Annotated in this window: 51 protein-coding genes (1 of these 51 running past the window's edge); 25 read left to right on the forward strand and 26 right to left on the reverse strand. The window is 65.8% G+C overall.

Going from position 1 to position 57,671, the window contains the following annotated elements; genetic code table 11:
• Positions 1-45 precede the first annotated feature (45 nt).
• From zwf to R3F42_09770, 3 genes are all read left to right on the forward strand, one after another.
• The gene (gene zwf / locus R3F42_09760; protein MEZ5542318.1) at positions 46-1,545 is read left to right on the forward strand and encodes a glucose-6-phosphate dehydrogenase; all 1,500 of its coding nucleotides are present in this window, start codon (positions 46-48) and stop codon (positions 1,543-1,545) included.
• A 112-nt stretch (positions 1,546-1,657) separates the two neighbouring features.
• The gene (locus tag R3F42_09765; GenBank protein ID MEZ5542319.1) at positions 1,658-2,536 is read left to right on the forward strand and encodes a cation diffusion facilitator family transporter; all 879 of its coding nucleotides are present in this window, start codon (positions 1,658-1,660) and stop codon (positions 2,534-2,536) included.
• Entirely contained in the window at positions 2,536-3,762 is a 1,227-nt protein-coding gene (locus R3F42_09770; GenBank protein MEZ5542320.1) for a hypothetical protein, read from the forward strand. The genes R3F42_09765 and R3F42_09770 overlap by 1 nt, the downstream gene beginning before the upstream one ends.
• 2 nt (positions 3,763-3,764) lie before the next feature.
• Here R3F42_09770 and R3F42_09775 read toward each other — a convergent pair whose 3' ends face one another.
• Positions 3,765-4,184: a hypothetical protein gene (locus R3F42_09775; protein MEZ5542321.1), complete on the reverse strand. Its 420-nt coding sequence runs from the start codon at positions 4,182-4,184 to the stop codon at positions 3,765-3,767.
• Positions 4,185-4,681: 497 nt separating this feature from the next.
• Between R3F42_09775 and R3F42_09780 the strand changes: the two genes are divergently transcribed.
• Both R3F42_09780 and R3F42_09785 read left to right on the forward strand, forming a co-directional pair.
• Positions 4,682-6,316, forward strand: a complete 1,635-nt coding sequence (locus tag R3F42_09780) for an alpha-D-glucose phosphate-specific phosphoglucomutase (GenBank protein MEZ5542322.1) — start codon at positions 4,682-4,684, stop codon at positions 6,314-6,316.
• A 159-nt stretch (positions 6,317-6,475) separates the two neighbouring features.
• The gene (locus R3F42_09785) at positions 6,476-7,627 is read left to right on the forward strand and encodes an SGNH/GDSL hydrolase family protein (GenBank protein ID MEZ5542323.1); all 1,152 of its coding nucleotides are present in this window, start codon (positions 6,476-6,478) and stop codon (positions 7,625-7,627) included.
• A 45-nt stretch (positions 7,628-7,672) separates the two neighbouring features.
• Here the strand turns inward: R3F42_09785 and R3F42_09790 are convergent, their stop codons facing one another.
• The 5 genes from R3F42_09790 to R3F42_09810 all read right to left on the reverse strand — a co-directional run bounded on the left by R3F42_09790 (position 7,673) and on the right by R3F42_09810 (position 13,038).
• Positions 7,673-8,854, reverse strand: coding sequence for an ABC transporter permease (locus R3F42_09790; protein ID MEZ5542324.1), 1,182 nt, complete (start codon positions 8,852-8,854; stop codon positions 7,673-7,675).
• A 14-nt stretch (positions 8,855-8,868) separates the two neighbouring features.
• Positions 8,869-10,023, reverse strand: coding sequence for an FtsX-like permease family protein (locus R3F42_09795; protein ID MEZ5542325.1), 1,155 nt, complete (start codon positions 10,021-10,023; stop codon positions 8,869-8,871).
• Positions 10,024-10,036: 13 nt separating this feature from the next.
• Entirely contained in the window at positions 10,037-10,720 is a 684-nt protein-coding gene (locus tag R3F42_09800) for an ABC transporter ATP-binding protein (protein ID MEZ5542326.1), read from the reverse strand.
• A gap of 22 nt (positions 10,721-10,742) precedes the next feature.
• Positions 10,743-11,972: an efflux RND transporter periplasmic adaptor subunit gene (locus R3F42_09805; protein MEZ5542327.1), complete on the reverse strand. Its 1,230-nt coding sequence runs from the start codon at positions 11,970-11,972 to the stop codon at positions 10,743-10,745.
• A 262-nt stretch (positions 11,973-12,234) separates the two neighbouring features.
• Positions 12,235-13,038 carry an ion channel gene (locus tag R3F42_09810; GenBank protein MEZ5542328.1) on the reverse strand — a complete coding sequence of 268 codons (804 nt, stop codon included), beginning with the start codon at positions 13,036-13,038 and terminating at the stop codon, positions 12,235-12,237.
• Between the two features lie 269 nt (positions 13,039-13,307).
• On the opposite strand from R3F42_09810, the gene R3F42_09815 reads away from it, so the two are divergent.
• The gene (locus R3F42_09815; GenBank protein ID MEZ5542329.1) at positions 13,308-13,778 is read left to right on the forward strand and encodes a hypothetical protein; all 471 of its coding nucleotides are present in this window, start codon (positions 13,308-13,310) and stop codon (positions 13,776-13,778) included.
• A gap of 75 nt (positions 13,779-13,853) precedes the next feature.
• On the opposite strand, the gene R3F42_09820 is transcribed toward R3F42_09815, so the two are convergent.
• Entirely contained in the window at positions 13,854-15,212 is a 1,359-nt protein-coding gene (locus tag R3F42_09820; GenBank protein MEZ5542330.1) for a TrpB-like pyridoxal phosphate-dependent enzyme, read from the reverse strand.
• A 303-nt stretch (positions 15,213-15,515) separates the two neighbouring features.
• Between R3F42_09820 and R3F42_09825 the strand changes: the two genes are divergently transcribed.
• Positions 15,516-16,613: an NnrS family protein gene (locus R3F42_09825; protein ID MEZ5542331.1), complete on the forward strand. Its 1,098-nt coding sequence runs from the start codon at positions 15,516-15,518 to the stop codon at positions 16,611-16,613.
• A 51-nt stretch (positions 16,614-16,664) separates the two neighbouring features.
• On the opposite strand, the gene R3F42_09830 is transcribed toward R3F42_09825, so the two are convergent.
• The 6 genes from R3F42_09830 to R3F42_09855 all read right to left on the reverse strand — a co-directional run bounded on the left by R3F42_09830 (position 16,665) and on the right by R3F42_09855 (position 20,344).
• Entirely contained in the window at positions 16,665-17,009 is a 345-nt protein-coding gene (locus R3F42_09830; GenBank protein ID MEZ5542332.1) for a DUF503 domain-containing protein, read from the reverse strand.
• Between the two features lie 36 nt (positions 17,010-17,045).
• A complete protein-coding gene (locus tag R3F42_09835; GenBank protein ID MEZ5542333.1) occupies positions 17,046-18,056 on the reverse strand; it encodes an SEL1-like repeat protein in 1,011 nt (336 codons plus the stop codon).
• Positions 18,057-18,116: 60 nt separating this feature from the next.
• Positions 18,117-18,497 carry an HIT family protein gene (locus tag R3F42_09840; protein MEZ5542334.1) on the reverse strand — a complete coding sequence of 127 codons (381 nt, stop codon included), beginning with the start codon at positions 18,495-18,497 and terminating at the stop codon, positions 18,117-18,119.
• Between the two features lie 91 nt (positions 18,498-18,588).
• Positions 18,589-19,383, reverse strand: a complete 795-nt coding sequence (locus R3F42_09845) for a hypothetical protein (protein MEZ5542335.1) — start codon at positions 19,381-19,383, stop codon at positions 18,589-18,591.
• Between the two features lie 61 nt (positions 19,384-19,444).
• Positions 19,445-19,972, reverse strand: a complete 528-nt coding sequence (locus tag R3F42_09850; GenBank protein MEZ5542336.1) for a GNAT family protein — start codon at positions 19,970-19,972, stop codon at positions 19,445-19,447.
• A gap of 180 nt (positions 19,973-20,152) precedes the next feature.
• Complete coding sequence (locus R3F42_09855; protein MEZ5542337.1) at positions 20,153-20,344, reverse strand: hypothetical protein; 192 nt, start codon at positions 20,342-20,344, stop codon at positions 20,153-20,155.
• 599 nt (positions 20,345-20,943) lie between these two features.
• On the opposite strand from R3F42_09855, the gene R3F42_09860 reads away from it, so the two are divergent.
• Entirely contained in the window at positions 20,944-21,144 is a 201-nt protein-coding gene (locus R3F42_09860; GenBank protein ID MEZ5542338.1) for a hypothetical protein, read from the forward strand.
• 244 nt (positions 21,145-21,388) lie between these two features.
• A complete protein-coding gene (locus R3F42_09865; protein MEZ5542339.1) occupies positions 21,389-22,132 on the forward strand; it encodes a hypothetical protein in 744 nt (247 codons plus the stop codon).
• A 378-nt stretch (positions 22,133-22,510) separates the two neighbouring features.
• Here the strand turns inward: R3F42_09865 and R3F42_09870 are convergent, their stop codons facing one another.
• Positions 22,511-23,821 carry a hypothetical protein gene (locus R3F42_09870; protein ID MEZ5542340.1) on the reverse strand — a complete coding sequence of 437 codons (1,311 nt, stop codon included), beginning with the start codon at positions 23,819-23,821 and terminating at the stop codon, positions 22,511-22,513.
• A 720-nt stretch (positions 23,822-24,541) separates the two neighbouring features.
• Between R3F42_09870 and R3F42_09875 the strand changes: the two genes are divergently transcribed.
• Together R3F42_09875 and R3F42_09880 are read left to right on the forward strand one after the other, a co-directional pair.
• Entirely contained in the window at positions 24,542-25,822 is a 1,281-nt protein-coding gene (locus tag R3F42_09875; GenBank protein ID MEZ5542341.1) for an aryl-sulfate sulfotransferase, read from the forward strand.
• A 796-nt stretch (positions 25,823-26,618) separates the two neighbouring features.
• Positions 26,619-26,972, forward strand: a complete 354-nt coding sequence (locus R3F42_09880; GenBank protein ID MEZ5542342.1) for a transposase — start codon at positions 26,619-26,621, stop codon at positions 26,970-26,972.
• A gap of 743 nt (positions 26,973-27,715) precedes the next feature.
• Here R3F42_09880 and R3F42_09885 read toward each other — a convergent pair.
• Entirely contained in the window at positions 27,716-28,225 is a 510-nt protein-coding gene (locus R3F42_09885) for a hypothetical protein (GenBank protein MEZ5542343.1), read from the reverse strand.
• Between the two features lie 879 nt (positions 28,226-29,104).
• Between R3F42_09885 and R3F42_09890 the strand changes: the two genes are divergently transcribed.
• Positions 29,105-30,142 carry a DUF4115 domain-containing protein gene (locus R3F42_09890; protein MEZ5542344.1) on the forward strand — a complete coding sequence of 346 codons (1,038 nt, stop codon included), beginning with the start codon at positions 29,105-29,107 and terminating at the stop codon, positions 30,140-30,142.
• Between the two features lie 215 nt (positions 30,143-30,357).
• Here the strand turns inward: R3F42_09890 and R3F42_09895 are convergent, their stop codons facing one another.
• The 3 genes from R3F42_09895 to R3F42_09905 all read right to left on the reverse strand — a co-directional run bounded on the left by R3F42_09895 (position 30,358) and on the right by R3F42_09905 (position 32,651).
• Complete coding sequence (locus R3F42_09895; GenBank protein ID MEZ5542345.1) at positions 30,358-30,573, reverse strand: hypothetical protein; 216 nt, start codon at positions 30,571-30,573, stop codon at positions 30,358-30,360.
• Between the two features lie 150 nt (positions 30,574-30,723).
• Positions 30,724-31,206: a hypothetical protein gene (locus R3F42_09900; protein ID MEZ5542346.1), complete on the reverse strand. Its 483-nt coding sequence runs from the start codon at positions 31,204-31,206 to the stop codon at positions 30,724-30,726.
• Positions 31,207-31,541: 335 nt separating this feature from the next.
• Entirely contained in the window at positions 31,542-32,651 is a 1,110-nt protein-coding gene (locus R3F42_09905; protein ID MEZ5542347.1) for a beta-propeller fold lactonase family protein, read from the reverse strand.
• 238 nt (positions 32,652-32,889) lie between these two features.
• Here R3F42_09905 and R3F42_09910 point away from each other — a divergent pair, with 238 nt between their 5' ends.
• Together R3F42_09910 and R3F42_09915 are read left to right on the forward strand one after the other, a co-directional pair.
• Positions 32,890-33,597 (forward strand): response regulator transcription factor, encoded by a 708-nt coding sequence (locus tag R3F42_09910; protein MEZ5542348.1) that lies wholly within the window; start codon positions 32,890-32,892, stop codon positions 33,595-33,597.
• The gene (locus tag R3F42_09915; protein ID MEZ5542349.1) at positions 33,590-35,095 is read left to right on the forward strand and encodes an ATP-binding protein; all 1,506 of its coding nucleotides are present in this window, start codon (positions 33,590-33,592) and stop codon (positions 35,093-35,095) included. The genes R3F42_09910 and R3F42_09915 overlap by 8 nt, the downstream gene beginning before the upstream one ends.
• 141 nt (positions 35,096-35,236) lie before the next feature.
• Here R3F42_09915 and R3F42_09920 read toward each other — a convergent pair whose 3' ends face one another.
• The 6 genes from R3F42_09920 to R3F42_09945 all read right to left on the reverse strand — a co-directional run bounded on the left by R3F42_09920 (position 35,237) and on the right by R3F42_09945 (position 41,573).
• Positions 35,237-35,611 carry a hypothetical protein gene (locus R3F42_09920; GenBank protein MEZ5542350.1) on the reverse strand — a complete coding sequence of 125 codons (375 nt, stop codon included), beginning with the start codon at positions 35,609-35,611 and terminating at the stop codon, positions 35,237-35,239.
• Between the two features lie 26 nt (positions 35,612-35,637).
• Complete coding sequence (locus R3F42_09925; GenBank protein ID MEZ5542351.1) at positions 35,638-36,351, reverse strand: class I SAM-dependent methyltransferase; 714 nt, start codon at positions 36,349-36,351, stop codon at positions 35,638-35,640.
• Positions 36,352-36,466: 115 nt separating this feature from the next.
• Positions 36,467-37,825 carry a patatin-like phospholipase family protein gene (locus R3F42_09930; GenBank protein MEZ5542352.1) on the reverse strand — a complete coding sequence of 453 codons (1,359 nt, stop codon included), beginning with the start codon at positions 37,823-37,825 and terminating at the stop codon, positions 36,467-36,469.
• 248 nt (positions 37,826-38,073) lie between these two features.
• On the reverse strand, positions 38,074-38,583 hold the full coding sequence (locus R3F42_09935) for a disulfide bond formation protein B (protein ID MEZ5542353.1): 510 nt from the start codon (positions 38,581-38,583) through the stop codon (positions 38,074-38,076).
• Between the two features lie 183 nt (positions 38,584-38,766).
• A complete protein-coding gene (locus R3F42_09940) occupies positions 38,767-39,918 on the reverse strand; it encodes a DNA topoisomerase IV subunit A (GenBank protein MEZ5542354.1) in 1,152 nt (383 codons plus the stop codon).
• Positions 39,915-41,573 carry a DNA topoisomerase VI subunit B gene (locus R3F42_09945; protein ID MEZ5542355.1) on the reverse strand — a complete coding sequence of 553 codons (1,659 nt, stop codon included), beginning with the start codon at positions 41,571-41,573 and terminating at the stop codon, positions 39,915-39,917. Before R3F42_09945 ends, R3F42_09940 begins: the two co-directional genes overlap by 4 nt.
• Positions 41,574-41,843: 270 nt before the next feature.
• Between R3F42_09945 and nth the strand changes: the two genes are divergently transcribed.
• The 5 genes from nth to R3F42_09970 all read left to right on the forward strand — a co-directional run bounded on the left by nth (position 41,844) and on the right by R3F42_09970 (position 46,936).
• Entirely contained in the window at positions 41,844-42,473 is a 630-nt protein-coding gene (nth, locus tag R3F42_09950) for an endonuclease III (protein ID MEZ5542356.1), read from the forward strand.
• 393 nt (positions 42,474-42,866) lie between these two features.
• Positions 42,867-43,595 (forward strand): glycosyltransferase family 2 protein, encoded by a 729-nt coding sequence (locus tag R3F42_09955; GenBank protein MEZ5542357.1) that lies wholly within the window; start codon positions 42,867-42,869, stop codon positions 43,593-43,595.
• Positions 43,582-44,307: a VTT domain-containing protein gene (locus R3F42_09960; GenBank protein MEZ5542358.1), complete on the forward strand. Its 726-nt coding sequence runs from the start codon at positions 43,582-43,584 to the stop codon at positions 44,305-44,307. The genes R3F42_09955 and R3F42_09960 overlap by 14 nt, the downstream gene beginning before the upstream one ends.
• A gap of 90 nt (positions 44,308-44,397) precedes the next feature.
• Complete coding sequence (locus R3F42_09965) at positions 44,398-45,900, forward strand: glycosyltransferase family 39 protein (GenBank protein ID MEZ5542359.1); 1,503 nt, start codon at positions 44,398-44,400, stop codon at positions 45,898-45,900.
• Positions 45,881-46,936: an acyltransferase gene (locus tag R3F42_09970; protein ID MEZ5542360.1), complete on the forward strand. Its 1,056-nt coding sequence runs from the start codon at positions 45,881-45,883 to the stop codon at positions 46,934-46,936. Before R3F42_09965 ends, R3F42_09970 begins: the two co-directional genes overlap by 20 nt.
• A 27-nt stretch (positions 46,937-46,963) precedes the next feature.
• Here R3F42_09970 and R3F42_09975 read toward each other — a convergent pair whose 3' ends face one another.
• Complete coding sequence (locus R3F42_09975; GenBank protein MEZ5542361.1) at positions 46,964-47,827, reverse strand: sterol desaturase family protein; 864 nt, start codon at positions 47,825-47,827, stop codon at positions 46,964-46,966.
• Positions 47,828-48,046: 219 nt separating this feature from the next.
• Here R3F42_09975 and R3F42_09980 point away from each other — a divergent pair, with 219 nt between their 5' ends.
• From R3F42_09980 to R3F42_09995, 4 genes are all read left to right on the forward strand, one after another.
• Positions 48,047-48,448, forward strand: a complete 402-nt coding sequence (locus tag R3F42_09980) for a hypothetical protein (protein ID MEZ5542362.1) — start codon at positions 48,047-48,049, stop codon at positions 48,446-48,448.
• A 113-nt stretch (positions 48,449-48,561) separates the two neighbouring features.
• The gene (locus R3F42_09985; protein MEZ5542363.1) at positions 48,562-49,827 is read left to right on the forward strand and encodes a TolC family protein; all 1,266 of its coding nucleotides are present in this window, start codon (positions 48,562-48,564) and stop codon (positions 49,825-49,827) included.
• Positions 49,824-51,149 (forward strand): efflux RND transporter periplasmic adaptor subunit, encoded by a 1,326-nt coding sequence (locus R3F42_09990; protein MEZ5542364.1) that lies wholly within the window; start codon positions 49,824-49,826, stop codon positions 51,147-51,149. Before R3F42_09985 ends, R3F42_09990 begins: the two co-directional genes overlap by 4 nt.
• A gap of 10 nt (positions 51,150-51,159) precedes the next feature.
• Positions 51,160-54,339: a CusA/CzcA family heavy metal efflux RND transporter gene (locus tag R3F42_09995; GenBank protein ID MEZ5542365.1), complete on the forward strand. Its 3,180-nt coding sequence runs from the start codon at positions 51,160-51,162 to the stop codon at positions 54,337-54,339.
• Between the two features lie 23 nt (positions 54,340-54,362).
• Here R3F42_09995 and R3F42_10000 read toward each other — a convergent pair whose 3' ends face one another.
• A complete protein-coding gene (locus R3F42_10000) occupies positions 54,363-54,974 on the reverse strand; it encodes an HAD family phosphatase (GenBank protein ID MEZ5542366.1) in 612 nt (203 codons plus the stop codon).
• 137 nt (positions 54,975-55,111) lie between these two features.
• Between R3F42_10000 and R3F42_10005 the strand changes: the two genes are divergently transcribed.
• Complete coding sequence (locus R3F42_10005) at positions 55,112-56,782, forward strand: thiamine pyrophosphate-binding protein (GenBank protein ID MEZ5542367.1); 1,671 nt, start codon at positions 55,112-55,114, stop codon at positions 56,780-56,782.
• A gap of 6 nt (positions 56,783-56,788) precedes the next feature.
• Positions 56,789-57,671 carry the beginning of a hypothetical protein gene (locus R3F42_10010; GenBank protein MEZ5542368.1) on the forward strand. The gene runs 977 nt beyond the window's last position, so only the first 883 of its 1,860 coding nucleotides appear in the window; it begins with the start codon at positions 56,789-56,791; the stop codon falls past the right edge of the window.

A 57,671-nucleotide genomic window follows, 5' to 3' on the forward strand; every position in this document is an offset into this window, starting at 1 on the left:
GCGGCGCTGCAGCCCGCGCCCACCACCGTCACGGGATGAAACGACATGTCAAACGCGTCTACGCTCGCAGGTGTCAAGGATAGTCAGCCGCTGCCCGCCAATATCGTCATCTTCGGCGCCAGCGGCGACCTGACCAAGCGCAAGCTGATACCGGCGCTGGCACGCATGTACCGTACCGGGCTGGTGCACCCGGCAAGCCGCATCATCGGCGTGGCGCGCGAGATCGGCGCAGCCGATTGGATCGACATGATGCAGGCGGCGCTGGATGAGTACGCCGCACACCTGCAGTACAGCGCCGACGAATGGCGCACATTTTCCGAGCGCCTGCGTTTCGTCAGCGGCGACCTCAACGACGCGGACACCTACACCCGGCTCGCCGAGGTACTCGAAACGAACGCGGGCGTGTGCAATGCCCTGTTCTATCTCGCCATACCGCCCGAGTGGTACGTGCGGACCGCCGAGGGCCTGGCACAGGCGCAGCTCAATCGCGAGGACTGCGGCTATCGGCGCATCGTGATCGAGAAGCCGTTCGGGCTCGACCATGCGACGTCCATCGCGCTCAACCGGGCGCTGCAGGCAGTGTTCGCCGAGGCGCAGATCTACCGCATCGACCACTACCTGGGCAAGGAAAGCGTGCAGAACCTGTTCGTGTTCCGCTTCGGCAACAGCATCCTGGAGCCGCTGTGGAACCGCAACTACATCGACCACGTGCAGATCTCGGTGACGGAGACGCTGGGCGTGGAATACCGCGCGCCCTACTACGAGAAGGCCGGCGCGCTGCGCGACATGATCCAGAGTCACATGATGCAGGTGCTGACGCTGGTGGCGATGGAGCCGCCGTGCGAATACACCGCCAACGCCGTGCGCGACGAGAAGGTCAAGGTGCTGCGCTCGCTGCGCGTCACCGCGCCGGACGAGGTGGACCGGCTGACCGTCGCCGCGCAATACGGCGCCGGCGAGATCGCCGGGGAGAAGGTCCCGGCCTATTGTCGCGAACCCGGGGTGGCCGCGGATTCGATCACGGAGACCTTCGCAGCCGCGCGCCTGTACATCGACAACTGGCGCTGGCAGGGCGTGCCGTTCGTCCTCTGGTACGGCAAGCGCCTGAAGAAGCGCGCCTCGGAGATCGTCATCCGTTTCCGCCAGCCGCCGCACAACCTGTTCGACCCGAGCGGTGCACCGCCGGTGGCCGACGCGCTGGTGTTCCGCCTGCAGCCCGACGAGGGCATGTTCCTGCGTCTGAACGCCAAGCAGCCGGGCCTGACCACGAACATGCGGCGCCTGGTCATGCGCGGCCCGTACGCCTCGGCGACCGACCAGGTCTTCGAGGCCTACGAGATCCTGCTCAACGACGTGCTGCTCGGCGACGCGACGCTGTTCTCCCGCGCCGACGAGATCGAGGAGTCCTGGCTGAAGCTCGCGCCGATCCTCGAGGCCTGGAGCCAGCGCATCTCCATCGACCGCTACCGCGCGGGGACCTGGGACGTCCCCGGCGTGGAGGCGCTGTTCGAAGGCTGCGTGGGCGGCTGGCACAAGCCGACCTGAAGCGACGCGGCCGCGATCGCTGTATGATTGCCCGCGGACCTTGCGGGACAGGGCGGACAGGCCGGCCCGCCGCGGGCGCTTCCAGGCAACGCCGGCACGGCAGACCCCCACCATGAACGTACAGATATCCCCCACCGAGAACGCGCGGCTGCTGCGGCTCGCCACCACGGCATCGGTGCTCACCGCGACGCTGCTGATTTTCGGCAAGACCGCGGCCTGGCTGCTGACCGGCTCGATCAGCGTCCTGGCCTCGCTGGTGGATTCGCTGATGGATGCGGCGGCATCGCTCATCAACCTGGTGGCGGTACGCGTCTCGCTCGCACCGCCGGACGCGGAGCACCGCTTCGGTCACGGCAAGGTGGAGCCGCTGGCCGCCTTGGCGCAGGCGGCCTTCATCGCCGGCTCCGCGGCATTCCTGGTGCTGCACGCCATCGACCGTCTGCTGCATCCGCGGCCGCTCGAGGACGTGAGCGTCGGTCTCGCGGTGATGGGGTTCGCCGTTGCGGCCACCGCGGTGCTGCTGCTCATCCAGCGGCACGTGATCCGCCGTACCCGCTCGACCATCGTGCGTGCCGATTCGCTGCATTACACCACCGACCTGCTCACCAACCTGGGCACCATGGTCGCACTGGCACTGACCCGATTTGACTTGCCGCTGCTCGACCCGCTGTTCGGCATCGGTGTCGCGATCTACATCTGCTACGGTGCCTGGCACATCGGGCACGACGCGTTTCAGCACCTGATCGACCGCGAGCTGCCCGATGCGGTGCGCACACAGGTGAAGCAGCTCGCCCTGGCCGAACCAGAGGTGCGCGGACTGCACGACCTGCGCACCCGCCAGTCGGGCGCGATGGAGATCATCCAGCTGCACCTCGAGCTCGATGCCGGCCTGACGCTGGGCACGGCGCATGCCGCGACCGAGCGTGTCGAGCAGGCCATCCGCGAGGCATATCCCATGGCGGACGTGATCATTCACCAGGACCCGGTCTGATGCCGCGGCCGCCCCGCTCCGCGGCCCGCGCAGGCGCGCGGCGTGTACCCGGGCGGGAGACGGGCAGGACGCGCCGGCACATCCTGCCTGCGCTGGCCCTGGTCATCGCGGCGGCCAGCGCGGTCGGCGCGGACACGCCCTACCGGCTGCGCCACACCGGCGACATCCCGTCCGGCTGCAACGAGCTGACCATGACCATGCGGGAAGACACGGGTGGCCGGGATGTCCTCTATGTCGCCGCCAAGGAAGGCGGGCTGCGGATCTACGACATCGCCGCCGCACCCCGGCTGCTCCGCCAGATCCCGACCGCGGACCTGCAGGCACTGGACGTGATGAGCCTGAGCCAGGCAGGCGCGCGGCTGTATCTCGCCCTGGGCAACCATTTCTCCGACCGGCAGGCGGCCGGGGTCGCGGTCGTCGACATCACCGAGCCCGCAGCCGCCAGGGTCGTGGACGTCTGGACGGATGCGCACCTGCGCGGCGGCGCCGGCGCCGTTGCCGCGGCCGACGGCCGGGTGTACCTGGGCGCCATGCGCCACGGCCTGGTCATCCTCGACAGTTTCGGCGACGGCAGGCTGCGCGAGCGCGCGCGGCTGCTGCCCGTGCTGGACTATCCGGACGCGCGGCCGGACCCTAGGAAATACAATGCCCGCGGCCTGGTTGTGCGGGACGGCACGGTCTATCTCGCCTTCGATGCGGGCGGGCTGCGCATCATCGATGTCACGGACCCAGACCGGCCGCGCGAGACCGGCCGCTATGCCAACCCTGCCCTGCTGGGCAAACCGCGGGCCTACAACAACCTCGTGCTGGACGGCGACCTCGCCTATGTGGCGGTGGACTACTGTGGCCTGGAGATCCTGAACATCGCCGACCCGGGCGCCATCCGGCTGGTCGGCTGGTGGAACCCGGTACAGTGCGAGCGTAGCGCCTGGAAGTGGTTCACCAGCCCGGTGCACGCCAACGAGATCGCGCTCGATCGCGCCTGCGACCAGGTGTTCCTGTCCGCGGGCAGGAGCGACCTGCAGGTGGTCAGCGTGGCCGACCCCGCCAGACCGGCACTGCGCCTGGCGTACGGCGGGGTGGACAACGGCATCGGTACCTGGGGCGTGAGCAAGCAGGGACAGCGGGTCTATCTGTCCTACATCTGCACCCTCGGCATCCCGTTCCGCTCACGCTGGTCGGGCGTCAGCCTGCTGGAAACCGAGGGCGACTGCGCCGCGCCCTGACCTCAGCCCAGGCTGACGCGCGTAACGGCGGCGGGTATCGCGCGCAGGTTGCGCGAGACCGGGCATTGCCGCATGCGTTCGACGAGTGCATCGATGATTTGCTGGCTGGCCTGACCGCAGCCCAGGCGGCCGTCGAACTCGATGCGCAGGCTTTCGATGTTCCAGTCCGCATCGGCCCCCACCTCGATACTCCCCGTGGCGCTGTCTAGCATCAGCCCGCGCTCGGCGCAGTTGACGCGGAAGTACAGGTGCTGGCAGGTCAGCACCGAATACACGAAAATGTCGAACCCGGGTGTCGCGGTGTCCAGTGCCAGCGACTGCCAGCGCCCCTGCGTATGGTGTTCCACGACCAGTTCATCGACAGCGTTGTTGTTGCCCTGGTAGGCGCAGTGCATGCGCATCCGGAATGTCCGTTCACTCACAGTCCAGTCTCCCTCTCCCCGGCAGGCCGCAATCAGCGACCACCCTGCCCGCCGTCACGCGCCACCGGCACCCGCCAGCTGCGCGATGTTTCGGACATCCTGCCATCCGGATATGATACGCGCATCGGGTCGCACGCAGGATGCCGGAACCTGACCCAGGCTTCCCCGCGGCCGTGGCGGCTGCGGTTCCTGGCATGACGATGCGCGCGTGCGCAACCGTCGCCACATACGCGCGCCGCAACACGGCCGGTGACCAGAATCGCCCGCTCCCATGAGTTGCGCACGGCAGCCGTGCCTGCTGTGTTACACTGCAGGCCCGTACATCAGGCGTTGTGCTGCGCGGTGCGCCGCGACACCCGGACGCCCTGTCCAGCGCCGCGGATGACAGGCGCAGACTGGACCGCGCAGCGGTCTGGTGACTGGCCCGGGCCAAGCCGGGCACGCATTTCAGGCCGCAACCCGGTTCGCGCGGGATTACAGGAAAGGTTCTAAACACCGTGGATATCACCACCGTCACCAGCCAGCCCTTCACCGACCAGCGCCCCGGCACCTCCGGCCTGCGCAAGAAGGTGCGGGTGTTCCAGACACCGCATTACCTCGAGAATTTCGTCCAGTCCATCTTCGATACCCAGGCGGCGCTCGCGGGCGGCACCCTGGTGCTCGGCGGCGATGGCCGTTACTACAACCGGCAGGCGATCCAGCTCATCCTGCGCATGGCGGCGGCCAACGGCGTGGCGACCGTACTGGTGGGCCAGGGCGGCCTGCTGTCCACACCGGCCGCTTCCTGTGTGATCCGGGCGCACGGGGCCAGCGGCGGCATCATCCTTTCGGCCAGCCACAATCCGGGCGGACCGAACGAGGATTTCGGTATCAAGTTCAACACCGCCAACGGCGGCCCGGCGCCGGAAGGCGTCACCGAGGCCATCTATGCGCGCACCCGCGAGATCACGGCCTACCGCACGCTGGCAACGCCGGACATCGACCTCGACGCGACCGGCAGCGTGACCCTGGGCAATACCCGCATCGAGGTCATCGACCCGGTGGCGGACTACGCCGCACTGATGCAGTCTCTGTTCGACTTCGAGCTGATCCGCGCGCTGTTCGCCGCGGGCAGCTTCCGCATGTGTTTCGATGCCATGCACGCGGTCACCGGCCCCTACGCACGACGCATCCTGGAAGACATGCTGGGGGCGCCGCCCGGCACCGTCATCAACGGCGAACCGCTGGAGGATTTCGGCGGCGGGCATCCGGACCCCAACCTGGTGCACGCCCACGCCGTGGTGGCGCTGACCCGGGGGGCCGCTGGCGTCGATTTCGCCGCCGCCTCCGACGGCGACGGTGACCGCAACATGATCCTCGGCCGCGACTGCTTCGTCACCCCCAGCGACAGCCTGGCGGTGCTGGCCGCCAATGCCCATCTCGTCAAGGGCTACAGCGGCGGCATCCGCGGCGTGGCCCGCTCCATGCCGACCTCCCAGGCGGTGGACCGCGTCGCGCAACAGCGCGGCGTGGACTGCTACGAAACACCCACCGGCTGGAAGTTCTTCGGCAATCTGCTGGATGCCGGACGCATCACGCTGTGCGGCGAGGAGAGCTTCGGCACCGGCTCCGACCACATCCGCGAAAAGGACGGGCTGTGGGCAGTGCTGTTCTGGCTCAACCTGCTCGCGGTGCGCCGGGAACCGGTAGCGGATATCGTGCGTGCGCACTGGCGCGAGTTCGGGCGCAACTACTACACACGCCATGACTACGAGGGCATCGAGACCGCGGCCGCAAACGACCTGATGTCGCAGTTGCAGTCACGGCTGGCCGGCCTGCCCGGCGCAACGCTGGACGGCTACACGGTGGAATACGCCGACAACTTCGCCTACACCGACCCGGTGGACGGCAGTGTCTCGAGCAACCAGGGTATCCGCATCGGTTTCACCGACGGCGCCCGCATCGTCTACCGCCTCTCCGGCACCGGTACGGCCGGCGCGACCCTGCGCGTCTACCTGGAAGCCTACGAGCCCGATCCGCAACGGCAGGCACGTGCCACTGCCGAGGTCATGCAGAAGCTGGTCGCGATCGCGGCCCGGCTGGCCGAGATCGAGGCGCGCACGGGGCGCGCGGAACCGACTGTAATCACCTGAGTCGGTTGCGCCCGCCCGACCGGACCTCAAGCTGGCGCTGTCAGCGTCACGCCGGCGGGCCGCGCCCTTTCGCTGGACCGGGTACCGCCGCCGGCCACCGGTGCGCTAGACTTCAGGCACTCACTCCACATCATAATTCAACGATCCGGAGCGCCACCCATGAAACCGAGCCTCGTTCTGCGCCTGTTCATTCTGCTGCTGATCATTACCCTGCTGTCGCCGGCAACCCGGGCGGGCGGGGGACACGACGGCAGGGACCCGCATTCGCACCAGGACGCCGCGGCACCCGCCGGCCTGGTCATCTTCGGTGACAGCCTGTCGGACACCGGCAACGCGTTCTTCGCCACCGGCATCCTCAACCGCCCGCCCTATGACCAGCTGGATGCATTCCTGATTCCCAACGGACCGTATGCACGCGGCGGCGCGACCTTCAGCAACGGCGCCGTGTGGATCCAGCAGCTGGCGCGCCCGCTCGGCCTCGCCGGCGATGCCGAGGCCGTGCTCGCCCCCCGCCACCCGGGCGACAACTACGCGTTCGGCGGCGCGCGGGCACGGGCCGCGGCGACCATTCCCGGCCGGCATCTCCCCGACCAGGTCAGCGAGTTCCTGGCCGCAGTCAATTACGGCCCGTCCGCCGACCCGCTGTACGTGCTGTTCATCGGCGGCAACGACGTCGCCGATGCCGTGCGCGCACTGACGCAGGATCCGAGCGGCGCCGCCAGTATGGGCATCATTGTCGCGGCTCTGACCGCGATCGGCGATGCCATCCAGGCGCTGTACAATTCCGGCGCCGGCGCCCGCGAGTTCCTGGTGATCAATGCGCCGGATCTCGGACTGACTCCGGCCTTCACGCCGCCGCTCAACCTGCCGCAGGCCGCCGTGTTCGGCACCTGCTTCTCCCTGCTCTTCAACCTGGGTGGCGACGCAAGCGGCTATCCCGCACCCTACGACTCGGTTTGTGCCGCATTCGGTTTCCCGAAATCGATCCCCGGTCTCGACACCATCGTCGGCGCGTTGGAAGCGAACCTGCCCGGCACCACGTTCACCCGCTTCGATCTCTTCGCGCTGATGCATGCGATCGTGGCCGACCCTGCCGGCTACCGGCTCAGCAACGTGACCGGCGCCTGCATCATGCCGAACGTGCCGCCGTACGCCTGCCGCAATCCCGACAGCTACCTGTTCTGGGACGGCATCCATCCTACCCGCAAGGCCCACGAGATCGTCGCCGCGGCCGTGCAGGATGCCATCGCGCCGCGCGATCACGGCGACGAGCGCCAGCGTCATCACGCCCGGATGGCGCACGCGCGCTGAACGCCCGGCAAGGCGTGGACCGTCGGAGCGGGCACACGCCCGCCGCTACAACGCCCGCAGCGCGCTGGTCACGGGCTGGCGTGCGGCGTGCACGGCCGGGAACAGGCCGCCGATCAGGCCGATACCGAGCGCCCACAACAGGCCCTGCAGGATCAGCTGCGGCGACACGCGGAAGGCGAACACCACCTGGCTGAAGTTGGCGCCCAGGGTGGATGCCGTGTAGTTGTCGAACGCCGCCCAGGCGACGGCGGCACCGATCAGGCCGCCGAGCAGGGCGAGCAGCGCCGCCTCCAGCATCACCGACAGCACCACCGGGACCGCGGAAAAGCCGAGCGCACGCAGGGTGGCGATCTCGCGCGCACGCGCGGCAACCGCGGCGTACATGGTATTGAGCGCGCCGAACACCGCGCCCACGCCCATGATGGCCGCGATGGCCACGCCCAGGATGCGGATCAGCCGGGTGAGGTCCTCCGACTGCGTCGCGTAGTAGTCGCGGGTACGCTGCACATCCACCGTCAGGCGCGGGTCGCTGACCAGCGCGGCGCGAAAGGCATCGAAGGCGGCGGTACCGGTCAACCGGACGGTGACCGACTGGAAGGCGTTGCGGTTGTAGGCGCCCTGCAGCACCTCGGGATCGCACCACAGCTCCGATTCGTGCGCATCGCCCGAGGCGAACACGCCCACCACCTGCCAGTCCTGCAGTCCGAGCCGCACCGGGCGGCCGACCTCGAGATCGCCGAATTCGGCCTGCGCGCCCCTGCCGATCACCAGCTCGCGCTTGCCGGACTCGAAGCGGCGGCCCGCGACGATGCGCACGTTGTCGCGCAGTTCCCAGACCCGCGGCCCGACGCCGCGGATCTCGACATTGGCATCGCTGCCGGTGCTGCGCTTGGGCAGGTTGGCGACCACCACGACCTCGGCCGAGGCGATCGGTATGCCGGCGCTGTTCTGCAGGATGCCGGGGGCCTGCGCGATCAGCACGGTATCCTCGCGCGCCAGGCCGCTGTTGAGTTCGGCGCTGGCACCCTTGCGCAGCACGATCGCCGTATCCAGCCGCCCGGCCTCGGCGAGCACCGCCTGGAAACCCTCGCCGATCGCCAGCAGCGCGACCAGCACCCCGACCACGCCGGCGATGCCGCCCACGATCACCAGCGCGGAACCGAGACGCTGCGGGATGGTCGCCAGGCTCATCCAGGTGATTTCCAGTATCTGTTCCAGCCAGCGCACGTCCGGTCACTCCCTCAGCGTTCGTTCAGCGCATCGACGATGCGCAGGCGCATGGCACGCCAGGCCGGCGGCAGCCCCACGGCCGTACCGAGTACCAGCATGATCGCAACACCGGTCAGCCAGGACTGCGCCCCGACACTGAAGGCGCCGCCGCGGAAGGCGGCACTCAGCGCGCCCGCCCCGGCCACGGCCAGCAGCAGGCCGATACTGCCGCCGATGATGGCCAGCAGCAGCGACTCGCCCAGCACCAGCCACAGCACGCTGCGGTTGGAGAAACCGAGGGTCTTGAGCACCGCCAGCTCCGGAATGCGCTCGCGCACCGCCTGCGACATGGTGTTCCCGGTGAGCAGCAGGATGGTGAAGAACACGGCGCCCATGATCGAGCTGACGATCAGGCCGATGTCGCCGACCTGGCGGACGAAGTCCAGGGTGAACTGCTTTTCGGTCTGCGTCTTGGTCTCGTCGGCCGAATTCGCGAACAGGCGGTCGATCGTCTGTGCCACCTGCTCGGCCTGGTCGGGGTCGCCGACCTTGACCATGTACCAGCCGACCGTGCCGTGGCCGAAGGTGCGACCCTCGTCGAAATAGTCGTAACGGAACAGCAGCTGGTCTTCCTGGTTGCGGTCGCGCGCCTCGCGCATGCGGTAGATGCCGACCAGGTCGAAGGTCCAGGTCAGATCGCCGTCCCGGTGCGGAAAGATGGTCGCCTGCAGCGGGACGCGGTCGCCGATCTTGAAGTTGTAGCGCCGCGCCAGGTTTTCACCGACGATGGCGCCGGTGCGGGTATTCAGGAAAGCCTGCTTCTGGTCCTCCGGCAACAGCATCTCCGGATACAGCTCCAGGTAGTTCGGGCTCACCGCAAAATTGGCGAAGAAGTTCTTGCGGTCCTGGTAGATGCCGCCGAACCAGTTGGCGTAGGCCACGTCCTCCACCCCGGGCACGCGCCGGATCTGCGCCAGGTCGGCGTACGGCAGCGGCTGGATGATGGAAAGCTTGGAACTGGTAATCAGCCGGCCCGCGCCCTCCAGGCTGTCACGCACCGTGAAGGCGACCCGCACCGCATCGAGCATGCCGAACAGCAGGAACGCGACCACGATCGACAGCAGGGTCAGGATGGTGCGCGCCTTGCGGCGCAGCAGCGCGGCCCACACCAGCGGCAGGTATTTCATGCGCGCGTCCGGGTCACGCCCCGTTCCCCGTAAGCGTGCCCTTGTCGAGGTGCAGCTGGCGATGCGCGAACTCGGCCGCCTTGGGGTCATGCGTCACCATCACGATGGTCTTGCCGTGCTCGCGGTTGAGCTGCTGCAGCAGACCCATGATCTCGTCGGCCGTATGCCGGTCGAGGTCACCAGTCGGCTCGTCGCACACCAGTATCTTCGGGTCGGAAACGATGGCACGCGCGATGGCGACGCGCTGCTCCTGGCCGCCGGAGAGTTCGCCCGGACGGTGCTGCGCACGCTCCTCCAGCCCCACCAGCGCCAGCGCGATGCGTGCATTGCGCCGCCGCGCGCGCGCGGACAGCCGCGTGAGCAGCAGCGGCAATTCGACGTTCTTCTGCGCGCTCAGCATGGGCAACAGATTGTAGAACTGGAACACGAAACCGATGTTGGCGGCGCGCCAGCGCGCCAGCTCGCCGCTGTTCATGCGTTCGAGGTGCGTGCCGGCGATCTCGATGGTGCCCGCAGTCACGCTGTCGAGGCCGCCGATGAGATTGAGCAGCGTCGTCTTGCCCGAGCCGGACGGACCCATCAGCGCGACGAAGTCGCCGGCCGCGATGTCCATGTCGATCGCGTGCAGCACCTCGATGCTCTGCCTGCCGCGCCGGTAGTGCTTGGTGACACCGCGCAGTGTGACCAGCTTGTCCATGCCTCCCCCTCTGCGTGCCGCGCTAGCCCGGCTGTTCCGTAAGTACCCGGTCGCCGTCCTGCAGCGCGGCGGGCGGATCGAGGATCACCCGCTCGCCGTCGCTGACGCCATCGAGCACCTGGCGCAGGTCGGCGTAGGTCTGCCCCGTCCGCACCGTGCGCAGCCGGGCATGATCGTCGATCACCACGAACACGCGCGTGGCATCGCCCTGCATCTGGATGGCGCTGGCCGGGATGAGCACCCCGGCCGGGGGCGCGGCGGCGGTGCCGGCGCTGTCGGGCTCGAGGAACGCCACGCGCGCGCCCATGTCGGGCACGATGCGCGGATCCTGCACATCGATGCCGATGCGCACCTTCACCGTCGCCTTGCTGCGGTCGGCGGCCGGAATGATCGCGATGACCTGGCCGGATATGCGCCAGTCCGGATACGCATTGAGCGTGGTCTCGACCGGCTGGCCGGCCTGCACGCGCCCGATGTAGGCCTCGTTCACCTCCACCTCGATCTCCAGCGAATCCATGTCGACGATGGTGCCGATGCCGGTGCGGGTATAGCCGCCGCCGGCGGAAAACGGCGAGACGATCTCGCCCGGCTGCGCCGCCTTGACCGTGATCACGCCGGCGAACGGCGCGCGCACGACGGTGTTGTCCAGCGCGACCTGCGCGACCTCGACCCCGCGCGCGGCCACGTCCACCTCGCGCTGCTGGGTGACGATGGCGGCGCTGCGGGTCTTGACCAGCGTGGCCGCGTCGTCGGCCGCCTGCTGGCTGGTGAGCTTGCGCGCCAGCAGGTCCTGCTGGCGCGCATCGTCGCGCCGCGCCTGGGCGAGCAGCTGGCGCAGCCCTTCGAGCTGCGCGCGCGCCGCGGCGAGCTGCGCCTGTGCCAGGTCGAGCTGGGCGCGCGCATCGGTGTCATCCAGCCGCGCCAGCACCGCACCGGCCTGCACCCGCTGGCCTTCCTCGATCAGCACCTCGGTGACCTGACCGGTCACCTTGGCCGACACGGTGGCCTGCCGGCGTGCGGTCACGTAGCCGGTCGCATCGAGCACCGACATGCTGCCCTGCACCCCGCCCGGCACCTGCGCCGTCGCGGTCGCGACCGTATAGACACGGCCGCCGGCGAGCCAGTACCAGGCGCCCAGCGCGAGCAGCGCGACCAGCACCAGGACAAACACCCAGACCGGCCCGGGGCGCCTGTCCGTGCCACGCGCCGCCTCGTCGAGCCGCAACTGTTTCAGGAGTTCCGAGTTTTCCATGCACCCATCCGCTACCAACCCGCCTGCGCGGGACGACCTACTTTACCACTCCTGCCGGGCACTGTCGGGTGCGGCACCGGGCGCAGCGGCAATCGCCGCGCCGGCTGTTCGACAGGCAGGGGCACGTGGAGTTGCAACGGCACGGAGCATGGACATGACGGCGGACTGCCGGGATGGACCGGAAATGTCCGCCGCGCGGTATCGGCTCACAGCCATCATGCCGTGGCCACGGCCACGATAGCGGGGGATGATGAGACAGGTTCTAGTCCGAACCCTCGGTCGTGATGTGCAGCACGGCGCCGCAATGCTTGCAGTGCACGGCGTCGGCATCGTGGCGGATGAGTCCGCAGGTCGGGCATTCGTAGCGCACCTTGCCCGGCCGGAAGATGGTCTGGATCAGGCGCAGGAACAGGGAGATGCCGAAGATCATGATCAGCACCGCCAGGATGTGGCCGCCGGTTCCGACCAGGGTGATGTCGCCGAACCCCGTGGTCGTCAGGGTCGCGACCGTGAAATAGAGCGCGTCGAAATAATCGCCGATCTGCGGGTTGCTGCCCACCTGGGTCACGTACACCACGGCCGTGATGATGAAGATGAAGACCAGCAGGTTGACCACGCTGAAGATGACGTCTTCGTGCATGCGCACGAAACGCGACTGCTGGCGCAGGTTGCTGACCATGTGATAGGAACGCAGCAGCCGCAGCGCGCGGATCACGCGCAGGAAGGCGTAGTTCTCGGCCAACGAGGGCGCAAGCAGCGAGGCGATGACGATCAGGTCCGCCAGGCCGACGGGATTGAAGACGTGGTGCAGGCGCCGCTCGCTGATGTACAGCCGCGCCGCGAACTCCAGCAGGTACACGATACCGATCGCCTCCTCCACCACGTGCAGGTCGTCTACATGATGGAAGAAGGAGGCCAGCACGAAGTACAGGATCGTGACGCTGTCGAATGCCAGCAGCGCCCAGCGGAACAGGCGCGAACGCCGGCTCACGCCGTTGTAGAGCTCGTTGATCTCGGCGTGGAGCAGCCGCCGGAAACCGGGGTTCGAAGACTGCGTCTCTTCCATGCTGCCGACTACCTCTGTCCGTGGGTGATGACGCCGCGGATTGTCGCCCGAAACCCTCCGCCTGGACAGTCTTATCGGCGGCCGCCCCCGCGGGTGTAGACGCGGCACCGGCGCCTGCCCGGAGCGGGCCTGGGCAATGCCATGAATCTGAATGCATATGGCGGGCACCAGGGCATCCGGAGCAGTGCGGGCAGGTGTGTGCCTAGACTGGTGGCAATGGCACGCGCCGTCTAGACTCAGCTCAAGCCGCTGCATCGAGGAAACAGTATATGCGCCGACCCCTGCATCCCCTCTGGCAGTGCATCACCCTGGCAGGCTGCCTGGCCGCGGCAGCGCCCGCCGGCGCCGGCATCGACCCCGGCCCGCAGGACCTGGCCGCCGCCTTCGCCGCGGCGGGATTCGAACAGGCGGCGGACGGTCGCTATGTCCGCTGCCGGGAAGACCCGCCCACCCTGTCCTATACACCGGGCCAGGCGGAGGTCGTCGACCTGAACGGCGACGGACGGCCCGAGGTCTGGATCACCGAAGGGAGCGTCTTCTGCTATGGCAACACCGGCAACGCCTTCGTGCTGCTGACACGCGAAGGTGGTGGCTGGCGCAAGCTGCTCGACGAGGTCGGTACGCCGCTGCAGCTGGATAGCGCAAAGGACGGCTGGCCGGACATCGAGGTGGGTGGACCGGGTTTCGAGCCCTTTCCGGTGTATCGCTGGGACGGCCACGGTTACGCACCGCGGCGCTGAGGGACGGCGACGTGCCGCGCGGCTGCCGACCCGATGCGCGGACGGCAGCGGCGGCAGCGCAGGCGGTGTCATGCGCTACTTCCCGCGCAGCGCAGCGGGCAGGTGCGCGAGCGATTCCGCAATCGCCTCCGCGGGGAAGTCGTAGTCCTCCAGCTCGTTGTTCAGGTAGCGGTCGTAGGCGGACATGTCGAAATGGCCGTGGCCGGATAGGTTGAACAGGATCGTCCTCGGCGCGCCGCTGCGCGCGCATTCGCGGGCCGAGCGGATGGCGGCGGCGACGGCGTGGTTGGATTCCGGTGCCGGCACGATACCCTCCGTGCGCGCGAACAGCACGCCGGCCTCGAACGTCTCCAGCTGCGGGATGGCGACCGCGTCCACCAGCCCCTCGGCATGCAACTGGCTGATGAGCGGCGAGTCGCCGTGATAGCGCAGGCCGCCGGCATGGATACCCGGCGGCACGAAGTCATGGCCGAGGGTGTACATCTTGAGCAGCGGGGTGAGCCCGATGGCGTCGCCGTAGTCGTAGGCATACTGTCCCTTGGTCAACGTCGGGCACGAGGTCGGTTCCACCGCGATCAGGCGCACTGCCTTGCCGGCCGCCTTGTCGGCGAAGAACGGCAATGCGATGCCGCCGAAGTTGGAACCGCCGCCGCAGGGCGCATAGATCTCGTCCGGATAATCACCTACCAGCGCCAGCTGCTTTTTCGCCTCCTGGCCGATGACGGTCTGGTGCAGCAGCACGTGATTGAGCACCGAACCCAGCGCGTAGTTGGTATCCGCCCGTCCGGCCGCCTCCTCGGCCGCCTCGGAGATGGCGATACCGAGCGAGCCGGGCGAATCCGGATGTTGCGCCAGGATCTTGCGCCCGGACGCGGTCATGTCGGTGGGGCTCGCGAACACCTCGGCGCCCCAGGTCTGCATCATCGAGCGCCGGTACGGCTTCTGCTCGTAACTGATCTTCACCATGTACACGCGCACCGCGAGCCCGAACAGCTGCCCGGCCAGCGCCAGCGAGCAGCCCCACTGCCCCGCCCCTGTCTCGGTGGTCAGGCGCCGGATACCGGCGACCTTGTTGTAATACGCCTGCGCGACGGCGGTGTTAGGCTTGTGCGATCCGGCGGGGCTGACCGCCTCGTTCTTGTAGTAGAGTTTCGCCGGCGTGCCGAGCGCCTGCTCCAGGCGGCGGGCACGGTACAGCGGCGAAGGCCGCCACAGCTGCAACGCCTCGCGCACGGGCTCCGGTATCGGGATCCAGCGTTCGGCGCTGACCTCCTGCGCGATGATGTTGTCGGGAAAGATCGCCTGCAACGCTTCCGGTCCGACCGGGTTGCCATCCGGTCCCAGCGGGGGCGACGGTGGATTCGGCATGTCGGCGACGACGTTGTACCAGTGGGTGGGGATCTCGGTTTCCGGTAACAGGATCTTGGTGTGCATGTTGGTCTCCTGCAGGTCCCGGTGTCGACGCGGGCCGGACCTGCCGGTGGTCACGATCGGAACAACGGCGATGGTCACTGCACTATATGGGAAACGCGTGTCACGGGCCACCTGGACTGCTTCCGGTCCCGGAGCATCCACGGGCGGCGGTGCGACTGCGGCACACGGGATCGCGGCATGCCTGCCGCCATGCAGCGTCACAGTAACAGCGGACCTGTCCCCGCCGTTCCTGCTACCATCCCAGGCGGCGGGCACAGTAACGCGCAACAGGCGCGAGCGCGCCCCGCCCCGGAATCCGCCCGTGTGAAAACCAGCCACAAAACCACCATGGCACACCGCCTGCTGTTCCCGCTGGCAACGCTGTATGCGCTGTGCGTCGTGCCCTTCTGGCTGCTGGTACACGACAGGTTGCCGCCGCTGTTCGATGCCGCCTGGCACGGTCACGAGATGCTGTTCGGCTTCGCGCTCGCCGTCATCGCCGGATTCCTCGGTACGCACACCACGCGCGCGTTGACCGCCACCCTGGTCTCGACCTGGATCATCGCCCGCGTCGCCGCCGCACTCGGCAGCGGCGTACCCGCCTTCCTCGCCGGCCTGGCGTTCCCGGTGACTGTATTCATCGCGACCGTGCCGGCGCTGCTCGCCGGGAGCAAGCGGCCCGAGAACCGTATCCTGCCGCTGCTGCTGACCCTGCTGGTCGCCGCGGATGCGGCATGGTGGACAGGACGCACCTGGTTCGGCGACCAGGCCCACTCCAGCGCCCTGCTCGGCGCCATCGATCTGATCGCCCTGTTGTTGCTGATGATGGGCGGGCGCACCCTGCGCGCCGCGCTCGGCAACCATCTCGAGCAGCAGGGCATCGCGCGCCGCGACCACTGCGCGCGCAACCTGGAGCTGCCGCTGGCGCTGCTCGCCACCGCCGCGGCGCTGACCGACGCCCTCGCCTTGTCCGCGACGGCCGGGCTCTGCTGCCTCGGGGCCGCGCTGCTCGCACTGCTGCGGGTGCTGCCCTGGCAGCTGCGCCACGCACTGGCACGGCCGCACCTGTGGACGCTGGCGCTCGGTTACCTCTGGCTGGTGCCCGGCCTGGCACTCAAGGGTATCGCCCAGCTGGGTGGCGGCCCGGCAGTCACCGATCTGCTGCACGGCATCGGCATCGGTGCGCTCGGTACCCTTACCCTGGTGATGATGGCGCGCACCACGGCCGTACGCGCGCGCCGGCCGGTCACGGCCTTTGCCGATATCGGGGTTGCGGCCGTGCTGGTCAGTACGGCCGCCTGCTGCCGCCTGCTCGCAGCGTACTGGCCACAGACTGGTGACATGCTGCTGTGGCTCGCCGCCGGCACCTGGAGTGGTGCATTCCTGATCCTGTTCATCCGCCTGTGGCGGATGGCCGTCTAGCGCCCAGGTACCGACGCCGCTCGGGATCGGAACGGACGGGACTACCGGCGCTTACAGCCATTCCTGCCGCATGGCGGCGATCTGAATATCGCGCGCCTCGGCGCAGAGCTGCCGTACCCGGCCGATCTCCGCGTCCAGCCGGTGGCGGTCACCGCCCAGCATGCAGATGGCGATCACCGCCCGCTGCCACTTGTCCTGGTGCCCGACCTCGGCGACCGAGGCATTGAAGCGGACGCGCAGGCGTTCCTTCAGGCCATGGACGGCACTGCGCTTGTCCTTCAGCGACTGCGCCCAGGGAATGACGAGCTCGACGGTGAGCAGACAGATGAAAAGGTCGGGAGCGGACATGGCGGCGGGTGGCGGTGACAGGGACATCCCGGCCCGAGTATACCCCATGCGACGCGCTCCGCCGGCCACTCGCGCCCACGGCGCCTACATCGCATCGAGTGCCTTGCGCGCTCCCTTGTGGCCCTTGCCCGCCGCCTGCGTCAGCCACTTCTTCGCCTCCGCACGGTCGGCTTTCACGCCCTGTCCCTGCAGATACATGTCGCCGAGATTGTACTGGGCGTTGACGTGACCGTGCTCCGCGGCCTTGCGGAACCACTTCAGCGCCGCGCCGTAATCCTGCTTGACCCCCCGGCCGCGGCGGTACAGGACGCCGAGATTGTTCTGCGCATCCGGGTGCCCCAGCACGGCGGCCTTGCCGTACCATTGCGCCGCCTCGGCATAATCCTGGCCGACGCCGTCGCCCGCGGCATAGCGCAAACCCAGGCTGTATTCCGCCGGCGGATAGTCGTTCAGCGCGGCCTTGCGATGCCAGCGCACCGATTCGGCCAGGTCCTTGCGCACGCCGGTGCCAAAGAAGTAGCAGAGCCCCAGGTTGTGCTGGGCGACGACATCCCCTTTCGCCGCGGCGAGCTGATACCACTGGGTCGAGAGTGTTTCGTTCTTCGCCACACCCTTGCCGGCCTGGTACAGCATGGCGAGCTGCACCATCGCCTGGGTGTCGCCCGCATCCGCCGCCTCCTGCAGCCATTTCAGACCCGCCGCCTCGTCCTTGTCCACACCCTGGCCGGCGGCATAGAGCATCGCGATGTTGATCTTCGCCTTGGTATCGCCCTGTGCCGCGGCCTTGCGGTACCAGCGCATGGCCTCGCGGTAGTCCCGCTCCACGCCCTTGCCGGCGCGATAGAGATTGCCGAGGTTGGTCTGCGCCTTGACATGTCTCTGCTGCGCCGCCTTGCGGTACCACTCGACGGCCTGTCCGAGATCCTGTTGCACGCCGCCCCGGCCCGCCTCGTAGCGCTGGCCGAGGCCGAACTGGCTGTCCGCGTCGCCGTGCGCGGCGGCCTGCTGCACTTCCGCGAGTGTCTCGGCCGCCGACAACGGCAGGGTGCTGGCACCCAGGAGCAGGAACAGCAGGATGGCGCGGTATCGTTGCATGACGGCATTCCTCAGGGCGCGGCTGGCATGGACGCAGTATAGCGCGCCCGGCGCCGGGGCTCAGTCCGTCCAGTACTTCGCCTTCGTCGGCAGGATCCAGCGGATCCCGCCCCGGGGATCCGCACAATCGCCCGGATAGCGCGGGATCAGATGCATGTGCACATGCGGAATGCTCTGGCCTGCCGCGGGACCGTCGTTCAGGCCGATGTTGTACGCCGCCGGCCGGAACTCGGCGTCCACGCCCGCCTTCGCCTCCGCCAGCAGGGCCAGCAGGGCCTGCTGTTCCGCCGCGGTGAGTTCGAACAGCGAACCGACATGGCGCTTCGGCATGACCAGCGAGTGGCCGGGCGCGAGCGGGAAGTCATCGCGGATCATGAAACAGTGGGCGTTGCTGCCCAAAATGCGGGCCGGGTCGATAGTGCAGAAAAAACAGGCTTTCATGGCTCAAGGCTCTATAAGTTCGGGAACGATGCGGTCGCGATCGGTGCCGCGCCATGGTACTGCAAATCCTGCCGCGACCCCATCCGCGCACCTAGCCCACGCCCGCCTGCGCCAGCAGCACGTCGATCAGGCGCTCCAGTTCGCGCGTTGTCAGCTCCTGCCTGTCGCAGCTGGAGCTGCAGAGATTCACCGCCGCAACGGGCTGTGGCGAGTGGGCGCGGAACAGCTCCAGCGCCGCGCCGCCGCCAGCGAGGATATCCCGGCACACCGCCGGGCTCAGCATCCCGGCGCACTCGAGCACCGGCAGCTGCGCGATGTTGTGCAACGCGGTCAGCAGTTTCGGCCCGATATATTGCGGCGGCATCGATCCCCGGTTCCGCTCCAGCAGGCGCTCTGCGGTAGCGGCATAGAAATCCAGGAACGGATTGCCGCGGCGAAACAGCAGGAAGGCGTTGTGCACCTTGCTGTAGACCCGCAGCCGGCCTTGCCGGTCCGGCTGCACCCAGACCTCGCGGCCGACTGCGAGCGACTCCGCCGGCATGATGAACGCCGCGGGCGCGGTGACCAGGATGTCCGCATCCAGCCAGATCACGGTCCGGTATGCCTCGTTCAGGCCTTCCTGCAGCACCCGCAACCGCGCGAGGTCGGTGGCGATGACAGGCTGCGCGCGGGTCTTGCCGAGCAGGGCCTCGGGCACGCGCGCGAACAACTCGTCGCCGAGGCAGCGGTAGTCGTAACGGTTGCGCTCGCACCAGTCACGCACGGAGGCCAGGCAGCGACCGAGCCAGGGATAGGGCAGCGGCGTACGGTGTGACTGGATTACCAGCGTGTCCTGCATGATCTTCGTCCGGGCTCGGGTGGCGGGGGCGCCGTGCCGCGGGGTCATGATACCCGCATTCCGGCATGTCCCTGAATCCCGGACGTTGCAACGCCGCACTGCCACGCGCCTAGTCGCCGATCTCCTTGCCCAGTTCCAGCGTCTGGCTGTCCTCCATGTCCGCCACCCTGACCGTGAACCCGAGCGAACGGGCCAATTCGAGCATGCGCGAGTTCCCCGGCAGCACACTGGCCTCGAAATGCCGGATGCCGGCCGTGACGGCGAGCGTTCGCAGTGCCAGCAGCAGGCGCGCGCCGATCCCCCGGCCCTGCCATGCATCCGCGACGACGACGGCGATCTCGGCGCGGTCGGTGTCAGGATAGCGGACGTAGCGGGCGACACCGATCTCGCGCGCGCCGGGCCCGTCCGGCACGGTGGCGATCAGTGCCATGTCGTCCGGGTAATTGACATGCGTGAAGCGCTCCAGCATCTCGGGCGTGAGGTTCTTGAGTGCGGAATGGAAGCGGTAATAGCGTGATTGCGGCGAGAGCCCGTCGACGAAGCGCTGCTCGATGTCACGGTCGGCGGGATGCATGGTCCGCAGGGTCACGGTCGTGCCGTCCACGACCATCGTCTCCTGGTACTCGGGGATACTCAATATTGCCGCCCTGCACCCATTGCCTGCCCATCCCTGCCCTGCAACCCGGATTGCTGCAGGGCACGCGCGAACTCGGATAGTCCGCCTTGCCGGATATGACGATTGGCAGGGTCTGGTACGAACGGGGGCCCTGCCCTGTGCCGGCCGCGGAGGTTTTGATGCTTGCATACGCAGTTGCGGTCAGGTGCCATAGCCGGCCGTTTCGTCATCTGCCTGGCTGAGTCTGAATAGGGCGTACCGCTCGCCAGCTTCCTTGACCTCGCTGTACGATACGACGTAGCAACCTTCCATTTTCTCGCGCTTCATGATGGCATCCATCAGCTGATTGAAGCGTTTCCGCTGTTCGCGGATATTGACCTTGATAAGCCTCATGGGTACACCCTTGGATGACGTTCACTCGTGGCCGGTTCGCAAACATTGTCGCCCGGGAACTTTGCAGATTTATTTAGTTCAGCGGCTATCTGCAGGATTTTTCCGGTTGCAATATAAGTATTGCCTTAAGAAAGGGGAATGATCCCTGCGGTTTCCTGCATTGCCACATACTTACCTGCCGCCCCATCGGCTTGCATAACGTGCTGTAATAATAACACTTAATGGCGCTGGCGAAATCGCCCGCTCGCGCCGACTTTGCATATAAGCGCTTCTCGTACTAGAACTTATCTCATATCCCGCGCGAACTGCGTAACAGCCTGGAATGCGCGCCTGCAAGGCGCGCTACGCAGCAGAGTTCTTGACGTCCGGGCAAGCAGCGCAACACGGCAGGCTTGCATCTCGGGCGCAACCCCTGGGCGCCGGGCGGTTTTGTACCCAGGCAGGGTCGCGGCTCACTCAGATAGCTAGGGCTACGCTACGGTCAACGCGCCCGCCAGCAATCAACAATTGCACGGTCGCGGCCGCGTCGGATTATGAGATAGGTTCCAGTAACAGCAAAATGAATCCAGTGATTCCAACAAACGTTAAGGTGATATCACATGGCAATATTGATAACGAAGATCGGCGCCAAATATTCCGCCACTGTCACGCCGCCTCACAGCGGGAAGGACATGTGGTCAACCGCTGACCCGGTTGATGTCGGCACGCTGGTCAATGAGCTCAAAGCCCAGGGTTGCAACTACAACGATATCGGTGATGCGTTCTTGAATTCCGGATCACTACGAATTGAGCCGCAATGATCGTTCGCACCGTCGAGACGAATACCAGTCGGTTGTAGCAAGGCAGGTTCAAGACCAGATCCCCGCGCGTACTGCATACCCCATCGGCTGCAGGATCTGCATGCCCAGCCACGAGGGAGAACGGCAGGATGCCTTTCCTAATAAAATCGCATTAGTGACATTTTCCTGTCACCGAAGTAGACTTGTATCCATCAGATAATAATATCTTAATAATCAAGAATAAATGGATTCGCGGAGCCCCCCCATGACGAGAACCCACCCTGGCGATGCACGCGATGGTCACACGGATACCTGTTTGACCCTGTTGACTGGCTTTCTCGCACTCCATAGCCAAGCTGCCCGTAAATGCATCGCCGTTGCGCTGTTGCTTTCCATAACGCATACGGCCACAGCTGCATCAGTCATTTACTCCATCACCTCAGATGCATTCGTGCTGAACAATCCGAACGGGACCTGGGGTGGCAACCTGAATCTCGGTGCAGGACAGGATATCAACCTTACCGTTGCGTACCGGTTTGCAGCCTTGCCAAGTTCATCGGCGGGCACCACACGCACGTTTCAACTGGAGGGAATGCGGATATATGACAATACAAACGGCTTGGCATCGGCATTCATCACCGGCACGGGGGACATAACCATTACCTATAACGGTGTTACGGATTTTCAGAGTAGCGCCACATACGGCACGCCAGGCGGGAGTTTTCACACAAATGAGCTCCTTGCAGAGCTGGGCGATTTCGGTGACCCCCTGCCTACCGGGGCAATATTCGACTCGCTCGTCGAATCCGCTGGCATACTCCGCGTTATTGCCAGGGCCCCCAATTTCGAATTCAATAACATTTCGGGCCTGAACGGACTGTCGCTGGATCCGGGCAGCTTCACCTTTCATTCGCAACTCGTCCCCATCCCACCCGCCGTTTATCTCTTTGCTTCCGGTCTGCTGGGATTGATCGGCTGCAGCAGACGAACGAGGCATTTCAGCAATTAAACGCTGCAAACGTTCAGTCCGGAACGACCTCATCCAGTGCAACTGTCGTTTCCAAGCCGGAATTGAATCAAGTCACCGCTTCCAGATCGCATGCCGCGGCGCCCGAAGACGCTCAACGACGCACCTGCATCGGCACTCAAATAACGGCAGCAACCCGCGTAAGCGGGTACACTCATCCCATGCCCGAATGCCGGCAGACAGCGAGGTGGGCGGTTCCGTGGTTCAGGTAATGCGCCGGTGGTGAAACTGCTTACCGATCGGACGCGGTGATACAGCTGCCGATATCCGGTGATACGGGCTGAAATCCCGGCTGGATCCTCGATTATGACGGGCTCGTGTTCATACACGGCATGTGGCCGCGTCGATAAGGCTCCCCTCTTACGGACCGGTAGCCAATTTGACGGTGTGGTTCGTCTGATCGGTATACACGATGCTCACCCTGCCTGCGGGATCAACCGCAATTCCGGGATTGCCGCCAACCTCACCGACGGCATCGATGTAAGACCTTTCCCAGACACCGCTCACGTTAGTGGCATATTTGAGATCACCGTTCTGATCCTGGTAGGCAATATGCACCCTGTCCGCCATATCCAGCGCGATACCCACCCGATCGCCACCGATCCAGCTGAAACTGTCGACCTGCTCATATTGCCACCCGGCGGGTGGATTCCAGGCGTGCATCACTGAGAACTGCCTGGTGTAGGCGATATGAACAATGCCTGCGGAATCCACTGCCACGGCGACACCACCCTTGCAGTCATCGGCCATTGTCCCGCCCTGCAAGGAACCACCCGTGTTATTCATATAGTAAACGTAACAATCCAGTCCGACGCTTGCAAAGACCAGATGGACATAGCCTGCACTATCGACGAGGATGTCCATATCAAGCACCGAAGCATTGGAAAAACCGCTTATGAATTCCGGCTGCCAGGTTCCGGAGGCATTGGTGACATACTTCACATCCCCCATGGAACTGCCGGTATAGACGATGTGGGCATTGCCGTTGTCGTCGACGGCAAGCGCATTCACAATCCCGGCAGAGAGATCCGCCGTTTCGGATATCCATACACCGGTCGCATTGCCGGCATGCTTCAGGCTGAAATTCACACTATCCGCATAACTCAGGCGGCCCGCCCCAGACTGATCTATCTGAATGTCGGTATCGCCGGTAGTGCCGGCGCCACCGTCCACTGTCGCATACACCCAGCCGGCACCATCTCTCCAGGCATGCATGACAACATTGCCGTCCCGGTAGCTGACATGAGGCTGGTTCCCGGCGTCCAGGGCCAAAGCCGGCTCGCTACCGGTACCAATGGTTTCGGTGTGCCAACCGGCGGTGCCGGGTGTGGTAACGCATACCTGATTGCTCTGGCCCACGGTGCCAACAGGAAACAGGATGGCATAAATGACGTAACAGTACCGGGTTTGCGGTTCGAGGTTCCTGTCGATAAAACTGGTACCCGACACATGAACCGGGAAAGCCGCAGCGCCATTGCGTACGATGTCATAACCGCTCACCAGGCCGGAATGCGGCATCCAGTCCAGGGATGTTTCACTCGGCGTGCTCACAGCGACGCTCAGCGTCATCGTCTGCGCAACACCACCTCCCCCGCCGCCGCAGCCAGCCAGCAGCATGAACAGCAAATACAACAAACGTGCGTTGACACGCGCAGAGGAAAGTTCGAACACCGCTACCTGCCTGCCGGGCAATTCAAGCCAAAATCGATGTGCGGGCACCGCACCGGACAGTAAGATAGCCGATAGACAGGTAAATGATTTTGACCCTGCGCAAATCCCAGCCCGCGAGCGGGCGCTGTGCTTTCGGATACAACCCGCATGGTGACCACGTCCCGCCCGGCGCCGATGAAGCCGAACGTTCGGCAGCGTCACCCAGACGCTGGCAACCACCGGCTGCGGTGGGCCAGACATATGCGTCGGGGTGACCGAACATGACGCGTGACGTTCATCCAGCACTCTGGCAGCACGCTCGATCAAAAGCCACATTGAAACGCCACCAGTTCGATCGCTTGCGTACCCGCAGCAGTGCCCGGCCCGGCAGGACTGGTCGGTCTGCACCTTGGCGTCTGTTGAGTAAACACCGCGTAAATTTCAGGTCACGGACTGTCCGGATCAGCTCCCCGGATTGGTATGTCTTGATCCAGATCAAGCGTTTCACGTAGTTCGTGCCAGACCTGTCTGCTACTTTTTCGACATAAGCATCAAACAAGGCGTCCCATCCATGCGCCATGCTGGGGGCTGCGACGCTGACTGGGAGGGGGGGATATGACTATCTCGCGAATGGCGGTAATGCTAGCCGGTCTACTGCCGGCAATGCTTCCGGGTGCGGTCAGCGCCTATCAATCGACCCAGGGCCCGAGCGGTGTATTGCAGCACGACAAACACCGAACCGTGCCGGGTTATACACTGTTCACGCCTGCCACCACGACCTATCTCATCGATATGGAGGGTGACATCGCCAAGACCTGGCAGTGGGAGCTTGGCGGCGATACACAATTGCTCGAAAACGGCCATCTCCTCAGGCTGGAAGTGCTTCCGTTTCCGGCACGGCCATCCGGCCTGAACTGGGGCGGCGCATCGGGCATGGTGAGCGAATACACCTGGGATGGCAAACTGGTCTGGCAGCATGCAATCAACAGCGCAGACGAGATCAGCCATCACATGATCCACCGTATGCCGAACGGCAATACGCTGGTCATCGTCTGGGAGCGCATAACCTATGCTGACGCCGTGCAGCGGGGTCGTGATCCCCAGACGCTCAACAACGCCGCTGATCCGGCCGTCGACTGTTATGACAGCGTGGATCCGCCGGGCCGCTACAAGTGCGATTTCTGGCCGGACAAGATCGTGGAGCTCGACCGCAAGGGTGTGCCGACGGGTTGGGAATGGCGTGCCTGGGACCATGTCTGCAATGCACAGGAGGCCGGTTGTATCGATATCAACTACCGCTTCCCGATCACACCCCGGTCGCATCGCTCCACAGCGGATTACATGCACGCCAACAGTATCGATTTCGATCCGGAAACGGAGACAATCCTGCTGAACTCGCGGGTGTTCGGGGAGTTCTTCATCATCGACTACCATACCGGCGAGATCGTCGATCGTTGGGGCAATCCCTGTGCCTATGGTGCTGGCACGTGCCCTTCCTACATGAATGACGGCGATCAGCGCCTGTTCGGCCCCCACGCATCGCATTTCGTGCGTGCGCCGTCTGCTGGGGCGGGGAACGTCCTGATATTCAACAATGGCTGGATGCAGCCGACGGGCAGCGCGTCGGACGCGCTGGAAGTTGTCCGGAATGCAGCGACCGGCCGTTTCAGCGACGGCGACGTGACCTGGCAATTCGCGACGGTGACGCCGACCTACAGCGAGTTCGCCGGTTATGCCCAGGAACTGCCGAACGACAACAGGCTCATCACGATGTCGATGGACGGACATCTCATCGAGGTGAACCGCGAAAGCGGCGAGATCGTCTGGGAGTTCGTCAGTCCCGTCGTCGGTGCAGAGCTGTTCTGCTATCTCACCGAAGAGCAGGCCCAGGCAAACTTCATGTTCCGGGCGCTGCGTTACGCCGCAGATTATCCCGGGCTGAAGGGCAGAAAGCTGCAGCGCGGCAAGCGCTTCGACCCCCGCTGCCCGCCCGTGTGGTCGAGCAAAACTGATGATGGCTGATTGAGGGACTGGGCAAGCGTTACCCACTTGTTTCGGGAGCATCGGCCCTGGCGCCAGCCTGCATGCCAGCGCCCAGCCCGTGAATCCCTGCGCTCAGATCGGCCGTGTGCAAAGTGCCGATGACCGGCAGGATTGCAGTTGCCATGCAGCTGCCAACCCGGAACAGTCCGCTTTCGGCCAACATCCGTCATTCCGGCGGAAGCCGGAATCCAGTCAGTCCCGAGCAAATGAAGTCCGAATCCGGCCAACAACGGACATACGCCGAGCAGCCGCATACTTCTTAAAGGCAGTAAAACGGTAATTTTGAAATTTCTGAGCCAGAATGCTAGCTGCACTAACAACGCATCCCTGCAGATAAGTAAACGGCCCCTGCGGGGCCGTTTTCAAAGGGTTTGTTAATGCACATTTCCGCGCCTTGAAATCCCGATCAACCCAAGTAACCCACAACCAAATAGCAGTGCAGCGGGAGGGAGTGGAACAGCCTCTAGATTGCCATAGGTAACGCCTGGTTGACTGCCATTAAAGAACCCAAAATCACCCCCCGTAAAAGTTGCATCAGAAACTATCCATGATTCTAGAACTGTGGCCCCGTCAAGAATGGTTACCTCAAAGTTACCTGGTGCAAAATCAAGAGTAAAGCTATAAGTAGTATTTCTTGCCCAGCTAAGGCTATTTTCGCGTAGTATAGTTGCTGTTGCTGTATTTACCCCGGTGTTATGAAGTCCGTTATGTTCCCGAGTTACCCACGAAAGTAGACATTCCCTTAGTGAGATAAGATGCTAGTGGAGGTGTCACCATGTCGAAGAAAGAAAACCAAGTCCTACCCGGAGTCGTTTCGCCAGGAAGCGGTGAGCTGGCTGATCAACCGGACCGCACGGCGGCTGATGTTGCCAGGGAGCTAGGTCTGCATGTGGGCCAGATCTACAACTGGCGTACCCAGCTCAACAAGCTGTCGAAGAAGCAGTTTACCGTAGCCGATGGCACGAACTACTCACCAGGAAAGAAGGCTGAGATTCGCAAGCTCAAGAAGCGTGTTGCAGAGCTGGAGCAGGAGCGTGATTTCCTAAAAAAAGCGACGGCGTACTTCGCGAAAGCCGACAAGCGGTACGCCCTGATCGAGTCCTGTCGGCAGGGTTCCGGATCGACATGATGTGCCGGCTGTTGTCGGTGTCGCGATCCGGCTATTACGCCTGGCGCAAGCGCCCGGTTTGTCCACCAGCGCCAGCGCCGTACGCTGGTTGGTGAGGCGGTGGAGGCCGCCTATCATCAGTTCAGGCTACGGTGCGCCACTTGCGGCTTTGGTGAAGTGGAGCTGAATGAACGCGGCATTCCTGCAGTTTGAACCATGTAGCTGATTTACTGAAGGAACGCGGTCTGAAGCTCGTAACGGGAAGGGCTTCAGATACTTCCTCAGGTCGAGTCGCAGACCAACGTGAACGAGAATCTGCTGGGCCGGCGCTTTGGCGCGGATGAGCCGAACGGAAGTGGGTCTCGGACATCACCTACATCCGAGTGGGGCGTGTCTGGCTGTACCTGGCAGCAGTACTGGACCTGTTCTCCCGCAAGGTGGTGGGCTGGGCGCTGGACACCCACATGCGGGAGAGCTGATTCTGGATGCCTTCACCATGGCGGTCGCACGCCGGGACCTGAAGGACAATGCCCTGATCCACTCGGATCGCGGTGTACCAGTACCGGGGTAATGAGTATCAGGACGTGTTGCAGGCGCATGGCGTTCGTTGCAGCATGAGCCGGAAGGGGAATTGCTGGGACAATGCGGTAATGGAGTCCTTCTTCAGTCGCCTGAAGGTGGAGCTGATCATGCAGAGAACTACAAAACCGTTGCTGAAGCGCGTACCGGCATCTTTGAATACATTGAGATGTTCTACAATCGGGTTAGACGACACTCGGCCATCGGCTATGTCGTCCGCATGAATATGAGCAGCAGTTCGAGAAATTAACCGTGTCCACGATTTGTAGGTAAGACCAGTTCGGATCTACCAGAGGATTCCCTGTGTCGATCAGCGACAGATACATGCCATTCAGCAAATTGCCTTGAGCTAGCTGTTTCCAACCAAACAAGTACATTTGCCCCCTATTTTGGTATCCAAATGTAAACCCAATAATATCGTCATCAGTGCCGCTAATTGTAAATTCTCCAGTAATTAGATTGTTAGTTACGTCTATTAAACCTCCACTGCGGAAGATGGAAGGATCACTATTTAAAGTTTGTGTAACGAGTGAATTATCAGGCCCAGATACTACCCAGTTGCTTGCTCCATCAAGGGTAACGTAATTTTCTGTTATAAAGGTACTAAGATCTAGCGCAACAGCCCACGAACTAGATGAAAATAGCGCGGCAAGGAATGCTATAAGCACAGCACGTAAACGGAATATTGCGTTCATTTTGTCTCTCCGTAAGTTCAGTTAAATCACCCATTGCAGAAAAGAGGATGATAACAATTTACATCTTGTTCCTTCGACTAGCCTGGATTGAGAATCGAAAACAATCCAATACCATGCTATTTACCTTCCTCTGCCCCTTCTTATTAATTTCGTGGAAAGCATATTTGCGACAGTAGAAGTATTCTTTGATACCGGTCAATAGACACACAGCACACAAAACATGAATGAAGGCTCCTAAAGAATTTAATAGTATTTGATCGTAATAAATATACCGCCCCAATGACTTGAGTTTTTCTAATTTATCTCACAATGCTCAAAATCCTATGGAAGGGTGTGAAGTACTTTTCTTCCAGTTAGAGTCTTACAGTGAATGTCCGAATTTACTAAATAGTAGAAACGAACTAGTACATTTGTATTATTCGAAATGACAATTCGCGAATGTCGTAGTTGGGTCGTCTCCCGACCGTTACACAGCCCTAAAAATAGAAACCGCTAACAGTCCGGAATGGGTCGGCTGTGGACACAGGCAAGTCTCCAGCGTGGAGGACCAACTGCTTCGTCATCCGCCACAACAGACCTCCCCCATCAGCCAGGGCAGGTGTCGGAACCCGCAACCCCTGATCGCCATGGTTATTCGCTACTGGCCTGAGATCCCGACTCCGGCACATTGACGACCCCGGCTGTTCCAACACGCGGGCAGACAAGACATGCGGTATTCGATCGCCGCCAAGTCAGGACAAGGTTGTTTCCGGTTTACCTTCAGAACATCAACAAGATGCCGAAAACACAGGAATCTTCCGTCAGGTGCAGATGAAAGCCGTGCTTTGCAACAGGCATTGCTCGCAGAAGACCTACTCTTGACACAGGCGCAGCCGGGGCATGGAAGCGATTGAACTGAATCTTGAAGTACCCGAACCACCGCAGCGAGCCATCTTCGGCGAGCGTCTGGTCGCGGCCCGCGAGGCACGCGGCCTGGACCTCGGGGAGGTTGTCCGGGTGCTGCGGCTGCCTGCAGCCACCTTGCAAGCACTCGAGTCCAGCTGCTACGAGAAACTGCCCGCGCCGGTTTTCGTGCGCGGTTATCTGCGCGCCTATGCACGGCTGCTGGGGATGGACGCTGAGGCGCTCGTTGCGGAGTATAACCGGCAGGTCGCAGTGCCCGAGATAGTTCTCGCGCCGGCAATCAAGGCACGTCCCGAAGCGGCAGCGCGCCATCTGTACAGCCGCGGCGCTTTTGCCTTGATCGTGTTGACCGTAATGGTGCTGCTCGGGTCCTGGTGGTACCAACGGCCGAATCAGGACATGGCCGACCAATCCCGTACCGTGTCAGCGCAGGCCAGAGACTCGGCTGCACCAGTGACCGGACTTGCCTCACCGCAGGCGGGCAAAGCGAATATGCCCCCCGTGTCGCTCGATGCACATGCGCCGCAGCCCCCGGCGAGAGAGGCTGCCGAAGCGCGCGTCGCCGCAATCGAATCTGGAACGCCGCCGGCTGGGACACCGGCCGTGGCCGTGCCGGACTTACCCGCCACCAACACCAAGGCTGACACCGTGAAGCACAGGAAAGATGCTGGAGCACGGCTCCAGCCCACGCTGCCTGACCTGCCGCTTGCACCCCTTGCCTCCGACCACGGCGGGCTCGTGCCAGCGAGTCGCGCCCCCACGGGTATCGAAGCAATCAGCATCAGGGCAAACGGTGAAAGCTGGGCCGAAGTCGTCGATGGGAACGGCTATCAGCTGCTGTATTATCTGTTGCGTCCGGGCATGGAGTACCGACTGCAAGGCCAGCCCCCGTTTCAGGTATTTCTCGGCAATGCGCCGGCCGTGGAACTCAGCCTGAACCACAAACCATTCGATCACACGCCTTTTCGCCGCAATAACAGCACCGCCCGTTTCACTGTGGATGCCCATCCGTAAGCGTGCACATTGCAAGATGGCACGCAGCGGCTCCTGCTTCCGTTCCTGGCCGCGTCACGGAGATGTCCCCGGCAGCTCGGGCGCATTGGCGTCGCTTTGAACTGGCCGCTGCCTTCGTCTGCGGCCCTCGACCCGGTTTCGGCATCTGGGCTCGCCCCTGAATCGTTAGCTCAGGGTGTGCACTTAACCGCAGGCACCATCAGATCGATCTGCCATTACTCGTTAGCTTCCTCTTCGGCTCGCTTCAACTTGTCCCGCTCAGTTTGCATCGCAGCGTTGAGCTGCACACGTACCTGGTCTTGCAGCTCCTTGGCCTGCCTTGCCTGTTGCGCGCTGAGCTGCGCCTCTGTTGCCGCCGTACTTACGATATCTGCACCGCAGCCGGTTAAGGCGACGATCAGAAACCCTGGGAATATGAGTCGGTTCATCATTTAGCTCTCCATGAATGCCATCGGTCTGAGGTTTTAGGCACCGTCTTCATGCTTGTCGCAAGAGCGTGTTCAGGATGCCCGGGTCCGGCTGGCAACGGACAACGACTCATGACCAGCCCCCCCGGCGCGGTGCATTCCGTCTTGCTGCGATCATGGCCGGGATTGAATCAGGAAGAATAAGCCCGCCTCACGCGGTCTCGATTCACTCCGGAATATGGCAGAACCTGTCACGCGAGCGCTGCTATGCGCTGCACCATGCGGATGGTAGAGGTACGCGAAAGCCATCACGATCAAACCGCGCAGACTATCCATATACAGCAGTTGGGTAATGCCCGAGATGAAATAGATGCCGATGCCGATGGTGACCAGCATGAGTCCACAGACCAAGGCCAGGCTACGCGCGCCAGGATGATCCGTGAGCACCCAGAACGCGGCAAGAAACGTAAACAGGCTGGACGCGGCGATCGGCGTCCCCAGCGTTGCTATAGCCAGGGCGGTCTCGGGAGGAACATTCAGGTCGATTGCAAAACGTGCGGCGAATGCCTGAATATCCAAAATGATCGATGCGCCCGTCGCCACCGTTACGACACCGCTGGCCAACAATAGGAACAGGAGCACGCGCTTAATCATCATCTTGATCTATTGATCCGGCCACTTTGCTAACGGGAATACGCCATAGGTCTGAATATCATCGGCGGCAGGATCAGGCAGTTGAATCGTGACGCGCGCACGAACCCCGGCCGACACATGTGGACATCGACGGGACTTTTGCTATCCCTTCAATGCTTTACGCAAACTGAACCGGATGATTCAAGCGCAAGGCCGAACCCGGATGTCCGCGAATTTCTCCAGAATTATTGCCGCGTCACCACGGCAGCACGCGCCTCCCGATCGCCAGCTATCGGCCACGCGAACTACACGGGGCCGGCCGCCCGCATGCGCAACGGGTACCCGGCCCCGCTGTCAACTCAGTACGCCGCGAGCCCGTTCAGTCCCGTGGGCAGGCCGGTGACGCCCGGGATCGGTACCAGCCTGCGATTGCCGAGCACCCGGAACGCCGCGATCGAACCATCGGCCGCACTCAGTGCGAACAGCGTGTTGCCGCCGCTGGACAACGCCATGTCGATCGGTGCCGTGCCCGCGCCGGTGCTCGCGGCGACGCCATCGTCGCTGGTCAGTGTCAGACTGCCGTCAGGATGGCTCCTGAATGCCGAGATACTGGAAGAACCGGCGTTGGTGGTGAAGGCATAGCGGCCGTTACGCGAAGTCACGACCCAGCAGGCGGCCGTCTCTGTCGTCGGCACGGCAGCCGCAAGCAGTTCCAGTGTGCCGTCATCCCGCACGTCATAGGAGGACAGGCTGCTGGCATCCACGGCACCGCCATTGGCCTCGCTCACCAGCAGATGACCATAACGATCGAAGGCGAAGCCGAACGGCGTCGTGCCGGCGGAGGCATTGACCACGGCCGGACCGGGCCGGCCGTCAGCATCGAGGACAAAGGTGGTGATGCGGTTGGTCGCCTTCTCGGTCACGACCAGGGCATCGCCCCAGGGCGTGAAGCCGACCTGCGCCGGACCGGTGCCGCTGCCGCTCAGGCTGCGTACCGAATCGGCCAGCGGACTCAGCATGCCGTTGTGGTCGACGGTAAAGCCTGCAATGCTGTCGCTGCCCGCGTTCAGCACATACAGCAGGCGGCCGTGGCGCGTCAGGCTGACCGGCTGCTGGCCGCCCGCGGCCACCGTGCCGATCAATCTGGGCCGGCCGTGCCGGACACTGAATACAGAGATGCTGTTGCTGCCGGCATTGACCGCGTACAGCGCGCGGCGATCGGGGCCGAGCAACAGCCCGCCCTGGTTGCCCAGGCCGCTGCCGCTGCCCAGGCCGCCGGTCGGGACGCTGCCCAGGCCGACCAGGCCCTGGTGCGGCCGGTGGGCGAAGACCAGTATCGCGTTGCCGTCAGCGGCGTTGGACATGGTAAATACCCCGCCGGCGTCACTGCCACCGGCCGCGGCCGGCAGTACGAACCCGCACAGGGACAGGAATACTGCGAGGATGTATGTGGCTCTCAGAGGTTTCATGGCGCTACGTCTCCTTTGCTGAATGACGGAAGAAACTGCCGATACAGGTGTGACGCCGCAGTGCGGCGCACCACCTGCGCGGGCAGTCTGGCAGCATGACCCCACGAGGTCCTCGCCAAAGGTTTACGATTCGGTCACGAATCCGTCCCGCTGCGCGGAGCTCGCCGAATCGGGATAATTTCGTGACATTCCTGTGTTTTGCTTGTCCAACAGGACACCGGCCGGGAGGGAGAACGCCGTGGCGCGCCGCATACTGGTAGTGGAAGACAACCTGGACCTGGCCGGGCTGCTCATGCTGCATCTGCGCGATGCCGGCTACAGCGCCACCCATGCGCAGGATGGCCGCAGCGCCCTGCAACTGCTGGATGACGAGACGTTCGACCTGGTCGTGCTCGACCTGATGCTGCCCGATGCCGACGGACTCGACGTGTGCCGGCGCCTGCGCGCCGGCTCCCGTGTCCTGCCGATCCTGATACTCACCGCCAAGTCGACCGAGTTCGACCGGGTCCTGGGGCTGGAGGTGGGGGCGGACGACTACTTGACCAAGCCCTTCAGCATCCGCGAGCTGCTGGCGCGGGTCAAGGCGCTGCTGCGCCGCATCGACGCGCTGGCGGAACCGGCGCCCGAAGCGCCCGTGGTGCTCGAATTCGAGGGACTCACCATCGACACCGCGCGACGCCGCGTGCTGCTCGACGGCGCTGAAGTGCACCTGACCGGACGCGAGTTCGATCTACTGGTGCATTTCGCGCGCCACCCGGGACTGGTGTACAGCCGGGCACAGCTGCTCGATCTGGTGTGGGGCTACGGCCACGACGGCTACGAACACACCGTCAATTCGCACATCAACCGGCTGCGCGCGAAGATCGAACGCACTCCGGCGCTGCCGCGCTACATCCTCACCGTCTGGGGGGTCGGCTACAAGTTCGCGGAACACACCGATGCCTGAGGCGAACGACCCTCGTCCGGCGCCGTTCCACAGTCTGTACGCGCGGCTCGCGCTGGGCCTGGTCGTGCTGGTGCTGCTGCTGGGCACGGTGAACTTCGGCGTCATGCTGAATGCGGGCAGGCTCTATTTGCAGGAGCTGAACCAGCGTCTGAACCGCACCCTGGCGGCGAACCTCATCGCCGAGAACAGGCTGCAGGTCGACAACGGCCACTTCGACTCGGCGTCGCTCGGACCGATCTTCCATACCTACATGGTCGTGAACCCGAGCATCGAGGTGTATCTGCTCGATGCCGAGGGCCGTATCCTCGCCTACTCGGCACCGGCGGCAAAGGTCAGGCGCGAACGCGTGGACCTGGCGCCCGTGCGCGCCTTTCTGGACGACACGGCCCGGCTACCGATCACCGGCGACGATCCGCGCGACCCGGCGGGCCGCAAGGTGTTCTCGGCCGCGCCGGTCGGTCCGCCCGAGCGGCCGCAGGGCTACCTCTACGTGGTGCTGGCCGGTGAACAGCTGGACTCGGCTGCGGCCATGCTGCGCGACAGCTACATGCTGCGCGTGGCCCTGTACGGGCTCGCCGGTGTCGCCCTGTTCGGCGTGCTGGCCGGTCTCTGGCTGCTGTTCCGGCTCACCCGGCGCCTGCACCGGCTGGATCGCGCGCTGGGCGAATTCGAGGCGAGCGATTTCACGGCGCTGCCGGCGTTCGGCCACGACGCGGCGCGGACGGACGACGAGCTGAACCGCCTGTCCCGCAGGTTCAGGCGCATGGCCGAACGCATCATTGCCCAGGTCGGTACGCTGAAGCAGACCGATGCGCTGCGGCGCGAGCTGGTCGCCAACGTCTCGCACGACCTGCGCACGCCTATCGCGTCGTTGCAGGGCTATCTGGAAACACTGCTGATGAAGGCCGATACGCTGACTGACGGCGAGCGCGACCAGTACCTGCAGATCGCCCTGCGCCACAGCCGGCAGCTCGGTGCACTGGTGAGCGAACTGTTCGAGCTCGCCAAGCTCGAATCCGGTCATACGCAGCTGCAGCGCGAGGCCTTCGCAGCGGGCGAACTGGTTCAGGACGTGGCACTGAAATTCCAGCTGCCCGCGCGCGCCGCCGGTGTACGCATCGTGACCGAAATACCGCCCGCCCTGCCCTTCGTCAGCGCAGACATCGGTATGATCGAACGGGTGCTGGAGAACCTGCTCGACAACGCCCTGCGGCATACGCCGGACGGTGGCCAGGTGACGGTCTCGCTCGCCGCCGCTGGCGGCGGCATCAGGGTGCAGGTGGCCGACACCGGCGCCGGTATCCCCGCGTCCGAGTTGCCTCACCTCTTCGACCGCTTCTATCAGGTCAAGAAAAGCCAGCGCGAAGCGGGCGGCGGGGTCGGCCTGGGACTGGCGATCGTCAAACGCATCCTGGACCTGCATGCGGTGGGCATCACTGTCAGCAGCACGCTGGAACAGGGCACCTGCTTCGATTTCGCGCTGCCGGTCGCGGCCTGAACGGATGCGGCCGTCGCGGGCATGTACACCTGCGGTTCCGGCTCGCTACCGCGGGCATTGGCATGGCGCAAACAAATCTTCCCGACAGTCCCCGTACCGCAACCCGACCGCCCACCCTCAGCACCTGCACGGCGCAGCCGTTCACTTCCGAAACAGCGCATCCAGCGCATCACGCGCCGCGTCCTCCGTGCCGGCCGACTCCGGCGCAGCCGCACCGGCTGCATCCCCGAACAGGGCGTCCAGTTCGCGGCGCGCGGCAGCGTCCTGCGCCGGGGCGGCGTTCCAGGCCCGCGGGTTGAGCCGGAAGTAACCGCAGAAGTTGGCGCGCTGCTTGTCGGCAACGGGCTCGGCGACCGGTTCCCGACATTGCTGCGGCGCCACGGGATCGAAGAACCCGCACATCCGGCACACATGCAGCTGCGCCCGGCAGTGCGGGCATTCCTCGTGACGCGCCAGCGGCAACAGCAGATCCGGCAAGGCACCGCCGCAGCGCCAGCAGTTACAGCGCTCTGACATGCCTCCTCCTCGTGCCGACGTCGCGCTCAGGCGCCGGCCTTGCGCAGCAGGTCCACGCGTACCGGCATCAGGAATCGCGCCCCCGCGGGACCGAGGTGCGCCTCGAACCGCTGCTGCACCGCGCGATAGAGCGCGGCATCGAGCCGGTGCGCGGTGTGGGTCACCTTCAGGATCCTGTTTTCGAAGTCCGCGAAGTCCTCGAACTGCAGCGGCGAATGGAAGAACACTTCCTCGTCCAGGCTGAACAGCCCGGCCTCAACCGCCCGCCTGAGCGCGCCGAACGCCGCCTCGCGCACCACCCGCTCGTCGTGGAACAGGCGCAGGATTTCGTTGAATGCCCCGGCATAGACGGGCTCGGAGATGTACGCATGCCCGCCCGGCTTCAGTACCCGCCGGATCTCCCGCAGCGCCTGGTCCATCAGGTCCACCGGCACATGGTGCAGCGACTTGAACATGAACACGACGTCGACCGCCGCATCCTCCAGCGGGATGGCCTCGGCACCGGCGAGCAGGAAGGTCACGTTGGGCAGGTCGGTGATCTGCAGGTTCTTCTCGTGGGCGATTCGGTCCACCTCCAGCGCGGTGATGCGGCGGCCGGGTCCGGCGGTCGCGATATCGCGCGTGATGACGGCACTGCCGCAGCCCAGTTCCAGGATGTGCTTCCCGTCCAGCGTCAGCAGCCGGTGAAAGATCTCGCTTTCCGGGCAGGTGAGTTCGATGGCGTCAGTGGCGATTCTCATTGCGGCAGTCATAGCATGATCGGATCGGCAAGATACTCGCGCAAAGGCGCGGAGAACACAAAGATTTTCGCATCTCGCCAACACGCAGGCAGATGCGTGCGCACGCGTCCCGCGCCTACGGTCCCGCACCCACGTCCCCCAGGAAGCGCCGGAATTCCGGATTCCCCAGCAGCAGCTCCCGGCCCGCCGCGATCAGGTCGTCCGCCTGGGGCTGCGTCAGGCTGAAGCTGGTCGGGATCTGGTTGAAGTAATGGCGCCGCTCCGGCTGCGCGATGGCCTCGAAATCCAGCTCGACGAAGTACGGTTCCACCGTGAACCCGGGCCGGTTGAGTTCCGCCGACCAGCGCCGGATGCTGTTGCGCAACAGCTCGATCGTCGCCGCGTTGGTGCGGTGGATCTGTGCGTCGGTGACCGCGTTGATGATGCTTTCCATCGACGGTACCGCGTTGCTCAGCTCCATGTCGTACTGCGGCGTGGTGGAGGCGTTCACGGAAATGATGATGAAGCGCGGCGTGGGGACGCCGCCGATCGACTGCAGAAAGCGTTTCGCGCCGCCGGCGACCTCGATCATTTCGTAGATCGCCAGCAGGCCCAGGTTGTCGGTGATGCCGCCGTCCACGAGGTGGATGAAGCGGCGCCGGTCCTTCTGCGCATAGCTGCCTAACCCCGTCACCACCTGCGCCAGCTGCGGCGAGGCGGCCAGTGCCGGGTGCGCCGGGTTCAGGTAGGCGTAGTCGGGCAGGCTGCAGCCCGGGTAGTTTCTCAATACCACCGGGTGGAACAGCACCGGCACGGCGGATGACGCGGCCACGGCACGGGCCACCCGGAAGGTGGAAAGGTCTGAGCACAGCAGGTCGAAGTAGTCCTGCAGGAAGGAGAAGCGCACGCCCCGGCCGAGATCGGTGGCGTTGATCGCGATCAGCGGACCGTCCCGACGCTGCAGGTCGGCGAAGGTCGCGCCGCGGAACACCTTCCGGTCATAGTAGTCGATCGCCATATCGGTGCGGCCGCTGCTCGAGAACCACAGGGCGGGATGCAGCAGGCCGTGCACCAGCTCGCTGGACACGTCGTAACGCAGGAAGCGGTCCTCGAAATCGGTGAAGATCCCGTCGCCGTAGACACCGTAATAGGCTGCCGTGAAGCTCCCGCCGGAGACCGCACTGATCGCGTCGACCTCGTCGAGCAGGCGTCGCGACTGCCCGTCCAGGACGACGCGCGTATCGCGCAGGGCCGCGAGCACGCCATAGGCCAGCGCGGCGGCACGGGTGCCGCCCCCGGAAAACGCCAGCACCAGCGTCACCTCGTTGGAGCGGGTGGCATGCAGCGCCTGGGCGACCGAATACCGTTGCGTGGGCCCGATCTCGGGCAGCGGCTGGTTGTCGATCGCGCCGAAGGAGGCGCAGCCTGCCTGCAGCTGCAGGGACAGCACCAGCAGGAGATGGATCCAGGGGGTCAGACTCGATTGATGCGTCATATGCCTGGCATGGCCCTGTCTCATGGTCCGCAGGGGCGGCTCCGCCGGCACCCGGCCGATCACGCCGGCAACGCGCGCAGCAGCCAGAACACGCCGGCGACGACGGCCAGGCAAAGGGCGCAGGCAAGCAGGATCCTGATCGTCTTGTTCATGGGACCGCCGGAGTCGGATTGCCTGCGCTGCTGACCGGGCGGTGGCAGCCGAGCCCCGCGCCGCCGGCTGCGCGTGGATCGCGCACGTCCGTCAGGCTAGCGCTTCCGGGCACCGGCAGCCACCAGCATGGTGACCGAGATCCAGACGAACGCGGCCGACACCACGATCAGCGCCTCCGCCATGGAGATGCCGAACGGCAGCTTCGGCGTGTAGCCGCAGGAATCCTGCACCTGGAACAGCGCCGGCAGCCACTGGTCGGGCGTGAACCAGGCCGGCAGGCCCAGGTCGAAGCCGCAGTTCCCGACCACGAAGCCGCGCTCGGTGCCCAGCAGCCGGTAGGAACGCTCCAGCAGCCCCGCTGAAATGATGACGGTGAGCAGGTGCACCGGTACCGGCCTGAACCGCAGCGGGTGCTGCAGCAACGCTACCAGCGCCACGAGGATCAGGGCCATCAGCCAGAGCCTGACGTGGATGCACAAGACGCAGGGCGCCTCCCCGAGCACGTGCTGGTAATACAGTCCCACCGCCTCGAACGAGATCCCGATCATGAGCACCGCCAGCCAGTAATAAGCGCTCTGGCTGATACGTGTCAGCTGTTGCCGCATGTTCGTCTCCGTCACCGCCGGGCAGGGGTCTGCCTGCACAAGATGCTGTTTGAATTGGTCAAAGTGCTAATGATGCCGCCTGCCGGGTGCCTGTCGCAAGCATCCTGGTCCGGATCGGGCCGGCAGGCGCCGCGCAGAGGCGGCATGAGCCCGCGGCGGGCCGATCCTGCAGCGCCCGTGGCTTCATGGCAGGAAACCGTCCCGGTCCGCCAGCTTGCGCGGGAGATACTCCTCGATCACGAAGTTCAGCCCCCACTTGGCCAGCGCCTGCTGTTCGGCGCGCACGCCCATGGCCAGCAGCTGCTCGATAGCGCCGATCCAGCGCGGCTCGGAGGCGAAGAACGGATCGTGCTGCAGCGCGTCCCGCGCGCGCTTGATGTCGGTCTTGCCGAGCGGATGCGTGGCATCCTCCAGCCGGTAGTCGATGATGTCCTGCGGCGTGACGCCCAGGTACTGCGCGTGCGGCACGCAGAAGAAGCGGTTGATGTGCGCCGCGTTGCCCGACCCGACCTTCAGGGTGCGGTAGATGTTGGCGAAGCCGTAGGGGTCGCAGTCGACGAAGCAGTACACCGGGAGACCCGCGTCCTCGGACAGCCGGCGGATGAAGCGCCGGGTGGCGCGCGTCGGCACGCCGCCCAGCTCCACCAGGATGCAGTTCGCCTGTTTCCAGAAACGGTGGTTGTTCAGGCGCTGGAACATGCCGCCGGTCTCGATCGCCAGGATGAACGCCGCATCGGTGCGGAAGCCCAGGTGCTCCACCGCACGCGGCACGCTCCAGGCGCCGCTGCCGAGGCCGGTGCAGTCGATCTCCAGCGCCGCGCCGCTCTCCGGGTCGGTGTCGATGACCGTAAGCGGTCCCGCCACCGAGCCGCCGTGGGCCTCCGGGTAGAAGCGCAGCTGTTCGCGCGAGAGCCCGTGCAGGGAGGCCAGCGCCTCGATGTCGTCCATGATGGCATCCGACTCGGCCTGCGCGTCGAAGCGGCACTCGCCCCAGTTCTTGCTGATGTAGTAGGCCTCGCGCTTGGTGGCATAGTCGTCGCTCTCGACCAGCTGGCGCGACGCGGCCATCAGGCGCAGCGTCTGTGCGAACGACCGCACCGTGTTCACGGTCAGCGAGCGCGTCTTGTGCGCCCCACCCAGCGCGAAATAGCCTTGCGCCGTGTCGTAGCTCACGTTGGCGAGGCTGCGCACCGGCAGCGCGATGTGCGGCAGTTCGCCCTTTTCAATGCTGCGTTCGACGGCCCGGGCCACGCCGTCGATCAGCCGCAGCGTGAGCGCATCCAGCCGCTCGCGCGCGGCGGCGGCCTCGTCCGCCGCTGTCTCCTGCACCGTCACGGCACCTTCCGGCTGTGCTGCAGCACGTCGTCGAGCCGCGCCACCGTACGGTCGCGCTCGGCATCGGAAAGACCGAGGATCTCCTGCAGCGCGATGCCCACGTGCGGCAGGTAGAGTTCGATATGCGTGCGCCGCTCGTACTCGCGCCTGAGCCGGTGTTCCTGGCGCAGGTACTCAGCCAGCTTGCGGGCGCAGGCCTGCAGGCCGAGCCTCAGCTCGCGGACGATCTCCGGATAGGGCGCGATCGCCTCCTTCGCCTCGGAGGTGAACGGCACCCAGACCGAAGCCACGTGCACCAGGATCGCCAGCGGCGCGACAGGCAGCGCGCCCTTCGGCTGTTGCAGGCCGTAGTTCTTCCAGTTGGTCTGCGTCACGGCACGGGTGATGGCGCAGCCCTCCTGCTGGTAGAGCAGCGGCACCCGGTTGGCGAAGCGCAGCAGGTGGACCGGCGCATCGGCCTGCAGGGCGAGCGCCTCCGCCGTCTGCTTGTGCGCCGCGGCCTTGCGGATGCGGCCGTCCGCAGCCAGCGCGAGGTCGGCTCCGCCCGGGCGGCCATAGGCCAGCCCCACCTCCACCTGGAAGGGATTGCCGCGGTACACCGCGGGCGGGCGCGTCTTCACGACATAGAATTCGGCGTCGATCTCCTTGCGCAAACCCTCGTACAGCCGGTCTTCGCCGATGGGCACGATGCAGTCGGTGCGCGGCGCGCTCACCGGCACCTTGCGGATGGCACGGAAGAGCGACTGCGCCTGCACGTGCGCGATGCGCTTCGGCAGCGAGCGCGCGGTCAGCCTGCGCCCGGCCTGCGCCACGATCTCCCGGGCCGTCTTGCGCCCCACCCGCGAGAACTCGGACTCCAGGAACTGCAGCAGCGTCTTGCTGCGGGTGTGGCTCAGCATCTGGATCAGCGCACCCAGCTCGATACCGTGCGGATGCGGCTTGACCTCGGTCGGCCGCGGCGGCAGCACGGTCGTGCTGCGCATGTATTCGGCCGTCTCGCCGTGCGGCCCCTGGAAACGGAAGCTGACGTGCGGGTTGGCGATGGCGGTCTGCTTCAGGTACATCGCCACGGAGTGCACGCCCTTCTGGTAGCGCCCCTCGATCTCCACCGCCACCCGCGTGCCGTGCGGGCGGTCCCACTCGATCCGCTTCCTGCCGTGCAGCTCGGGCCTGTTCTTCGCGGTATCGATGGTGACGTACAGCTCGCTGGCGGTTGGCTCGTCCGCGACGCGGCTGATCACGTGCAGCGACTTGCCGGTGGTGAGCTGCGCATACATGCACGCCGCCGAGATGCCCATACCCTGCTGGCCGCGCGACTGGCTCAGCTTGTGAAAGCGCGAACCGTACAAGAGCTTACCGAAGATGCGCGCGATCTGGCTCTCCAGGATGCCGGGGCCGTTGTCCTCGACCACGACGTGAAAGATATTGTCGTAGTAATCCTCGATCTCGACCCGGATCCCGGGGAGGATGCCCGCCTCCTCGCAGGCATCCAGCGCATTGTCCACCGCCTCCTTGACCGTGATCAGCAGCGCCTTGGCGGGCGCATCGAATCCGAGCAGGTGGCGGTTCTTGAGGAAGAACTCGGAGACCGAGATATCGCGCTGCCGGGCGGCGAGTTCGTAGGCGGTGCTGTAGGTGGGCTCTGCTTTCGGCATCGATTGATTATCTTTGGCAGCACTGGCTGATACAGACATTGCCGGCATTGATTGCTCTGGCGATTATCAAACTAGCATTTTTGAGCACCGGCCGCAGAAAATCATTATCAAATCGCATCCGTAAACTCGCATCCCTGAGCCATCGTTACCGGGTACCTGGTTTCGCGTGCAAACCCGCTCCATCGCCCTCGCGCATTGCAAATCCACCCGCCTCCTGCAATCCTGCATGTCAGGATACCCTACCCGGCACCGGCTGCCACAGGAACGCCCATGACCGACGCGCGCAGGATCACCCGGGCGCTGCTGCGACATTACCCGGAAGCGGGGCTCGCCCTGCACTACAAAACACCGCTGCAGCTGCTCGTTGCCGTGATCCTCTCGGCGCAGTGCACGGACGCGCGCGTGAACGAGGTGACACGCACGCTGTTCCGGAAGTACAAGCAGGCCGCCGACTTTGCCGGTGCGGACCTGGCCACCTTCGAGCAGGAGATCCGGCCGACCGGTTTCTACCGCAACAAGGCGAAGACCGTGATCAAGTGCTGCCAGCAGCTGGTGGCCGCACACCAGGGCAAGGTGCCGGCGGACGCGGAGGCACTGACCCAACTCGCCGGTGTGGGGCACAAGACCGCGAACATGGTGCTGGGCAACGCCTTCGGCGCGCAGGCGATCGCGGTGGACACCCATGTCGCGCGCGTGAGCCGGCGCCTGGGACTGGCACGGGAAGCGCGCGCCGAGCGCATCGAACAGGAGCTGATGGCGGTCATCCCCCGGGACCGCTGGACGGCCTTCAGCAATGCGCTGATCCTGCACGGCCGGGAGACCTGCACGGCGCGCAAACCGCGCTGTTGCGAATGCTGCCTGTACGCGGAGTGCGGCTGGCCGGAGAAGCCGGACTGCTGACGACGCCGGCGCATGCGCTGCGGGCCCTTTGCCCAGATGCCGCGGCCAGGTAGCGGACGATGCCGCCCGGGAACGCGATCGCGCCCAGAATCCGCGCTTTATTGTTATTTTTCAACATAATACAAGGAATTCGCGGCGCCACCCGGAACGCCGGCGGCGGGCACCCGGGCAAGCGCGCCCGACCGGGGCCACGGTCACAGCCGCGCCCCGGCGCGCATTCGGGGCTGCCGTAGACCGCGTGCCGTAAGCAAACCGTAATATTCGGTGAGTAGACTGCTTCACAGGTCAGCAGAACCGCCCCTGGCGATCCCGCCGCCCGGCTGTCAGCAGCGGCGCGGCATACATGCCGGGCACATGCACTGGCCCTGCGCCCTCACCTTCCGGTATGTTTGCATCCCCATGGACCTGTCAGTCGTCATCCCGGTCAAGAACGAACAGGACAATATTCTCCCGCTGCTGGGCGAGATCCACGCGGCGCTGGAAGACCGCTACGACTACGAGGTGATCTACGTCGACGACGGCAGCACCGACACCACGCCCGCGATCCTCGCCGGCGCACGCGCCACCTATCCGCGTCTGCGGGTACTGCGCCACGACGCCAGCTGCGGCCAGAGCACGGCGGTACGTACCGGGGTGAAGGCCGCCCGTGCCGGCTGGATCGCCACCCTGGACGGCGACGGCCAGAACGACCCGGCGGATATCCCCGGCCTGATGGCGGTGATCCAGGCACCGGAGCGGGCGCCCGACCTGAAGCTGGTGGCCGGCTGGCGCAAGACCCGGCGCGACACCTGGCTGAAACGGATCTCCTCGAAGGTCGCGAACGCGGTGCGGGGCGGCCTGCTGCGGGACCGCACGCCGGACACCGGCTGCGGCCTGAAGCTGTTCGAACGCGAACTCTTTCTCGATCTCCCCTATTTCGATCACATGCACCGGTTCCTGCCGGCGCTGGCGCTGCGCGCCGGCGCCACGGTGCAGTCGGTGGAGGTCCATCACCGCCAGCGCGAGCGCGGCAGCAGCAAGTACGGCCTGCACAACCGGCTCTGGGTCGGCATCGTCGACCTGTTCGGCGTCGCCTGGCTGCAGCGCCGCGCGAAGCGGCCGGTCGCGCATGAAGTCGAATAGCACCCCGCGTATGTCCAGACTCAATCCGCAGGTCTTTCTCAACGGACTGTTGCTGATCGTCACCCTGGCGGGCATCGCCTGGCTGGTGGAGATCACCCCGGTGCGCTCGCTGCTGGACAAGGCCTGGATCGAGCAGGCGGTGCTGGGTCAGGGCATTCGTGGCGAGGTGCTGTTTCTCGGCGCCGGGGCGCTGGCCGTCGCGCTCGGCGCACCCCGCCAGATCGTGAGCTTTCTCGCCGGCTACGCCTTCGGTATCGCGCTGGGCACGGCACTGGGGTTGACGGCGACACTGGCCGGCTGTCTGCTGAACTTCACCTACGCGCGCTGGTTCGGACGCGCCCTGGTCACGGCGAAGTTCCGCGAGCGCGTGCACCGCATCGAGGCGTTCGTGCGCGGCAATACCTTCCAGATGACACTGTTGATCCGGCTGCTGCCGGTCGGCAACAACCTGGTGACCAACCTTGCCGCCGGCGTGGCCGGTGTACGCGCCACGCCCTTCCTGCTCGGCTCGGCACTCGGCTACATCCCGCAGACCTTCGTGTTCGCGCTGATCGGCAGCGGCATCAGCGTCGACCCGCTCTACCGCACCGCAATCGGCGCAACCCTGTTCCTGCTCTCCGGCGTGCTCGGCATCCAGCTGTTCCGCCGGCTCCGCCACGGTCGGCGCCTGGACGCGGCGCTGGAGCAGGAACTCGGCGTGGAAGACACCTGAGTCCTGCACCGGGGTATGACTGCAGCGGATCGTAATGCAGTCGGACAATGCGCGGTTGCACGCGAACGGAGTACGGGCTGGCTGCCCGTCGTGGCACTGCTGCTGGCCGCGGCCGGCTCCCTCCTGACGTTCACCAACCTCGGCGGCAAGGTCTACTGGCACGACGAGACCTACTCCTCGCTGCGGGTGTTCGGTCACACCGGTGCCGAGTACTACGACAGCATGTTCGATGGCGCCATCCATACACCGGCTGAATTGCAGCGCCTGCAGCATATCGATGAAAGCCTGGGTCTGGAGGCCACCTTCCGGGCCCTGGCCAGCCGTCCCGAGCATCCACCCCTGTATTACCTGCTGGCCAGGCTGTGGTCCGTACTGTTCACCGATCCGGTCATCGCGTTGCGCAGCCTCGCGGCCGTCTTCGCACTGCTGATGCTGCCCGCTGCCTACGCATTCAGCCGGGAGCTGTTCGTCGACCCGCGCGTCGCATGGGTCGCCGTCGCCCTGCTCGCGGTCTCGCCGCTGCATCTGTTGTATGCGCAGGAGGCACGCCAGTATTCGCTCTGGTGCCTGGCCATCCTGCTTTCCGGTACCGCCCTGCTGCGTGCGCTACGCAGCGGGCGGCGCCTGGATTTGCTGCTGTATGCATGCGCTATCGCGCTCGGCCTGTACGCCCACATCCTGTTCGCCGTCGCGGTTTTTGCCCATGCCGCCTACCTGGCGCTGCAGCGACGTGCGTATGCACGGCAGGCACTCCAGGGCTGCGCCCTGGCACTGGCCGGCGGCGTGCTGGCGTTCCTGCCCTGGGCCCTGCTGTTTCTGACGGCACTGCCTGACGTGGCCCGGGTGATCGGCTGGATGGAGCGCCCGCTCGCCATATCCGCGCTTATGCTGAGCTGGGCGACCAGCATCAACCGGGTATTCTTCGACTTCCCCGGCAGCATCGTGCTCGCGCCGGTGAGCCTGGGACTGGTGACCGCGGCGCTGGTCCTGCTCGTGCGACGCACACCACCACAGCACTGGCTGCTGCCGGCGCTGCTGCTGGCAGTCACCGCCGGCGTCGTGATCGTGCCGGACCTGCTGGATGAAGGCCGGCGTTCTCTGCATACCCGCTATCTGCTGCCCGCGCTGCTGATGCTGCAGCTGGGCGTAGCCTGGCTGATCGGCTGCAACCTCGTGCTGCGCACGCGCCGGGGCATGCTCGCCGCGGCGGCAGCCCTGCTGCTGGTCGGCGGCGGCCTGGCCTCGCAGCTGGCCATCGTTGCCTCCAATCAATGGTGGAACAAAGGCTTCAGCGCCGGGAATGCCGACATCGCCGCCCGCATCAATGCCGCGGAGCGACCCCTGCTGATCAGTACCATGGGAGAAGTCAATCCGGGCGAGCTGCTCTCCCTCAGCTACTATCTGAAGGACCAGGCACGCCTGCTGCTGCTGCATGACTACAAGCTGCCGGAACTGCCCGCCGGATTCGACCGCTATTTCGTCCTGCGCGCGATCTGGGACACGGCGCAGGCGCAGCAACGGGGTTACCGACTGGAACGCCTGACCCGGGACCGGGTCCTGTGGGAGCTGCACCATGATGAATCGCACCGATAGTGCACCCGGCGACGCGCCGGCCGGGGGCAGGGCCCCGCAGCCGGACAGCGCCAACGCAGGCCGGGATGCGGCCATCGATTTCCTGCGTGCTGCCGGCATCCTCTACATCGTCGGTTACTGGCACCTAGTGCCCTACACGCAGTCCTTTCCCGGCTATGGGAACATCTACACCGAGTTCCTCAAGGACATTGCACTCGGCAGCTTCGTGTTCTGCTCCGGCGTGCTGCTTGCCCGCCGCCCGCTCGCGCCGTCCTGGTCCGCGCTGGCCGCGTTCTACCGGCGGCGCGTCCTGCGTATCTACCCGCTGTACGTGATCGCGCTGCTGCTCTTCGGCGTCGCCGGCCTGGCCAGTCAGGCCGTGGTGCTGAACGCGCTGCTGTTAATGTCCATGTTCCTGCCACCGGCGCCCTATACCCTCTGGTTCGTGTGCATGATCATGACCTTCTACCTGCTGACGCCGCCGCTGCTGTGGCTGGCCGAGTACCCGTACGCCTTGCTGCTCGCCGGTTCCACCCTGCTGGCACTGGGAAGTGCCTGGCACCTGGCGGTGCATCCACTGGACACACGCCTGCTCCAGTACCTGCCGTGTTTTCTGGCGGGCATCGCCTGGACACGTATGCCGGCGCTGGCCGGCGCCTGCGCCAGACGCAGCGTGCTCGTGCTGGGTGTGCTGGTCGCGGCCTTTCTGTGGTACCGCGTGCTGTACGGACAGGGGCTGGAGGCCGCCCTCGGCCGGATCCCGGCCATCCTAGCCGGCACCGTGCTGCTGTACCAGAGCAGCGTGCGCCAGGCGGGATACCTGCGCGCGCGGTGGCTCACGCATCTCGCCTATGCCAGCTTCTGCATTTACCTGTTCCACCGCCCGGTCTTTCATTATCTGATCGGGCTGCACTTCCCGGAAGACGCCTGGCTACGGCTGGCCTGGCTGCTCGGCGTGGCATTGCCGCTGACCGTGGTACTGGCCTACGCCGTGCAGACGAGCTATGACCGCCTGCTCGGCTACTTGCAGCCGGCGCGCACGCCCGCGGGACCGTGACCGCGCCGCGGGTCGTGCGGGCGCCGGCTAACGCTCATCGCCCTCGCGCCACTGGCGGCGGTTGATCGCATAGCCCCGCACCCCGCCGACGAAAGGGATCGCCAGCATGCCCGGCAGCCAGCTGCACCAGCGCTGGCTGCGGAAGGTGTGGATGCCGATGGTCATGCCCGTATGGCCGGCGCGCGGCTGGGCGCGGTAGGTGCCGAACAGGCGGTCCCACCAGGGCAGGTTGAAGCCGAAATTGCTGTTGGTCTCGTCGTCCGCGACGGAGTGGTGCACGCGGTGCATGTCCGGCGTGACCAGCACCAGCCGCAGCAGCCGGTCGATGCGTGATGGGATGCGGACGTTGCTGTGATTGAACATGGCCGTCGCGTTCAGCAGCGCCTCGAACACGATCACGGCAACCAGCGGCGGGCCCAGCAGCAGGATCACCGCGAACTTGATCAGCATGGACAGCAGGATCTCCAGCGGATGGAAGCGCGCCCCCGTGGTCACGTCGATGTCGAGGTCGGCGTGATGCACGCGATGCAGGCGCCACAGCAAAGGCACCGCGTGCACCATCACGTGCTGCAGCCAGATGCAGAAGTCGAGCACCACGAGCGCCGCCACGAACGCCACCCAGGGCGGCACCGTGACGTAGTTGAACAGGCCCCAGCCCTGCGTAGCGGCAAATACCGCCATACCCACCGCGGCGGCGGGAAACAGCAGCCGCAGGATGAGACTGTTGAGGAACACCAGGCCGAGGTTGCTGGCCCAGCGCACGGCCTTCGGCGCCTGCAGGCGCCGCCGGGGTGCGAGCAGTTCCCACACCGCCATGACGGCGAACACGCCCAGGAAGCAACCCAGGCGGATCGTGACCTCGTGGTCCAGGATGAAATCGTTCAGGTTCATGTCCCACCGCCCCGCCCTGCGTCCTTCACTGTGCCCGCCCGGCGCCGAGCCAAGCGGCGCACCCCGTTTTCGATACTATAACAGCCGCTTGCGGCCCGGTCCGGCGCTAAAGCGGGCGCCCGCACACCCGATAACCGCTAGAGCACCCGGATGCGCGGCGGACACCGCGCAGCACCCGGGTGCTTGCCGCACCGACAACGCCACGGGTAGACTGAAATCGTGAACCACCTGCAGCGCCAAATCCATCGCCACCGGCGATATCTCTGGCTCCTGATGGCCGCGCTGTGCCTGCTGCAGGTCCTGCCACTGCACCTGCACCTGCACCACACCGATCACGCCGGTGCGGGCAGCCTCGCGCATGCCGCCGACGTGCACATCGCGACCAGCCCGGACGACCGGGAGCACCATCGCGACGCGCATGTCATCGATCTCGATGCCAGCAGCATCATCAAGTCGCCGGACAGCGATCCCGTTGTCCCGCTGCAGTGGCTTTGCCTGTTCACGCTCGCGTTCATGCTACGCGTCCGCTACCGGCAGGTCCGCCCCGTCACGACGGCGGCGCCACCGCCACGACCTCGCTACCTCGCGTTCGCACCCCAGCGCGCACCGCCGCGCGCCTGACGCTCCCGTACCGGCATGGCACCGCGCCATGACCGTTCGCGCCTGCCGCCGGCAGGATCGTCAACCTGAATCGCGCCGTAACACATCCGCTGCGGCCGGGAGAATCCGGACCCATGAGACAACGCCTGCTGGTATGGACGGCGGCATGCTGTGCGCTGCTCACGCTCTGCAGCGGCAATGCCGCGCCGGACGCTGCCGGCCTCACCCTGGACGAGGCGCTCGCGCGGGTGCTGGAACGCAACCCGACCCTGCAGGCCGCAGGCCTCGCCAGCCGTGCGGCCGCGGCGCGCATCCGCCAAGCCGCGCAGCCCAATCCCTGGCGCGCCGGGCTCGAATTGGAAAACTTCGCGGGCAACGGCGCCACGCGCGGCATCGCCGCGCTCGAGACGACACTGAGCCTGTCGCGCGTGCTGCAGACCGGGGCGCAGCCGCGGCTGCGCGGTGAACTGGCGCGACAGGAAGCGGCCCTGCTCGACACCGAGCAGGAAGGGCAACGGCTCGACCTGCTGGCCGACGGCGCACAGCGTTTCATTGCCGTGGCGGCCACGCAGGCCCGCGTGCAGATCGCGGCAGCCGCACGGGACGCGGCCGCGCTCACCCTGGCGGCCGTGGAGCGCCGCGTCCACGCCGGCAAGTCGGCGGACGCCGAGCGCGCGACGGCGGCGATCGCGCTGGCGCGCGCCGAACTGGACCTGGCCGGTGTGGACAGCGAGTTCGAGAGCGCACGCCAGGCGCTGGCCACGACCTGGGGCGAGACGGCACCCGACTTCGACCGCGTGGCGGCAGACCTGTACGACCTGCCGGCAGTGGCTCCCTACGCCACGCTGGAGACCTGGCTCGCGCACAACCCGGACCTTGCGCGCTACGCCACCACGGCACGTATCAACGCGGCGCGCGCGCAACTCGCCCGCGCCGCGCGCCGCCCCGATGTTGAACTGGCCGCCGGCGTGCGCCACCTGAGCGAACCTAACGATACGGCGCTGGTGCTTTCCGCCAGCCTCCCGCTCGGCGCGGCGCGGCGCGCCGGACCGGCCATCGACGAGGCCGAGGCGCAGACGCTACGCGAACCGCTGCTCGCGGAGGAACGCCGGCTGGCGCTGCACAGCACGCTGTTCGCGCTGCACCGGCAGCTCGCGCACGGCCGAGCGGCCGTCGCCATCCTGCGCGAGCGCATCATACCGGCCGCCACCCGGGCGCTGGACGATTACCGGCGCGGCTACGACGCCGGGCGCTATGCCTGGCTGGAACTGGTCAACGCCCAGGACACCTTGCGCGACGCGCAGCGCGAACTGCTCGATACGGCCGCGTCCTGGCACCGCACCCGCATCGAACTCGACCGCCTCACGGGCGGCCGGCTGCTGACAGGAGACGCATCATGAAGCGCAGCCCCCACCTGCTCCTGACCCTGCTGCTGACCTCGGGCACTGCCACCACGACGTTGCTGCAACTGCACGCCGCCGACATGCACGATCACGACCAGGGTCCGGCTCACACCCACACCAGCGCCGACGGGCATGACGACGAACCCGAATCGGAACACGCGCATGGCCACGGCCACGACGACCACGCGGAGGTCGTACCGCGCGGCCCGCACGGCGGGCGCCTGCTCGCACACGACGGTTTCGCACTCGAGATCACGCTCTACGAAACCGGTGTGCCGCCCGAGTTCCACGTCTATGCCTATGACGACGGCGCCCCCGTGGCGCCGGAGGCGGTCACGCTGCAGATCGCGCTCGCCCGGCTCGGCGGCCGCACCGACCGCTTCGACTTCCTGCCGCAGACGGACTACCTGCGTGGCCAGGGCGAGGTCGGGGAACCGCACTCCTTCGATGTCAGCGTCAAGGCCCGCTACCTGGACAGGGAATATCAGTGGCACTACGAGAGTCACGAGGGGCGCACGCACATCGCCGCGGCCATGGCGCGCGAGGCCGGGATCGCAACGGCCACCGCGGGGCCGGCCGGCATCCGCGAAACGCTGGTGCTGACCGGACGCGTGCGCACCGATCCGGACCGCCTGTCGCGCGTACGCGCACGCTTCCCCGGGGTGATCCAGTCGCTGCGTCGCGAACTCGGCGACACGGTGCAGGCCGGTGACACGCTGGCGAGCGTGCAGAGCAACGAGAGCCTGCAGAACTACGCCGTGCAGGCGCCCATCGGTGGCGTGATCGTCACGCGCAGCGCCCAGGTGGGCGAGGCCACCGGCGACGATCCGCTGTTCGTCATCGCCGATCTGTCGCAGGTGTGGGTCGAGCTGGACGTGTTCGGGCGCGACCTGCAGCGCGTGCGCGCGGGCCAGGCCGTGGCGATCGAGACCTTCGACGGCTACCGTGCCAATGGCGTGATCGACTGGGTGTCGCCGCTGGCCACGCATGCCAGCCAGAGCGTATCCGCACGGGTGCGCCTGCCCAATCCCGACGGCGCGCTGCGCCCGGGCCAGTTCGCGCAGGGCGAGGTCACCGTCGCCGAGCATACCGTACCGCTCGCCGTGCGGCAGTCGGCCGTGCAGCGTTTCCGCGATGCCGCGGTGGTGTTCGCGCGCTACGGCGAGACCTACGAGGTGCGCATGCTGGAGACCGGGCGCCATAACCGCGAATGGATCGAGGTGCTCGGCGGGCTCGAGCCGGGCACCGAATACGTCACGGTCAACAGCTACCTGATCAAGGCCGACATCGAGAAGGCCGGGGCCGGCCACGAGCACTGAGGTCGCCGCGATGCTGAACCGGATCGTCGCCGTCGCCCTGGAACACCGCTGGCTGATGCTGGTCACGGCCGCCGCGCTGGTGGCGCTCGGCCTGTACAACTACGAACGCCTGCCCATCGATGCCGTACCCGACATCACCAACGTGCAGGTACAGATCAACGCCGAGGCACCCGGGTACTCGCCGCTGGAGATGGAGCAGCGCGTCACCTTCCCGATCGAGACGGCCATGGCCGGGCTGCCGCGGCTGGACCACACCCGCTCGCTGTCCCGCTACGGCCTGTCCCAGGTCACGGCGGTGTTCGAGGACGGCACCGACCTCTACCTGGCCCGGCAGCTGATCAACGAACGGCTCGCCGCGGTCAAACAGCAGCTGCCGGCGGGCATCGACCCGGCGCTGGGGCCGATCGCGACCGGGCTGGGCGAGATCTTCATGTACACCGTCGCCGCGACCGGGGCTGCGGAACACACGCCCATGGACCTGCGCACGGTGCAGGACTGGATCGTGCGGCCACAGCTGCGGCAGACGCCCGGCGTGGTGGAGGTGAACACCATCGGCGGCTTCAGCAAGCAGTTCCACGTGCTGCCCGACCCGGCGAAGCTGATCGCCTTCGACCTGACGCTGCAGGACGTGCTGGCGGCGCTGGTACGCAACAACGCCAGTACCGGTGCCGGCTACATCGAGCGCTTCGGCGCCCAGTACCTGATCCGTTCGCCCGGGCAGGTGGCAAACCTGGAAGACATCCGCGCCATCACGCTCGCCCGGCGCAACGGGGTGCCGGTCGCGCTCGCCGACGTCGCCGCCGTCGAACTGGGCAGCGAGCTGCGCACCGGCGCCGCCACCATGGACGGGGAAGAGGTCGTGCTCGGCACCGTGGTCATGCTGATCGGCGAGAACAGCCGGCTGGTGGCGCGCGCCGCGGCCGTGCAGCTCGAACGCATCCGGCCCTCCCTGCCAGCCGGCGTGGCACTCGAACCGCTCTACGACCGCACCACGCTGGTCGACAAGACCGTCGCCACCGTGCAGAAGAATCTCGCCGAAGGCGCGCTGCTGGTCATCGCGGTGCTGTTGCTGCTGCTGGGCAACTGGCGCGCGGCACTGGTCACCGCCGCGGTCATCCCGCTGACCATGCTGATGACCGTCACCGGCATGGTCGCGACGCGCGTTTCCGGCAACCTGATGAGTCTCGGCGCGCTGGACTTCGGCCTGATCGTCGACGGCGCGGTGATCATCGTCGAGAACTGCCTGCGCCGCCTGGCCGCGCAGCAGCGCATGCACGGCGCGCTGCCGGCGCTGGGCGAACGGCTGCGCGTCGTGCGCGAGGCCACGCTGGAGGTGATCCGCCCCAGCGTGTTCGGCGTGATCATCATCCTGATCGTGTATGTCCCGATCTTTGCGCTCGGCGGCGTGGAGGGCAAGATGTTCCATCCCATGGCGCTGACGGTGGTCATGGCGCTGACCTGTGCGCTGCTGCTGTCACTGACCGTGGTGCCGGCCGCGGTGGCCCTGTTCGTGCGCGGCCATATTGCGGAGCGGGAGAACGCCAGCATGCGCTTCCTGCACCGCTGCTACGCCCCGGCGCTCGGATTCGCGCTGCGGCAGCGCTGGCCGGTCGTGCTCGGGGCCACCGCACTGGTGCTACTGGCCGGCTGGCAGGCCGGTCGCATGGGCACCGAGTTCGTGCCGAAGCTGGACGAGGGCGACATCGCCCTGCACGCGCTGCGCGTGCCCGGCACCAGCCTGACCCAGGCGATCGACATGCAGCGCCAGCTGGAGGCGCACATCCGCGCGTTCCCCGAGGTCTCGCACGTGTTCACCAAGATCGGCACCGCCGAGGTGGCTACCGACCCCATGCCGCCGAACGTCGCCGACACCTTCGTCATCCTGAAGGACCGCGCGCAATGGCCCGACCCGCGCAAGCCGAAGGCCGTGCTGGTGGCGGAGCTGGAACGCGCGGCGCGCGCGATCCCGGGCAACAACTACGAATTCACCCAGCCGATCGAGATGCGCTTCAACGAGCTGATCTCCGGCGTGCGCGCCGACCTGGCCGTCAAGGTCTACGGTGACGACCTGGACACCCTGGTGGCGCTGGCCGGGCGCATCGAGGACGTGGTCGCGGGCATCCCCGGCGCGGCCGACGTGCGCAGTGAACAGGCCAGCGGCCTGCCGATGCTGACGGTGACACCCGACCGCGGGCGCCTGGCCTACTACGGCCTGGACATCGCGACGCTGCAGGACACCCTGCGCATCGCCATGGGCGGCGCACCCGCCGGCCAGGTGTTCGAGGGTGACCGCCGCTTCGACCTGGTGGTGCGCCTGCCGGAGTCGCTGCGCACCGACCTCGACGCACTGGCGCGCCTGCCCCTCCGCCTCGGTGCCGCCGACACCGCGGAGGTCCCGGGCGACGCCGACATGCTGGGGGTGGTGCGCACGCCGGCGGAGACGATTCCGCTGGGCGAGGTCGCCACCATCGCGTTCACCAGTGCGCCCAACCAGGTCAGCCGGGAGAACGGCAAGCGCCGCATGGTCGTCAGCGCCAACGTACGCGGCCGCGACCTGGGCAGCTTCGTGGCCGAGGTGCAGGCGGCGGTGGCGCAGGAGGTGCACCTGCCGGCAGGCTACTGGCTCGACTACGGCGGCACCTTCGAGCAATTGATCTCCGCCGCGCAGCGCCTGGCGCTGGTGGTGCCGGTGACCCTGCTCATCATCTTCGGCCTGCTGTTCATGGCGTTCGCTTCCGCGCGCGACGCCGCGCTGGTGTTCACCGGCATCCCGCTGGCGCTGACCGGCGGCGTGGCGGCGCTGGCGCTGCGCGGCATGCCGCTGTCGATCTCGGCGGCGGTCGGTTTCATCGCCCTGTCCGGCGTCGCGGTGCTCAACGGCGTCGCGATGGTCTCGTTCATCCGCCAGCTGCGCCACACCGGCACGGAACTGGTGCCGGCCATCATCGCGGGCGCGACGCAGCGCCTGCGCCCGGTGCTGATGACGGCGCTGGTCGCCAGCCTCGGCTTCGTGCCCATGGCGTTCAACGTCGGCACCGGCGCCGAGGTGCAGCGCCCGCTGGCCACCGTGGTGATCGGCGGCATCCTCTCCTCCACCCTGCTGACACTGCTGGTGCTGCCCGCCCTCTACCGGCTGGCCTACGGTCGGGCCAGCACCGCGGCAGACGCGCCGGCAGCGGCCGCACCCTGAGCGTTGCACGGCGCTCCCCGGTTTCAGCACAGGCCCAGGCGCGCGAGCTCCGCCTCGAAGCCTGCCCGGTCCACGTAGCGGATGGTCTGCCAGCCCGCCGCCTGCGCCCGCTCCACGTTGCTCTGCAGGTCATCGACGAACAGGATCTCCCCCGGCGGCAGTGCCAAGCGCGCGGCGATATCATGAAACAGCGTGGGGTCGCGCTTGCCCTTGCCGAGGTGGTAACTGTTGTACACGTGATCGAAATGGCGGAAGAACCGGTCGCGTCCGTCCAACCAGTCCAGCCAGTGCATCTGGTCGCTGAGGATGCCGGTGACATAGCCGCGCGCACGCCAGTGCCGGACATGCTCGATGATCCAGGGACGCAGGACGAAGGCAGCCAGCACGCGCTGCGTGAGTTCCGCGTCGGCACCCCGCAGCCCCGCGTCCGCGCGCATGGCCGCCCAGAACGCCTGCTCGGTCCCCCAGCCCAGCACGAAGCCCGACTCGTACACCACCCGCCGGGCGACGCGCATCACCGCTGTCGGATCCAGCCCCTGCTCCTCGGCCATGGCGGCCAGCTCGTTGCGGAAGCCCTCCTCGGCGATCACCCCGCCGTAATCCAGCAACACGGCACTCACGGGCGGTTTGGACATCGCTGTGATCCTTGCAAATCAGGCCATTATAAACCACCCGGGCGCCCGGACACCGGCGCCGCCGCGGTTTCAATCGGCGGCCAATACCATTATGCTTCCCCCTCGTTTCAAGCTTCCGCAGTCGCTGCCAGGCCTCAATGCAAATACCGGTCAGCCAGGCCCTCGTTCGATTCCTGGAACAGCTGGGTGTGCAGTGCATTTTCGGTATCCCCGGCTCGCATATCCTGCCGGTCTACGATGGCATCTACGATTCCCCCATCCGCTCGGTGCTGGTCAAGCACGAGCAGGCCGCCGCATTCATGGCCGGCGGGCACGCGCGCATGACGGGCGGCGTCGGCGCCTGCATCACCACCGCCGGCCCCGGCGCCACCAACCTGGTGACCGGCATCGCCAGCGCCTACACCGACAACCTGCCGGTCATCGCCATCACCGGGGAAGCGCCCACCCACATCTTCGGCAAGGGCGGCCTGCAGGAAAGCTCGGGCGAAGGCGGCAGCGTGGACCAGGTCGCCCTGTTCGCCGGCATCACCCGCTATCACAAACTGGTCGAACGCACCGACTACCTGGCCAGCGTGCTAAACCAGGCCGCCAAGCATCTGCTCTCCGACACGCCGGGACCGGTGGTGCTGAGCATCCCCTTCAATGTACAGAAAGAGCCGGTGGACGCGTCCATCCTCGAGCAGGTGATATTCAGCCGCAGCGGCAGCGCACCGGTGATCCCCGCGCAGTACATCGACGCCAGCCTGGCGCTGCTGCGCACCGCCGAACGCCCGCTCATCATCGCGGGCTATGGCTGTATCCGCGCCGGCACCCGGGATGCCCTGCGCCGGCTCAGTACGCGACTCAATATCCCCGTGACCAGCAGCCTGAAGGCGAAGGGTGCGGTCGACGAGCGCGCGGCGCTGGCGCTCGGCAGCCTGGGCGTCACCTCCGGCGGCTACGCCCTGCGCTACCTCGAGCAGGAGGCCGACCTGGTCCTGGTCTTGGGCGCGGGTTTCAACGAACGCACCAGTTACGTCTGGGACCGGCAGTTGCTCGCCGGCAAGCAGATCATCCAGGTCGACAACAACGCGCAGCAACTGCAGAAGGTGTTTCGTGCCGACCTGGCGATCCACGCGGACCTGGGCGCTTACCTGCGCGCACTGGACGCCGCCGTCGTGGCGCAGGCTGTCCCCGCCAAGGCGCCGGTCGACGTGCCGGCATTCATTGCCGCGGCGCAGCGCGATATCGATGCGGCCGGCCAGCGTATCTTCAACCGGCAGTTCGATCACGTGCAGGCCTTCTATTGCTGGCTGGAGCAGCAGTTCCCGGAAGGCCTGGTCATGTTCGACGACAACATCGTGTTCGCGCAGAACTTCTACCGCGTCTCCGGGCGGGACCATTTCTTCCCCAACACCGGCATTTCCTCCCTGGGCCACGCCATACCGGCGGCACTCGGGGCCGCCTGTGCGGCGCAGCAGCCGCTGTTCGCCATGATCGGCGACGGCGGCTTCCATATGTGCGCAATGGAGCTGATGACCGCGGTCAACTACGGCCTGCCGCTGAACGTGGTGCTGTTCAACAACAATACCATGGGCCTGATCCGGAAAAACCAGCACCAGCACTACCGCGACCGCTTCATCGACTGCGACTTCACCAACCCGGACTACGCGCGGCTCGCGCAGTCCTTCGGCATCAGGCACGCGCGCATCGGCAACACGGGGGACATCGCGGGACTGGCGGCGGCCATGGACTTTCACAACGGCATCAACCTGATCGAGATCATGATCGACCAGGATGCCTACCCGAACTATTCGTCCCGGCGCTAGTCCCGCATGACGGCAAACGCCACGCCGTGCCTCGATGATTGCATCGCGCGCTACCGCGGCATCATCCCGGAGCTGGACGCGATCGCCGGGACACTGGCAGCGGCTGCACCGGCTGCACTCGTCGCGCGCTACGAACAGTGCTACCCGCTGCTGGAACGGGCGCTGTGGTCGGGTCGCGCGGATTTCGTCCCGCTGCTGGACTGCTACCAGGCCCTGTTCCGCGAACAGGATGCGCTGATCCGGCGACAGGCGCAGGCCGCGGGTGCCGCCGATGACCGCCACGACTTCATCATCAGCATTCCCGTCGCCGACCGCCCGGCCCACCTGCATGCCTGCCTGGAGAGCATCTACCAGGTCTGCGAGGCCTTCGGTTACGGCGGCAAGGAAGGCGGCGTCCACGCACGCATCAAGGTCCTCGTCGCCGAGGACAGCCGCTACGAGGACAATATCCAGCAGCACCGGGAACTGGCCGAGGACTACCGGCGCAACGGCCTGCAGGTCATCCACTTCGGGCAGGCGGAGCAGTACGGGCTGCTGCAGGCCATCCCGGCCGCGACCCGCAAGCGGCTGGGCAACATCCTGACCACCCAGCCGCGGGAACGATTCTTCCTGAAGGGCCAGGCCGCGAACCGCAATCTCAGTATCCTCAAGTGCCTGCAGCTGACCGTAAACCGGGAGCGGACCCTGTATTACTTCGTCGACAGCGACGAATCCTTCTGTGTGAACCGGCTGACCGCGGCTGGCGAGGAAGCCGTCTATGCGCTGAATTATTTCCACGCCATCGACCGGATCTTCCGCAACAACGATATCGCGCTGTTGACCGGCAGAATGGTGGGCGATCCGCCGGTCTCGCCGGCGGTGATGGCGGCGAATTTCCTCGCAGACGTCA

Source organism: Pseudomonadota bacterium (genome assembly GCA_041395565.1).
Taxonomy (GTDB): Bacteria; Pseudomonadota; Gammaproteobacteria; order UBA9214; family UBA9214; genus UBA9214.

What these genes read in the sequence shown, in the direction of transcription:
- nth (MEZ5542356.1), top strand. Translation starts at nt 41,844, where the DNA reads ATGACCGACGCGCGCAGGATCACCCGGGCGCTGCTGCGACATTACCCG.
- R3F42_09765 (MEZ5542319.1), top strand. Translation starts at nt 1,658, where the DNA reads ATGAACGTACAGATATCCCCCACCGAGAACGCGCGGCTGCTGCGGCTC.
- R3F42_10005 (MEZ5542367.1), top strand. Translation starts at nt 55,112, where the DNA reads ATGCAAATACCGGTCAGCCAGGCCCTCGTTCGATTCCTGGAACAGCTG.
- R3F42_09770 (MEZ5542320.1), top strand. Translation starts at nt 2,536, where the DNA reads ATGCCGCGGCCGCCCCGCTCCGCGGCCCGCGCAGGCGCGCGGCGTGTA.
- R3F42_09830 (MEZ5542332.1), bottom strand. Translation starts at nt 17,009, where the DNA reads ATGGGGTATACTCGGGCCGGGATGTCCCTGTCACCGCCACCCGCCGCC.
- R3F42_09785 (MEZ5542323.1), top strand. Translation starts at nt 6,476, where the DNA reads ATGAAACCGAGCCTCGTTCTGCGCCTGTTCATTCTGCTGCTGATCATT.
- R3F42_09810 (MEZ5542328.1), bottom strand. Translation starts at nt 13,038, where the DNA reads ATGGAAGAGACGCAGTCTTCGAACCCCGGTTTCCGGCGGCTGCTCCAC.
- R3F42_09930 (MEZ5542352.1), bottom strand. Translation starts at nt 37,825, where the DNA reads ATGACGCATCAATCGAGTCTGACCCCCTGGATCCATCTCCTGCTGGTG.
- R3F42_09895 (MEZ5542345.1), bottom strand. Translation starts at nt 30,573, where the DNA reads ATGATGAACCGACTCATATTCCCAGGGTTTCTGATCGTCGCCTTAACC.
- R3F42_09935 (MEZ5542353.1), bottom strand. Translation starts at nt 38,583, where the DNA reads ATGCGGCAACAGCTGACACGTATCAGCCAGAGCGCTTATTACTGGCTG.
- zwf (MEZ5542318.1), top strand. Translation starts at nt 46, where the DNA reads ATGTCAAACGCGTCTACGCTCGCAGGTGTCAAGGATAGTCAGCCGCTG.
- R3F42_09835 (MEZ5542333.1), bottom strand. Translation starts at nt 18,056, where the DNA reads ATGCAACGATACCGCGCCATCCTGCTGTTCCTGCTCCTGGGTGCCAGC.
- R3F42_09885 (MEZ5542343.1), bottom strand. Translation starts at nt 28,225, where the DNA reads ATGAACGCAATATTCCGTTTACGTGCTGTGCTTATAGCATTCCTTGCC.
- R3F42_09920 (MEZ5542350.1), bottom strand. Translation starts at nt 35,611, where the DNA reads ATGTCAGAGCGCTGTAACTGCTGGCGCTGCGGCGGTGCCTTGCCGGAT.
- R3F42_09820 (MEZ5542330.1), bottom strand. Translation starts at nt 15,212, where the DNA reads ATGCACACCAAGATCCTGTTACCGGAAACCGAGATCCCCACCCACTGG.
- R3F42_09860 (MEZ5542338.1), top strand. Translation starts at nt 20,944, where the DNA reads ATGGCAATATTGATAACGAAGATCGGCGCCAAATATTCCGCCACTGTC.
- R3F42_09995 (MEZ5542365.1), top strand. Translation starts at nt 51,160, where the DNA reads ATGCTGAACCGGATCGTCGCCGTCGCCCTGGAACACCGCTGGCTGATG.
- R3F42_09855 (MEZ5542337.1), bottom strand. Translation starts at nt 20,344, where the DNA reads ATGAGGCTTATCAAGGTCAATATCCGCGAACAGCGGAAACGCTTCAAT.
- R3F42_09890 (MEZ5542344.1), top strand. Translation starts at nt 29,105, where the DNA reads ATGGAAGCGATTGAACTGAATCTTGAAGTACCCGAACCACCGCAGCGA.
- R3F42_09815 (MEZ5542329.1), top strand. Translation starts at nt 13,308, where the DNA reads ATGCGCCGACCCCTGCATCCCCTCTGGCAGTGCATCACCCTGGCAGGC.
- R3F42_09925 (MEZ5542351.1), bottom strand. Translation starts at nt 36,351, where the DNA reads ATGAGAATCGCCACTGACGCCATCGAACTCACCTGCCCGGAAAGCGAG.
- R3F42_09840 (MEZ5542334.1), bottom strand. Translation starts at nt 18,497, where the DNA reads ATGAAAGCCTGTTTTTTCTGCACTATCGACCCGGCCCGCATTTTGGGC.
- R3F42_10000 (MEZ5542366.1), bottom strand. Translation starts at nt 54,974, where the DNA reads ATGTCCAAACCGCCCGTGAGTGCCGTGTTGCTGGATTACGGCGGGGTG.
- R3F42_09865 (MEZ5542339.1), top strand. Translation starts at nt 21,389, where the DNA reads ATGACGAGAACCCACCCTGGCGATGCACGCGATGGTCACACGGATACC.
- R3F42_09915 (MEZ5542349.1), top strand. Translation starts at nt 33,590, where the DNA reads ATGCCTGAGGCGAACGACCCTCGTCCGGCGCCGTTCCACAGTCTGTAC.
- R3F42_09880 (MEZ5542342.1), top strand. Translation starts at nt 26,619, where the DNA reads ATGTCGAAGAAAGAAAACCAAGTCCTACCCGGAGTCGTTTCGCCAGGA.
- R3F42_09795 (MEZ5542325.1), bottom strand. Translation starts at nt 10,023, where the DNA reads ATGAAATACCTGCCGCTGGTGTGGGCCGCGCTGCTGCGCCGCAAGGCG.
- R3F42_09845 (MEZ5542335.1), bottom strand. Translation starts at nt 19,383, where the DNA reads ATGACCCCGCGGCACGGCGCCCCCGCCACCCGAGCCCGGACGAAGATC.
- R3F42_09985 (MEZ5542363.1), top strand. Translation starts at nt 48,562, where the DNA reads ATGAGACAACGCCTGCTGGTATGGACGGCGGCATGCTGTGCGCTGCTC.
- R3F42_09975 (MEZ5542361.1), bottom strand. Translation starts at nt 47,827, where the DNA reads ATGAACCTGAACGATTTCATCCTGGACCACGAGGTCACGATCCGCCTG.
- R3F42_09905 (MEZ5542347.1), bottom strand. Translation starts at nt 32,651, where the DNA reads ATGAAACCTCTGAGAGCCACATACATCCTCGCAGTATTCCTGTCCCTG.
- R3F42_09900 (MEZ5542346.1), bottom strand. Translation starts at nt 31,206, where the DNA reads ATGATGATTAAGCGCGTGCTCCTGTTCCTATTGTTGGCCAGCGGTGTC.
- R3F42_09800 (MEZ5542326.1), bottom strand. Translation starts at nt 10,720, where the DNA reads ATGGACAAGCTGGTCACACTGCGCGGTGTCACCAAGCACTACCGGCGC.
- R3F42_09805 (MEZ5542327.1), bottom strand. Translation starts at nt 11,972, where the DNA reads ATGGAAAACTCGGAACTCCTGAAACAGTTGCGGCTCGACGAGGCGGCG.
- R3F42_09970 (MEZ5542360.1), top strand. Translation starts at nt 45,881, where the DNA reads ATGATGAATCGCACCGATAGTGCACCCGGCGACGCGCCGGCCGGGGGC.
- R3F42_09990 (MEZ5542364.1), top strand. Translation starts at nt 49,824, where the DNA reads ATGAAGCGCAGCCCCCACCTGCTCCTGACCCTGCTGCTGACCTCGGGC.
- R3F42_09945 (MEZ5542355.1), bottom strand. Translation starts at nt 41,573, where the DNA reads ATGCCGAAAGCAGAGCCCACCTACAGCACCGCCTACGAACTCGCCGCC.
- R3F42_09960 (MEZ5542358.1), top strand. Translation starts at nt 43,582, where the DNA reads ATGAAGTCGAATAGCACCCCGCGTATGTCCAGACTCAATCCGCAGGTC.